Origin of the sequence: Antarcticimicrobium sp. (assembly GCF_029212575.1) — a bacterium.
Lineage (GTDB): Bacteria > Pseudomonadota > Alphaproteobacteria > Rhodobacterales > Rhodobacteraceae > Antarcticimicrobium.
The window spans coordinates 1-41,524 of record NZ_JARGPK010000089.1 but is presented as its reverse complement, the minus strand read 5'-3'; the positions used below and the strand labels follow the sequence as shown (position 1 = coordinate 41,524).

The 41,524-nt window shown below is 65.3% G+C and carries 47 protein-coding genes, 1 tRNA gene and 3 pseudogenes; 31 read left to right on the top strand and 20 right to left on the bottom strand.

Annotated features, from left to right (window positions below):
* Together P1U75_RS18820 and P1U75_RS18815 are read left to right on the top strand one after the other, a co-directional pair.
* Positions 1-460, top strand: a pseudogene (locus tag P1U75_RS18820) (indolepyruvate ferredoxin oxidoreductase); the annotation flags it as partial.
* Complete coding sequence (locus P1U75_RS18815; protein WP_300246059.1) at positions 460-2,010, top strand: indolepyruvate oxidoreductase subunit beta family protein; 1,551 nt, start codon at positions 460-462, stop codon at positions 2,008-2,010. The pseudogene P1U75_RS18820 and the gene P1U75_RS18815, both read left to right, overlap by 1 nt.
* A gap of 391 nt (positions 2,011-2,401) precedes the next feature.
* Here the strand turns inward: P1U75_RS18815 and P1U75_RS18810 are convergent, their stop codons facing one another.
* The 3 genes from P1U75_RS18810 to P1U75_RS18800 are packed head-to-tail and all read right to left on the bottom strand — an operon-like array spanning position 2,402 to position 4,961.
* Complete coding sequence (locus P1U75_RS18810; RefSeq protein WP_300246058.1) at positions 2,402-2,863, bottom strand: flavin reductase family protein; 462 nt, start codon at positions 2,861-2,863, stop codon at positions 2,402-2,404.
* Positions 2,864-2,903: 40 nt separating this feature from the next.
* Positions 2,904-4,136 (bottom strand): styrene monooxygenase/indole monooxygenase family protein, encoded by a 1,233-nt coding sequence (locus P1U75_RS18805; protein WP_300246056.1) that lies wholly within the window; start codon positions 4,134-4,136, stop codon positions 2,904-2,906.
* A gap of 48 nt (positions 4,137-4,184) precedes the next feature.
* Positions 4,185-4,961 (bottom strand): SDR family oxidoreductase, encoded by a 777-nt coding sequence (locus P1U75_RS18800; RefSeq protein WP_300246053.1) that lies wholly within the window; start codon positions 4,959-4,961, stop codon positions 4,185-4,187.
* Between the two features lie 170 nt (positions 4,962-5,131).
* On the opposite strand from P1U75_RS18800, the gene P1U75_RS18795 reads away from it, so the two are divergent.
* On the top strand, positions 5,132-6,139 hold the full coding sequence (locus P1U75_RS18795; RefSeq protein ID WP_300246050.1) for an AraC family transcriptional regulator: 1,008 nt from the start codon (positions 5,132-5,134) through the stop codon (positions 6,137-6,139).
* A 22-nt stretch (positions 6,140-6,161) separates the two neighbouring features.
* Here the strand turns inward: P1U75_RS18795 and P1U75_RS18790 are convergent, their stop codons facing one another.
* Positions 6,162-6,857 (bottom strand): FkbM family methyltransferase, encoded by a 696-nt coding sequence (locus tag P1U75_RS18790; protein ID WP_300246048.1) that lies wholly within the window; start codon positions 6,855-6,857, stop codon positions 6,162-6,164.
* A 397-nt stretch (positions 6,858-7,254) separates the two neighbouring features.
* Here P1U75_RS18790 and P1U75_RS18785 point away from each other — a divergent pair, with 397 nt between their 5' ends.
* Positions 7,255-8,100 carry a hypothetical protein gene (locus P1U75_RS18785; protein ID WP_300246045.1) on the top strand — a complete coding sequence of 282 codons (846 nt, stop codon included), beginning with the start codon at positions 7,255-7,257 and terminating at the stop codon, positions 8,098-8,100.
* Positions 8,101-8,372: 272 nt separating this feature from the next.
* On the opposite strand, the gene P1U75_RS18780 is transcribed toward P1U75_RS18785, so the two are convergent.
* Genes P1U75_RS18780 through P1U75_RS18770 form a run of 3 tightly spaced genes read right to left on the bottom strand, consistent with a single transcriptional unit; the run spans position 8,373 to position 11,257 of the window.
* Positions 8,373-8,687 carry a 2Fe-2S iron-sulfur cluster-binding protein gene (locus P1U75_RS18780; RefSeq protein ID WP_300246043.1) on the bottom strand — a complete coding sequence of 105 codons (315 nt, stop codon included), beginning with the start codon at positions 8,685-8,687 and terminating at the stop codon, positions 8,373-8,375.
* Between the two features lie 10 nt (positions 8,688-8,697).
* Entirely contained in the window at positions 8,698-9,987 is a 1,290-nt protein-coding gene (locus P1U75_RS18775) for a glutamine synthetase family protein (protein WP_300246041.1), read from the bottom strand.
* Positions 9,988-9,997: 10 nt separating this feature from the next.
* On the bottom strand, positions 9,998-11,257 hold the full coding sequence (locus P1U75_RS18770; protein ID WP_300246038.1) for a cytochrome P450: 1,260 nt from the start codon (positions 11,255-11,257) through the stop codon (positions 9,998-10,000).
* An 80-nt stretch (positions 11,258-11,337) separates the two neighbouring features.
* Here P1U75_RS18770 and P1U75_RS18765 point away from each other — a divergent pair, with 80 nt between their 5' ends.
* On the top strand, positions 11,338-12,051 hold the full coding sequence (locus tag P1U75_RS18765) for a type 1 glutamine amidotransferase (protein WP_300246036.1): 714 nt from the start codon (positions 11,338-11,340) through the stop codon (positions 12,049-12,051).
* A gap of 33 nt (positions 12,052-12,084) precedes the next feature.
* On the opposite strand, the gene P1U75_RS18760 is transcribed toward P1U75_RS18765, so the two are convergent.
* Positions 12,085-12,735, bottom strand: coding sequence for a GntR family transcriptional regulator (locus tag P1U75_RS18760; protein ID WP_300246034.1), 651 nt, complete (start codon positions 12,733-12,735; stop codon positions 12,085-12,087).
* Positions 12,736-12,982: 247 nt separating this feature from the next.
* On the opposite strand from P1U75_RS18760, the gene P1U75_RS18755 reads away from it, so the two are divergent.
* Both P1U75_RS18755 and P1U75_RS18750 read left to right on the top strand, forming a co-directional pair.
* Complete coding sequence (locus P1U75_RS18755; RefSeq protein ID WP_300246032.1) at positions 12,983-13,189, top strand: DUF1127 domain-containing protein; 207 nt, start codon at positions 12,983-12,985, stop codon at positions 13,187-13,189.
* Positions 13,190-13,388: 199 nt separating this feature from the next.
* The gene (locus P1U75_RS18750) at positions 13,389-13,613 is read left to right on the top strand and encodes a hypothetical protein (protein ID WP_300246030.1); all 225 of its coding nucleotides are present in this window, start codon (positions 13,389-13,391) and stop codon (positions 13,611-13,613) included.
* 71 nt (positions 13,614-13,684) lie between these two features.
* Here the strand turns inward: P1U75_RS18750 and P1U75_RS18745 are convergent, their stop codons facing one another.
* Positions 13,685-15,271: an alpha/beta hydrolase gene (locus P1U75_RS18745; protein ID WP_300246027.1), complete on the bottom strand. Its 1,587-nt coding sequence runs from the start codon at positions 15,269-15,271 to the stop codon at positions 13,685-13,687.
* Positions 15,272-15,601: 330 nt separating this feature from the next.
* Between P1U75_RS18745 and pcaF the strand changes: the two genes are divergently transcribed.
* The 9 genes from pcaF (at position 15,602) to P1U75_RS18700 (ending at position 22,371) form a co-directional block, all read left to right on the top strand.
* A complete protein-coding gene (pcaF, locus tag P1U75_RS18740; RefSeq protein ID WP_300246025.1) occupies positions 15,602-16,804 on the top strand; it encodes a 3-oxoadipyl-CoA thiolase in 1,203 nt (400 codons plus the stop codon).
* A gap of 18 nt (positions 16,805-16,822) precedes the next feature.
* A complete protein-coding gene (gene paaA, locus P1U75_RS18735; protein WP_300246023.1) occupies positions 16,823-17,815 on the top strand; it encodes a 1,2-phenylacetyl-CoA epoxidase subunit PaaA in 993 nt (330 codons plus the stop codon).
* A 94-nt stretch (positions 17,816-17,909) separates the two neighbouring features.
* The gene (paaB, locus tag P1U75_RS18730) at positions 17,910-18,194 is read left to right on the top strand and encodes a 1,2-phenylacetyl-CoA epoxidase subunit PaaB (protein WP_300246021.1); all 285 of its coding nucleotides are present in this window, start codon (positions 17,910-17,912) and stop codon (positions 18,192-18,194) included.
* Positions 18,194-18,970, top strand: coding sequence for a 1,2-phenylacetyl-CoA epoxidase subunit PaaC (gene paaC, locus P1U75_RS18725; RefSeq protein ID WP_300246019.1), 777 nt, complete (start codon positions 18,194-18,196; stop codon positions 18,968-18,970). The genes paaB and paaC overlap by 1 nt, the downstream gene beginning before the upstream one ends.
* Before the next feature lie 5 nt (positions 18,971-18,975).
* Positions 18,976-19,437, top strand: coding sequence for a 1,2-phenylacetyl-CoA epoxidase subunit PaaD (gene paaD, locus P1U75_RS18720; RefSeq protein WP_300246016.1), 462 nt, complete (start codon positions 18,976-18,978; stop codon positions 19,435-19,437).
* A gap of 10 nt (positions 19,438-19,447) precedes the next feature.
* Positions 19,448-20,521: a 2Fe-2S iron-sulfur cluster-binding protein gene (locus P1U75_RS18715; protein WP_300246014.1), complete on the top strand. Its 1,074-nt coding sequence runs from the start codon at positions 19,448-19,450 to the stop codon at positions 20,519-20,521.
* Between the two features lie 12 nt (positions 20,522-20,533).
* Complete coding sequence (locus tag P1U75_RS18710) at positions 20,534-21,292, top strand: Phenylacetic acid catabolic protein (RefSeq protein ID WP_300246012.1); 759 nt, start codon at positions 20,534-20,536, stop codon at positions 21,290-21,292.
* Positions 21,293-21,372: 80 nt separating this feature from the next.
* Complete coding sequence (locus P1U75_RS18705; protein WP_300246010.1) at positions 21,373-22,038, top strand: HigA family addiction module antitoxin; 666 nt, start codon at positions 21,373-21,375, stop codon at positions 22,036-22,038.
* A gap of 96 nt (positions 22,039-22,134) precedes the next feature.
* Complete coding sequence (locus tag P1U75_RS18700) at positions 22,135-22,371, top strand: hypothetical protein (protein WP_300246008.1); 237 nt, start codon at positions 22,135-22,137, stop codon at positions 22,369-22,371.
* A 42-nt stretch (positions 22,372-22,413) separates the two neighbouring features.
* On the opposite strand, the gene P1U75_RS18695 is transcribed toward P1U75_RS18700, so the two are convergent.
* Genes P1U75_RS18695 through paaG form a run of 4 tightly spaced genes read right to left on the bottom strand, consistent with a single transcriptional unit; the run spans position 22,414 to position 25,556 of the window.
* Positions 22,414-23,010 (bottom strand): TetR/AcrR family transcriptional regulator, encoded by a 597-nt coding sequence (locus tag P1U75_RS18695; protein ID WP_300246006.1) that lies wholly within the window; start codon positions 23,008-23,010, stop codon positions 22,414-22,416.
* Positions 23,011-23,013: 3 nt separating this feature from the next.
* Complete coding sequence (paaK, locus tag P1U75_RS18690; RefSeq protein WP_300246004.1) at positions 23,014-24,324, bottom strand: phenylacetate--CoA ligase PaaK; 1,311 nt, start codon at positions 24,322-24,324, stop codon at positions 23,014-23,016.
* An 18-nt stretch (positions 24,325-24,342) separates the two neighbouring features.
* On the bottom strand, positions 24,343-24,768 hold the full coding sequence (gene paaI, locus P1U75_RS18685) for a hydroxyphenylacetyl-CoA thioesterase PaaI (protein ID WP_300246003.1): 426 nt from the start codon (positions 24,766-24,768) through the stop codon (positions 24,343-24,345).
* 2 nt (positions 24,769-24,770) lie between these two features.
* Positions 24,771-25,556 (bottom strand): 2-(1,2-epoxy-1,2-dihydrophenyl)acetyl-CoA isomerase PaaG, encoded by a 786-nt coding sequence (gene paaG, locus P1U75_RS18680; RefSeq protein WP_300246001.1) that lies wholly within the window; start codon positions 25,554-25,556, stop codon positions 24,771-24,773.
* A 183-nt stretch (positions 25,557-25,739) separates the two neighbouring features.
* On the opposite strand from paaG, the gene paaZ reads away from it, so the two are divergent.
* The 4 genes from paaZ (at position 25,740) to P1U75_RS18660 (ending at position 29,889) form a co-directional block, all read left to right on the top strand.
* Positions 25,740-27,770 carry a phenylacetic acid degradation bifunctional protein PaaZ gene (gene paaZ, locus P1U75_RS18675; protein ID WP_300245999.1) on the top strand — a complete coding sequence of 677 codons (2,031 nt, stop codon included), beginning with the start codon at positions 25,740-25,742 and terminating at the stop codon, positions 27,768-27,770.
* 76 nt (positions 27,771-27,846) lie between these two features.
* Entirely contained in the window at positions 27,847-28,650 is an 804-nt protein-coding gene (locus P1U75_RS18670; protein ID WP_300245997.1) for a PaaX family transcriptional regulator C-terminal domain-containing protein, read from the top strand.
* Positions 28,651-28,756: 106 nt separating this feature from the next.
* On the top strand, positions 28,757-29,707 hold the full coding sequence (locus P1U75_RS18665; RefSeq protein ID WP_300245994.1) for an alpha/beta fold hydrolase: 951 nt from the start codon (positions 28,757-28,759) through the stop codon (positions 29,705-29,707).
* Positions 29,708-29,812: 105 nt separating this feature from the next.
* Positions 29,813-29,889 (top strand) — tRNA-Met (locus tag P1U75_RS18660).
* An 87-nt stretch (positions 29,890-29,976) separates the two neighbouring features.
* On the opposite strand, the gene P1U75_RS18655 is transcribed toward P1U75_RS18660, so the two are convergent.
* Positions 29,977-30,246, bottom strand: coding sequence for a hypothetical protein (locus P1U75_RS18655; RefSeq protein WP_300245993.1), 270 nt, complete (start codon positions 30,244-30,246; stop codon positions 29,977-29,979).
* A 525-nt stretch (positions 30,247-30,771) separates the two neighbouring features.
* Between P1U75_RS18655 and P1U75_RS18650 the strand changes: the two genes are divergently transcribed.
* The 5 genes from P1U75_RS18650 to P1U75_RS18630 are packed head-to-tail and all read left to right on the top strand — an operon-like array spanning position 30,772 to position 34,515.
* Complete coding sequence (locus tag P1U75_RS18650) at positions 30,772-31,080, top strand: hypothetical protein (RefSeq protein ID WP_300245991.1); 309 nt, start codon at positions 30,772-30,774, stop codon at positions 31,078-31,080.
* A gap of 50 nt (positions 31,081-31,130) precedes the next feature.
* A complete protein-coding gene (locus P1U75_RS18645) occupies positions 31,131-31,709 on the top strand; it encodes a cytochrome c (RefSeq protein WP_300245989.1) in 579 nt (192 codons plus the stop codon).
* A 2-nt stretch (positions 31,710-31,711) separates the two neighbouring features.
* Entirely contained in the window at positions 31,712-32,605 is an 894-nt protein-coding gene (locus P1U75_RS18640; RefSeq protein WP_300245987.1) for a cytochrome c, read from the top strand.
* Positions 32,606-32,654: 49 nt separating this feature from the next.
* Positions 32,655-33,101, top strand: a complete 447-nt coding sequence (locus P1U75_RS18635; RefSeq protein WP_300245984.1) for a cytochrome c — start codon at positions 32,655-32,657, stop codon at positions 33,099-33,101.
* Between the two features lies 1 nt (position 33,102).
* Complete coding sequence (locus P1U75_RS18630; protein WP_300245982.1) at positions 33,103-34,515, top strand: multicopper oxidase family protein; 1,413 nt, start codon at positions 33,103-33,105, stop codon at positions 34,513-34,515.
* Between the two features lie 51 nt (positions 34,516-34,566).
* On the opposite strand, the gene P1U75_RS18625 is transcribed toward P1U75_RS18630, so the two are convergent.
* From P1U75_RS18625 to P1U75_RS18600, 6 genes and pseudogenes are all read right to left on the bottom strand, one after another.
* Positions 34,567-34,713: a hypothetical protein gene (locus tag P1U75_RS18625; protein WP_300245981.1), complete on the bottom strand. Its 147-nt coding sequence runs from the start codon at positions 34,711-34,713 to the stop codon at positions 34,567-34,569.
* A complete protein-coding gene (locus tag P1U75_RS18620; protein ID WP_300245979.1) occupies positions 34,707-35,141 on the bottom strand; it encodes a cation diffusion facilitator family transporter in 435 nt (144 codons plus the stop codon). Before P1U75_RS18620 ends, P1U75_RS18625 begins: the two co-directional genes overlap by 7 nt.
* A gap of 31 nt (positions 35,142-35,172) precedes the next feature.
* Positions 35,173-36,087, bottom strand: a pseudogene (locus P1U75_RS18615) (heavy metal-binding domain-containing protein); the annotation flags it as partial.
* 104 nt (positions 36,088-36,191) lie between these two features.
* The gene (locus tag P1U75_RS18610) at positions 36,192-36,506 is read right to left on the bottom strand and encodes an SHOCT domain-containing protein (protein WP_300245977.1); all 315 of its coding nucleotides are present in this window, start codon (positions 36,504-36,506) and stop codon (positions 36,192-36,194) included.
* Positions 36,503-37,876 (bottom strand): ATP-binding protein, encoded by a 1,374-nt coding sequence (locus P1U75_RS18605; protein ID WP_300245974.1) that lies wholly within the window; start codon positions 37,874-37,876, stop codon positions 36,503-36,505. The genes P1U75_RS18610 and P1U75_RS18605 overlap by 4 nt, the downstream gene beginning before the upstream one ends.
* Before the next feature lie 32 nt (positions 37,877-37,908).
* Complete coding sequence (locus tag P1U75_RS18600) at positions 37,909-38,631, bottom strand: response regulator (protein ID WP_300245971.1); 723 nt, start codon at positions 38,629-38,631, stop codon at positions 37,909-37,911.
* Between the two features lie 168 nt (positions 38,632-38,799).
* Between P1U75_RS18600 and P1U75_RS18595 the strand changes: the two genes are divergently transcribed.
* From P1U75_RS18595 to P1U75_RS20645, 6 genes and pseudogenes are all read left to right on the top strand, one after another.
* Complete coding sequence (locus P1U75_RS18595) at positions 38,800-39,492, top strand: calcium-binding protein (protein WP_300245968.1); 693 nt, start codon at positions 38,800-38,802, stop codon at positions 39,490-39,492.
* A 63-nt stretch (positions 39,493-39,555) separates the two neighbouring features.
* Positions 39,556-39,942: a DUF302 domain-containing protein gene (locus P1U75_RS18590; RefSeq protein ID WP_300245967.1), complete on the top strand. Its 387-nt coding sequence runs from the start codon at positions 39,556-39,558 to the stop codon at positions 39,940-39,942.
* Positions 39,943-40,087: 145 nt separating this feature from the next.
* Positions 40,088-40,184: pseudogene (locus tag P1U75_RS18585) on the top strand (IS5/IS1182 family transposase); the annotation flags it as partial.
* Positions 40,182-40,394 carry an HGGxSTG domain-containing protein gene (locus P1U75_RS18580; RefSeq protein ID WP_300246061.1) on the top strand — a complete coding sequence of 71 codons (213 nt, stop codon included), beginning with the start codon at positions 40,182-40,184 and terminating at the stop codon, positions 40,392-40,394. The pseudogene P1U75_RS18585 and the gene P1U75_RS18580, both read left to right, overlap by 3 nt.
* A gap of 352 nt (positions 40,395-40,746) precedes the next feature.
* Positions 40,747-40,971 (top strand): hypothetical protein, encoded by a 225-nt coding sequence (locus P1U75_RS20650; protein ID WP_366915070.1) that lies wholly within the window; start codon positions 40,747-40,749, stop codon positions 40,969-40,971.
* A gap of 38 nt (positions 40,972-41,009) precedes the next feature.
* Positions 41,010-41,417, top strand: a complete 408-nt coding sequence (locus P1U75_RS20645; RefSeq protein WP_366915069.1) for a site-specific integrase — start codon at positions 41,010-41,012, stop codon at positions 41,415-41,417.
* The last annotated feature ends 107 nt before the right edge of the window (positions 41,418-41,524 follow it).

Sequence of the window (41,524 nt, the reverse complement as noted above, 5' to 3'; positions counted from 1 at the left end):
CCTGCACGAGGCGCTGACCACCGATGTGCCGGGACCGAAGGTTATCGTCGCCTCGTCCGAATGCATGCTGAACCGCCAGCGCCGCGAGAAACCGCTGCGCAACAAGGCGATCAAGGACGGTCAGCGGATGGAGGTGCCGCGCTTTGGCGTCGACGAGGACATCTGCACCGGCGACCACGCCTGTATCCGGTTGTCGGGCTGCCCGTCGCTGTCGCTGAAGAAACTGGACGATCCGCTGCGCGACGATCCGATCGCGCATATCGACCAGTCCTGTGTCGGCTGCGGCAACTGCGGCGAGGTGGCCGATGCCGCCGTGCTCTGCCCCAGCTTCTACCGCGCCGACGTGGTGCACAACGCCACCGGGTTCGAAAAACGGTGGCAGGGTGTTTCGAGCGGCGTGATCCGCTGGCTGCAAAGCCGCCGCGCCGCCAAACGCCTTGAATTCCCGGAGACCGTCTGATGACCATCCAGCAAGCCCTGGCGCCGCGCCAGCCCGACGAGAAACTGACCACCGTCATCAAGCTCGCCGTGCTGGCCGTGGGCGGCCAGGGCGGCGGGGTGCTGACCAACTGGATCGAAAGCGTCGCCCGGTCGCAGGGCTATGCCTGCCAGGCGACCTCGGTCGCGGGGGTGGCGCAGCGGACCGGCGCGACGATCTATTATATCGAGATGGCCCCGATGGGAGAGGTGGCTCCGGTCTTTTCCCTCGCCCCTGCCGCAGGCGATGTGGACGTGATGATCGCGGCCGAGATGATGGAGGCCGGGCGCGCCATCCTGCGCGGCTTTGTCACCCCGGACCGCACCACGCTGATCGCCTCGACCCACCGGGCGCTTGCGGTGTCGGAAAAGATGGTGCCGGGCGACGGCATCGCCTCGTCCGAGGAGGTACGCGCGGCGGCCGAGGTGGCCGCCGACAAGCTGATCATGTTCGACATGGACAAGCTCGCCATTGCCAACGGATCAGTGATCTCGTCGTCGCTGTTCGGGGCGCTGGCCGGGTCCGGCGCGCTGCCCTTCCCGCGCGCGGCCTTCGAGGAGGCGATCCGCGCCTCGGGCAAGGGGGTCGAGGCCTCGCTGCGCGCCTTTGGCGCCGCCTTTGACCGGGCACAGAACGCCGCCGTCGATCCGGCGGAGGTGGCACAGCCCAAAGCCGCCGCCGCGATGCCGGCGCCGCAGGGGCCCGCACGGCTGATGAGGAAATGGGAGGCGCTGAGTGTCCGCGTCGCCGCCCTGCCCGCCCCGGCGCAGGAGATGGCGCAACACGGGTTGCGCAAGGTGGTGAAGTTTCAGGACGTCGCCTATGGCGCCGAGTACCTCGACCGGCTGGAAGAGATCGCCGCGCTGGACGCGGAGGGCCACGGTTACGCGTTGACGGCAGAGGCGGCGAAACACATCGCCAATGCCATGGCCTATGACGACGTGATCCGGGTGGCGGACCTGAAGACGCGCGGCGCCCGCTTTGCGCGCATCCAGGAGGAGATGGGCGCCGGCGACCGCCCTGTGGCGCTGACCGAATTCATGCACCCCCGCGCCGAGGAGATCGCCGGCATGCTGCCCGCCACGATGGGCGCAAGGGTCGAGGCCAACCCGAAGGCGATGGCGCGGCTCGACCGCTGGTTCAACAAGGGGCGTCGGGTGCGCACCCACCGGCTGGGCAATTTCCTGATGCTCTACGTGCTTGGCGGGTTGTGCGGCTATCGCCGCCGCACCCTGCGCCACAGCTACGAGCAGGAGCACCTGACGCGCTGGCTGGACAAGGTGAAGGGCGCAGTGGCGCAGAATTACGCCGTTGCGGTGGAACTGGTGCGCTGCCGGCGGCTGGTGAAGGGGTATTCCGACACCCATGCCCGCAGCCTGTCGAAGTTCGACCGGGTGATGGAGGCCGCCGAGCTGGTCCGCCACCGCGAGGACGGCGCCGAGTGGGTCGCCCGGCTGCGCGAGGCCGCGCTCATGGACGAGAAGGGCGCGGCGCTGGACGGTGCGATCCTGACGGTGAAGAGCTTCGCCTGAGGGCGTTCAAAGGACCATCGGCGAAGTCACCTTTTGCCCGTACTTTTAAGGAAAGCCCGTCGATTCCGGTGGGCTTTCCTCTTTCGCGTCGTGACTGGCGAACTCGGAAACACGGGCGAGCGTCTGCCCGTGGGGTGGCGCCAACACCAGATGAGGGGCGCACTTTATGGCAGCCCAATACATCCTCTTTGTGAACGGAGCGCGGCATTGCCAAAGCCCCAGCCCGTCACGCCAAAGGCGTGCCGATGATGGTGGCGCACCTGTGGTGCGACGGGACGGGCAGACGCTTGCCCGGCGCCTTCGGCGCTATTCGGGCGTTCTTGGCGCTGGAAACAAAACGCCCGACGCCAAAGCGCCGGGCGTCGTCTGGAACCATCGGACAGATGCGACCCTACCCCTCCATCCGCGCCAGCGCCCGGAAGGCCGATTGTTCATAAAGCAGCGGCTCGCCCTCGCCGAAGCGCACGGAACGGATCTGGCCGATATAGACAACATGGCTGCCTGCCTCGGTCCGCTCGGTCACGTCCAGCGACATGCTCATCAGCGCGTCGGCCAGATAGGGCAGCCCCTTGTCATCCGCGCGCCAGTCCCCTTCGCCGAACTTCTCCTCGCCGGTGACGCCGCCCGCACCGGCAAAGCGCAGCGCCAGGTCCTCGGCCGCCTGCCCCAGCAGGTTGACGTTGAAATGCCCGGTTTCCGCCACCGCCGCGCAGGTGCCGGTGGCCTTGTTCAGGCAGACCAGCAGGCTGGGCGGATCGGCGGTGACCGAACAGACCGCCGTCGCGGTTATGCCGCGCCGCTCCGCCCCGTGGCGGGTGGTGACCAGCGTCACCACCCCGGGGAACCGACGCATCGCGTCCCGAAAAACGTCAGGTGAGATCCCCATACCCATCTCAGGCCGCCCTGAGATCCTGCAGGTAGGCCGCCGCCGCATCCGGATCGGCGAACCACGGGAAGAAGTCGCGCGGGTCGTCAAAGCCGTTGGCCATCCGGTGCGCCAGGCGCGGTTCGACACAGGCGGTGCCCATGATCTCCAGCACGAAGTCGGGCGGCGGCATCAGCATCATGTTGGTCCATTGAACCACCCACTGGGCATAGTCCCAATAGGCATCGAAGGTGCCCTGCATCCAATCCGCGTCAAAGACCCGGTCCTCGCGGTCGAGAATGCGCTTGAGATAGACCGCCGCCGCCTTGGCCGCGTTGTTGGACCCCTGTCCGGTGATCGGATCGTTGAGGCAGACGGTGTCACCCAGCCCCAGCACCTGTCGCCCCGAGGGCAGCGTCGCGACGGGCTTGCGCACCGTCGGGGGAAAACGTCCCGCCAGAATGCCGTTGTCGTCGGTCAGTTCAAGATCGCGGCAGCGCTCGGCCTCCCACGGCAGGAAGGTGTCGAGGATCCATTTCGACTTTGCCAGATGCTGCTCGGGCGAGGTGACATCGCCCCAGCAATCCATCGGGCCGCCGGGGACGCCCTCGAACACCATGATCTCGCAGGGGCCGGTGGTGGTCAGCGCCGGGAAGACGAAGTATTCGCCCACGCCGGGGATCAGGTTGAAGCACACCGCCGAATGCTCGGGGCGCGGTGTCATGCCGGTTACATAGGTCAGCGCCAGCGCGCGCTGCGGCTTGTCATAGGGGGATTTTTCGGCGTCACGTTCGAACAGCCGGCCGATCTCGCCCTTGCCCGAGGCGACGATCACCAGATCGTCCTCGGCCGCATATTGCTCCAGCTCGTCGATGCCGGCATCGGCGATCACCAGGTCTCCGCCCAGTTTCTCGAATTCGGCCAGCCAGCGCGGCATTTTCACCCGCTGGTCCACCGAATAGGCGTTGCGGTCCAGCCGCCCGGTCCAGTCGATCGCCTTGGCGCCTGCCTGTTCCGGGTGCGGCACCGAAAAGTTGATGCCCTGAACCGGCGGGCAAGTGTCGGTCCAGAAGTCGATGCCGAGATCGCGTTCATGCTGGATCGAGGCGCCGAACATGCACTGGCTGGACAGCACCTTGCCCTTTTCAATCTCTTCCGCGGTGCGGTTCTGCACCACGCGGACCTTGTGCCCCGCTTTCAGCAGTCCCAGGCCCAGTTGCAGGCCGGACTGGCCGCCGCCGACGATTGTGAATTTGCGCATTTCCGTGTTTCTCCCGTGTTGGTATTTTCTTGGTTGTTCCGGCCTGACCTAGTCCATCAGCAGCGGAATGGCGGGCTTGGCCTGTTCCGGCCCCATGGCGGTGTATCCGCCATCGACGCGGATATCGGTGCCGGTGATGAAACCGGCCTCGTCCGAACAGAGGAACAGGACGGCGTTCGCCACCTCCTCCGGATCGCCGACGCGCCCCATCAGGTGGAAGGGGGCCGCGACGCTGTCGGTCTTTTCGCGGTTGCCGCCGGTCAGCTCGTCCATGATGTTGGACCAGGTCCAGCCGGGCGAGACGGCGTTGACGCGAATGCCCTCGGGCGCGAGATCCATCGCCTGGTTGCGGGTCAGTTGCAGGATCGCCGCCTTGGAGACGGGATAGAGCCAGCGCCCGGTCTGCGCCACCCGCGCCGAGATCGAGCCGAAGTTGACGATCGCGCCCTTGTTGGCCGCGAGATCCGCGCGCGCGGCCTGCATCAGCATGACCGAGCCGACGAGGTTCACGTCCAGCGCCTCGAGCCATTCGGCGCGGGTGGAATCGATGCCGTTGTCGAGATAGGTGCAGGCGACGTTGACCAGAAAGTCGATCCGCCCGAATTCGTCCCTGGTGGCCTTGACCAGCGCCGCGACCTGATCGTCGTCGCGGATGTTCGCCTCACAGAACGCCACACCGTCGCCCTCGAGCGCGCGGCCCGCCTCGGCGTTGATGTCGGCCACCATGACCCTTGTGCCCGCATCGCGAAACGCCTTGACCACCGCCGCCCCGATCTTGGTCGCGCCGCCGGGGATGATGGCGACCTTGCCGTCGAGTCCTCGCATGTCAGTCTCCCTGTTTTGTTTTAGGCTTGAAATAAATCTGCCCGCACGCCTGCCGCGCCGCTATCCGCCGGGCGCGGCACCTATCCGGAAAACGAATTTTTTTGACGCCGCGACGATCCGCCTGCTAGCATCCCGCAATTCTCCTGCCGGGGATGCATGGGGAGAGGACGATGGGCACAACGGCAAGCCACGCGCCGCTTTCGGCGCATCAGCTGTTTCGCAGCCGGGATCTGGACGAAACCCGTGACCGGGTGGCGCGGGTGTATTGCCCGCACCGGCTGGAAACCGTGGGGCGCGGACCGGTCGATGCCTGCCACAACCATATCCGGGGCGAGCGGCTGTCGCTCAACTACATGGAGTACGGCGCGCAGACCCGGATCGAGCCGGGCGAACTGGGCGGGTTCTACCTGATGCAGATCCCGCTGAGCGGCGGCGCCCGGATCGCCAACGGAACGGACCGCTACGACTCCGACCCGGATGCGGCGGCGGTGCTGAACCCGCACAAGTCCACCGCGATGACCTGGACCGGGGGCACCCGGCAACTGCTGGTGCAGATCGACCGCGCCGCGATGCAGGAGCTGCTGTGCGACCTGCTCGGGGCGCAGATGGACCGCCCGCTGAACTTCCACGGCCCGCTCGACCTGCGGCGGGGACCCGGCACCGCGCTGCGGCAGTTCGTGCTGCACCTGGTGGACGAGATCGACGCCGGGCGATCGACCTTCGGCCAGCGCGGGTTGATGAACCGCCAGATCGAAAGCACCCTGATGACCGGGCTGATCGAGGCGCTGGACAACAACTATTCGGGCTTTCTCGACCGCCCTGCCGGCTCGGCCGCGCCGCACAAGCTGCGCATCGCCGAGGAGTATATCGAGGCGCGGCTCGACCAGCCGCTGACGGTCGAGGAGATCGCCCGCGTCGCCGACACCACCGCGCGCAGCCTGCAGATGGCATTCCGGCAATTTCGCGGCACCACGCCGCTGAGCTTTCTGCGCGACCGGCGGCTGGACAGGGTGCGCGAGGCGCTGCTGCGGGCGCGGCCCGGCGATACGGTGACCGCAATCGCGATGGCCTGGGGGTTCACCCACCTTGGCCGGTTCTCACAGGTCTACCGGGCCCGGTTCGGACAGACCCCCAGCGACACGCTCAGCGCCGCTCTGGGGGGCGGACGCATTCACTGAGGCAAGATCAGTCGGGGCGTGGCTAGTCGGGGCGTGCGCAGGTCCAGACGGTGCGCACCGATTTCCCGGCGATCCGTTCGATGCCAGAGGCGCGCAGGATGCTCTTGCATTCGCGCATGCCGTCGGGGCCATAGGCCTTGGGGTGAAATTCCAGTACCACCGCGCGGAACCCCGACAGGTCCGCATGGCGCAGCAGGTCCAGCTCGCCGCCCTCGATATCCATCACCAGAACCGTGGGCTTCAGCGCCGCGTAAACCTCTGACAGGCTCTCCGTCGGCACCTCGACCGCCCGGCTCTTGCGGCCTTTCGGCGCGATCAGGGAGGAGCCGAGATAGCTGTTGTGCAGGTGAAAGGTCATCGTCTCGGGCCGGTCCGGCGCGCTGACCAGAACCGCGTTGCGCACCGAGATGTTGTCCAGACCGTTGGCGGCGTAAAGCGCCTCGATCGCGGGGATCAGCTCGGGGTTGGCCTCAAACGAATGCACCGCGCGCGGTTTCGCATTGGCCGCGATCACCGCGCCGACCAGTCCGATGCCAGCGCCGATCTCCAGTACCACGTCATCGGGGCGCACCACATGCAGCGCACCGGCCATCTCCTGCCCCTCGTATTGCGCCGCGTTGATCCGCGCGATCCGCTTTTCATGCAGAAAGGGCGAGGCGGGAACCTTCACGCCGTGGCACTCGGCGGCGATCTCGGGAAGTTCTGTCTGCTCGTTCACGGTGGGCCCCGCATTGTGTGCTTTGCCCCACATCCTGTTGCCACCGCCCGCCGAAAGCAAGCGCGGGCCCGGGCCCCGGCGCCGCATTGCCCGCAAACGAGTCCGCTTTGCATCACTCCCGATGTCAGCCGCCAGGCAAAACAGGCTTTCTTGTCAGATCGCTGACCCAGATCGCATATAATGGAAAAACCGCCGTTCGTGCCTGGTGCAGAGAAGGACCGGAATGAGCCCAAACGGGTGCCATCATGGATGCGGATGGCGCTTTGTAGAGTGGCGGAAACACCGTCTCAGTAGCTGTAGCACGAAACCGTAGGACGTTGCGCAACCCAGCAAGAATTAACTGCGATTGATTTCCGCCATCTAATCAGGCTAGCTACTTTTGCAAAAGGGGGGTCGCATGAGTTGGACCAATAAGTACTGGGACGCAGTTGAGCAGCTATATTGGACGCCGAAGTACCTGGGTCTAAAGTCGATTTCGAAGAAGTACTGGGAAGTAAGCGGTGACAGAGTTTCAGTTCCCAAAGAAATGACCAATCCCAACGGCCCTCTTTATCGGCGCGTCACAACCGGAAAGGAATTCTCGAAACTCGTTCGGCATCACGAAGAAACATTCAATCATATCTTCGAGCTGACTTTCGGTATTTTGGATGGTGAGATCATTAACCAGATCTTTTGCCAATTGCTCCGCGAAAGCCACCAAGACAGATTGAAAGGCTATGGTCGGGAGTTGGGTTTAGAATTTGGCTTCCCGAAGCTCTACGACATCAGCCAACCGGACAGTTTTTTTGTCGGCAACAATTGGACTATTGCAGTTGAGTTGAAGTTTGACGCTAAGACCTCAATGGATCAATTGGCCAAGTATTTGTTGGCACTGACCCTTGAACGAGAACAAAACTCGGGACGCAAACCTGTACACCTCGTCTACATCGCGCCAGAACCTGAGAAATTGCTGAAAGATGCATTCCCTTTCGAAACCGCAAACGTTGGCTCGCACCAACTAGCTCGAATTCTCGCAGAGTCGAAGCAAAGCGTTGTCGCGCCTTTATTGGAAATGGAGGCTACGGCGTCCAGCGTACTGGACGACCTTGCCATTAGCGCAGTTAGTTGGAGAGAATTGGATCAAGTTCTTCATGATCTGGCGATGGGGTTCTCCAGAAACAACCCAGAGGCGCGAACTGTAAACAATCTATTGCTGGGCTTGTTAGAGGAAATTCGTCTGCATCCGGCATCCGGACTAAAGTGAGACCAGGTTTGGTGGACACCTCCATTGATGAAAGAGATTGCTGGTCGCAGTGCAAACGAAGAGCCTGTAATCAGCTTGATACCGAAAGCGGTTATGCTGGTCGATAACTTTGTCCTGCTCAGCGGCTCTTCGTACACCATTACTCGAAGGTCCCGCCCGGGTCAGAAAATCCTGACCGTTGGGCCGATATTGCATGGCCCGGATTACCGACAGGATTCAGAAAACCCTCTGCATCGGATCAAAGATGCGCCGCGTTCGACACCCCCGGCGCCTCAAACCTCGGGCACGATCAGGACCAGCCCGTCCAGCGCCTCCGAGGCCTCGATCTGGCAGCTCAACCGGCTTGCCGCGGTGCGCTCCCCCGCCACCATGTCGAGCATCACCTCCTCGGTCTCGCCCGGACCGCCCACCTTGTCGCGCCAGCCTTCATCCACGTAGACATGGCAGGTGGCGCAGCTCAGGCAGCCGCCGCATTCGCCGATGACATCGGGCACGTCATTGGCAACCGCCGCCTCCATCAGGGTCAGGCCGGGGTCCACGTCCGCCTCTATCGCGCCGCCTCCGGGCAGTTTCCAGGTTACATGCATCGGCAGTCCCTCAGATGAAGTAAACGTAGAAATCGCGCAGCGCCTCGCCTTCGAGGTCGCGGGTCTTCTGCACCTCCTTGCGCTTCATGAAGACATGGTTCGCCACCAGGTCCGCGCCCACCGCCCCGGCCAGCACGGTGTCCTTTTCCAGTGCGTCCATCGCGCCCCTGAGATCGGTCGCGGTGCCCTCTTTCGCATCTGTCTTCTCGAAACCGTCGCCGGTCTCAATCGGCGGCAGCGCATAGCCGGTCTCGACCCCCAGCCGCGCCGCGTGCAGCACGGCGGCCACCGCAGTATAGGGGTTGGCGCTGGCATCCGCCGTTCGATGCTCCAGCCGCGCCTTGGCGCCGCCCTCGGAGGAGATCCGCGTGGTGACGTTGCGATGATCGCCGCCCCAGTTGCGCCAGAACCCCGACAGCGATCCGGGTTGCAGCCGCATGTAGGAATTGGCGGAGGGCGCGATCAGCCCGGCCAGCCCCTTGTGGTGGTGCAAAAGCCCGGCCAGGCAACCGCGCGCCAGGTCGTTCATATGCTCCGGCCCGCCCTTTGGCCCCGAGGACAGCGCGTTGCCGCCGCTCTCGTCGATGAAGGAGAAGTTGATATGCATCCCCGATCCGCCGGCCTCTGCGATCGGCTTTGGCATGAAGGTCAGGATGATGCCGTATTCCAGCGCGATCTCGCGCGCCATCAGGCGGAACAGCACGATATCGTCCACCGCCTTGACCGCGTCGTCGAAGGTCAGCGTGTATTCGAACTGCGGCGCGTCGTATTCCGCCGTGATCATGTCGAGCGAAAAGCCCAGTTCCTCGGCCATTTCCCAGATCCGGTCGTTGAAGCGCAGCGGATCGGCAAAGGGGCCGGTGCCGTAGACCACCGCGCCGGGGGTGTCATAGGGCTCCAACCGGCCGTTTTCATCAGCCTGAAGTGCAAAGGCCTCCAACTCGATCCCGACCTTGGGCCGCAACCCGTGCGCCTCCCATGCGGCGACCGCGCGTTTCAACGCCCCGCGCGGGCACAGGCCGAGCGGTTCGCCGGCATCATCGTAAAGATCGCCCAGCACGATCTGTGTATGCGGATCCCAGCCCTGGCGAATATCGTCATGGCGCCATTTCAGCTCCATGTCCGGCAGCCCCTGATAGGTCATCGCGCCCGGCGCGTTCAGCAGATCGCGGTCATAATGCACCCCGAAGGTCGAGCGGCAGAACCGCGTGCTGTCATCGCCGATCTTGTGATTGGGCAGCATCTTGCCGCGCATGATGCTGAGGTGATCGCAGTAGAGGGCGCGCAGGCGGTCTTTCATCGGTTTCTCCTCAGGCCGGTATCACGGTGACGGGCAGCTCCTTGATGCCGCCGACGAAATTGGACCGCAGAAACTTGTGCGGGCCTGCAGGTTCGATGGATTTCAGCCGCTTGGCAAGCTCCTGGAACAGCACCCTTACCTCCAGCCGCGCCAGCCACATGCCCAGGCAGACATGCGGCCCGCCCTGGCCGAAACTCATATGACGGTTGGGGGTGCGAAACAGATCGACGCGGAACGGATCGTCGAACACCGCCTCATCCCGGTTGGCCGAGGAGAACCAGTAGAGCACCTTGTCGCCCGCCCTGATGGTCTTGCCGTGCATCTCGTAATCGGCAAGCGCGGTGCGCCGGAAATAGAGCGCGGGGGTCGCCCAGCGGATGACCTCGTCCGGCGCGGTCTCCCAGATGTCGCCACCCTGCTGCATCTGGCCCAGCAGCTCGGGCTGATGGCACATCGCCTGAATCCCGGCGGCGATGGAATAGCGGGTGGTATCGTTACCGGCCGCCACCAGCAGGCAGAAGAAATTGCGAAACTCGGTCTCGGAAATCACCGAGCCGTCCTTGGCCGGCTGGCGGATCAGGTGCAGAACGCCTTCGGTATCGCCCGAGGTCTCCTTGGCCGCCATCAACTCCTTTGCATAACCGTAAAGCTCGGCCCCGGCGGGCGAGTTGAAGGGCATCATGCGGAACTCGTCGGTGTCCATCTTGTCGAGCACATGACTGGTGAAATCGGGATCGGTGTTGGCAATCAGCGCGTCGCCCTTTTCCACCAGCCAGGGCAGATCCGCCTCGGGCAGGCCCAGCACCCGGCCCAGCATCCGCATCGGCAATTGCCGCGCAATGTCCTTGGTGGCATCAAAAGTGCCCTTTGCCAGCGCCACGTCGAGGATTTCGTCGCAGAGCGCGCGGATATCCTCTTCGTACTGCGCCATCACCGTGCGCGAAAACGCCCGCATCAGCAGCATCCGCGTCTGGCTGTGTTCCGGCGGGTCGGTCTCCTGGAATGTCCGGCGGGCGAGGTATTCCTCGTAGCTCTGATCCTCCATCCGGATGCCGCGCGCCGATGAGAATACGGCGGTGTTCTTGTTCATCGCCGCGATGTCGGCCTGCCGGGTCACCGACCAGAAATCCTGTCCACCCGCATATTCGGTCCAGTGCAGCGGGTCCTCGCGCCTGAGCCGGGCAAAAGTGTTGTGTGGCGCTCCGCGCTCGAATGTGTCGTGGCTGGTCAGGTCGGCATAGCCGTCGTCCGTCGGCGTCCAGATGGTCATGAGGGCTTTCCTGTGGCAATTAACATGTGTATATTAAAAGGACCCGTAAATATGTAAACATAAAACTCGCGGAACCAGTCATGCACCTCGCAATCCTGATGACGAACACGGATGAAAGCGCATTTTCCGCACACCACCCGAAGGACGGCGAGAAATTCGCCGATCTGATCCACATGGTGCGGCCAGACTGGACCGTGGAGGTCTTTGCGGTGAAGGACGGGGCGTTTCCAGAAAACCTCTCCCGCTTCGACGGCGCGATGATCACCGGCAGCCCGGCCTCGGTGCGATCCGGCGCCGCGTGGACCGAGCAGCTGCTGGAACTGATCCGCGCGATGCATGCCGCGCGGTTGCCGCTCTTCGGTGCCTGTTTCGGTCATCAGGCGATCGCGTTGGCGCTTGGTGGTGCGGTCGGGCACAACCCCGGCGGCTCGGTGCACGGGTTGATCCGCAACGAAACGCTGGCCCGCCCAAATTGGGCCCGCGACCTGCCGGATGCGGTCGGCCTCTACGGCAGCCACACCGAACAGGTCACCGCCCTGCCCGAGGGCGCCGTGCCCCTCAGCCGGTCCGAGGGCTGCCCGGTCTCGGGCTTCGCCATCGGCCAGACCGTCTATACCACGCAGCACCACCCGGAGATGACGCCCGCGTTCATCGCCGCCCTGACCGAGAAAATGGTCGGAGACCTGGGGCCCGACCTGGCCGCGCGTGCCCGCGCCTCACTCACCGAACCGGCCGACCGCGCCGCCTTCGCCGAAAGCGTCGCGCGCTTCTTCGAACAGGCCGCCCGGAGCTGACCCACGACCGCGCCGGGTGCAGCGTGTGGCCGATCAGCCGAGCGCCGCCAGCAGGTCCATCACCGTGACCTGATCGAACTGCACATGGGCGATCATCGCTGCCTCGGCTGCCTCGCGCCGGTGATCGGCGATCAGCGTTGCGATCTCGCGGTGTTCGCGCGCCGATGTGGCGATCGAGCCGGGATAGCGATAGCGCGCCCGGTAGTAGGCCATCAGCTTGCGCGCGTTGGTCTTGATCATCTCGACCAGGAACGGGTTGCCGGCGCCCAATGCCACCGCCTCGTGGAACCGCAGGTTCAACTGGTAATAGCCCGCCGGATCACCGTCGCCCTTGTTCGCCGCATGCGCCTCGCAGGCCAGAACAGCCTGTTCCAGCGCCTGCGTCTGCGGCGACGACATTCGCCGCGCCGCCAGCCCGGCGGCCTGCCCCTCCAGCTTGGCATGCACCTCGAGGATGGCCAGGAACTCCTCCAGCGTCGGCTTGAACAGCACCGCCCCCTTGCGCGGCAGCCGCCTGATCAGCCCCGCTGCCTCCAACTGGATGAACGCCTCGCGCACCGGCGTGCGCGACACCCCGTGCGCCGCCATCAGAGATGTCTCTTGCAGCACGTCGCCGGGGTTCAGCCCGCCTGCGTCGATCTCGGCCAGCACCGCGTTGAGAACCTGTTCCGTCTGCCCGGCCATGCTGCCTCCCTGTCCCGTCGAGGGCAGGTTAATCGGCGCGGCACCTGCGCGCAATTCGCGACCGGCCCTCGCCTCGTCACGCGCCGAAGGTGATGCCGCGGCATGCGCGCCGCGGTTTTCTCGTCACCGGTGCGGGGCGTTGCGCCCGGCGCATAGCTGCAGTGCGCGGCGCACTCTGGCCGATGCTGCACCTGCAGCATATGTAGAAAGGAACCGAAAAAACGTACAAAACCGCAGGATCGTCCAGATGGCCTATACCACCACACCCGTTCCGGCGCCGCTGCCGCGCCTCGCCCTGCCCTTCGCCAGCCTGTTCGGCGCGCTGGGGGACAGCCTGTCGCGCAGCCGCCAGATCTTCGCGCTCTCGGAACTGAGCGACGAAGAGCTTGCCGAACGCGGGTTGCGCCGGGGCCAGATCGCGGGCTTTGTCGCCCATGAGGATTACTGGCGCTAACCCACATTTCATCCCGGACTCAATGGCCCCGCCCGATTGGCGGGGCTTATTTATTGATGATTTTTCGAGCGTTATGGGAACGCTGCATTGCAGCAAGCGCAAACCGGATATGTAGAGTTTCCCCCTACTCATGGCAGCATTGTTGACCAAATATGAGGGCACGGGGGGCCGAAACGAACGACAAATCAAGAGGGTCCAAATGGCACATATTTCAACACAACCGACTGCCGGGTTTTCCATTCTTCGTCCGCTGACCGCGATCGGTCACGGCCTGATGGCGTGGATGGAGCGGGTCGCTGTCGCCAATTCGCGGCTGGAGGAAATCCGCCATCTGCAGTCGCTGAGCGACGCGGAACTGGCCGAGCGCGGCATCGAGCGCGAGCGCATCGTCTACCATGTCTTTGCCGACCGCATCGGCATCTGATCGCGGCTTTGGCTGCAATCTCAAACGCTTGAGCCAGAACCGGGGCGGCGTCGCCCCGGTCTGTCCGGCGGCTAGCGCCGCAACAGGCGCAACAACACCGGCAACAGCCTGTCGCGCAACCCGGGATCGGTCACGGTGGCACTCAGCACCGCCTGCGCCTGATCGCGCGTTTGCACATTGTCCCGCCGCAGGCGGGCCAGCAGCCCGGTCAGCGCCGGGTCGGAACAGATCCCCTCGGCAAGCCGCCAGACCGGCGGGTCACTCGCGCCGCCCGCGTCCGGTCTCAGGCCGCAACGGCGTGCGGGCGCGGCATCCTTCCACAGCAGCATCGCGATATCCGACAGCACCGCCGGGGCCGCAAGCATGTCGGCCTGCAGCGGCGACAGGTCGATACTGTCCGCCCCCGCCGCGCCGAGCGTGGCCTCGCCGCCCCAGCCGGCGCGCAAGGCGGGGCCGTAGAGCCTGCGGGGCAGCGCCATTTGTGCATCCATTTCAGAGGCATAGAGCGTAATGCGTTGCGCCATCGGGCGCAGGACAGGCAGCAGGTCGCGCAGCAGGTCCGCATCCATGTCCGGCCCGGCGAGGATCACTTGGCCAAAAGGTGGCGGCGCCCCCGGAGACCGGCGCGCGGCGATCAGCTCCAGCGCGTCGGTCAGGACCTGGGCCCCCATGCCGCGGGCCAGCAGATGCGGGCGCGGCTGGCCCTCGCGTGCGGCGAGGGCCTCCAGCACCCCGGCCAGGTGACGAGCGCTGCGGCGAGTGGCGGCGCTGTCGGCCATATAGTCCAGCGTCGAGGCCGAGGCCGGCCAGGAATAGAGGATCGGCACCTCTACCCCACCCAGGGAGCGAGCGATCAGCGCCGCCCGGCGCGCGGCCTGCTCAAACGGTGTGGCGGCCCCGTGGACATAGAGCAGAACGCCCCGCTTGCCGGTCGCATCCAGATCGGCAAGCCATGCCGCCTGGGTCCCGGTCCGCAGGTCCCGCAGCTTTGAATAATCCGCCGTCCCCGGCCGGACGGGGAGAGAGACGCCGGCGACCCCGAACGCCAGCGCAGCGCCACCGGCGCTGTAGTAGAGCGGCGCTGCCGCCTCTCCGCTTGGCGCCCGATCCGTGGCATAAAGCACGGATACCGTTTGGAAATTTTTCGGCCCGCGCGGTTCCGAGAGCGCGGGCGGTGCCTCGCCCAGCGCCCGCGCCAGATCCGCGATGTCGCGCGCCGTGCGGGTCAGAGCCTCCGGCCCGTCACCGGAGATGCGCTGTTCCTCATACATCGAAACCAGCGTGTCGCGCGCTGCTGACACCTGCCCGGTGTCGCGCATCAGCGCCACGGCTTCGGCATAAACCGGCAAGGGGTCCAGACCCAGATTGTCGCGGTTCTGCGCCGCGAGGGCCGCCAGTTTGGCAATCGCCTGGGCCGCCGCCTCGACCTGGCCCCCCTCGATCAGCAAGCTGGCCGCCATGCGGTAGAGGTCGTAGATCGCGCGCGGATCGGGGTCGTGCCGGGCGGTCAGTTGCAGGATCTCGTCCAGCGCCGCGTCGGGGTCGGTCTCGGCGAGATAGGGCAGCGTCGCGAAACTGTCGGCGACCTGGGCGCTGGGCGGGGCGGCCGCGCCGAGAAGCAGCGCGGCGGCGATCAGCAAGGGGGCGATGTGGGGCATGGGTGATCCTTCCCGGGCGGCGGGGCTGGCCCATTGATTCCACCGCAAATCCCTGACTGCCAGCCCGAAGTGGGGAGTTTTCACGGCGTTTTGTACAGTCTGCCCGGTCGGGACCGTCTCCCACAGGGCAGAGTCATTTCGACTTGTCCCCTTGGCCCGAACTGCCCAGAACTGGGTATGTGGAGCCGGAGGGGGAGATCCGCGTTGTGTTACGGAAAATTTGACGTTTGCCATTTTTCGTTACATTTCGCTTGCCCCGAATCACCTCCGGCCGTATTACCCGACCAATCGGTCACCTATTGAGAACGGAAAGACTGGAGAACCGAACGTATGGACGCCTTTATCTGCGACGCACAACGCACCCCGATCGGACGCTATGGCGGGGCCCTGTCCCAGGTCCGCACCGATGACCTGGCCGCGATTCCGATCGCCGCGCTGATGGAACGCAACCCGCAGGTCGACTGGGCCGCCATCGACGACGTGATCTACGGCGATGCCAACCAGGCCGGCGAGGACAACCGAAACGTCGCGCGCATGGCCGCCCTGTTGGCCGGGCTGCCGGTCGGCGTGCCGGGCACCACTGTCAACCGGCTCTGCGCCAGCGGCATGGACGCGGTCGGCATGGCCGCCCGGGCGATCCGCGCGGGCGATTATGACATGGCGATTGCCGGCGGGGTCGAGAGCATGAGCCGCGCGCCCTTCGTCATGCCCAAGGCGACCAGTGCCTTTACCCGCGCCAACGCGGTCTATGACACCACCATCGGCTGGCGGTTCGTCAATCCGAAGATGAAGGCGCAGTACGGCATCGATTCGATGCCCGAGACAGCCGACAATGTCGCCGCCGATTACAATATCAGCCGCGCGGACCAGGACGAATTCGCCGCCCGCAGCCAGGCCCGCTGGGCCGCCGCGCATGAGGCCGGCGTCTTTGCCGAGGAGATCACCCCGGTCACCATCCCGCAGCGCAAGGGCGATCCCCTTGTCGTCGATACCGACGAGCATCCCCGCCCCGGCACCGGGGCAGAGCAACTGGCCAAGCTGCGCGGCGTCAACGGCCCGGACCTGAGCGTGACCGCCGGCAATGCCAGCGGCGTCAACGACGGCGCGGCGGCGCTGCTGCTGGCCAACGAGGCGACGGCGGCCAGCAACGGCCTGACGCCGATGGCCCGCGTGGTGGCAATGGCCGCCGCCGGCGTCGAGCCGCGCGTGATGGGCATCGGGCCGGTTCCCGCCAGCCGCAAGGTGCTGGCGCGGGCGGGACTCACCATCGAGCAGATGGATGTGATAGAGTTGAACGAGGCCTTTGCCAGCCAGGGTCTTGCCACCCTGCGCGAGCTGGGCGTGGCCGACGACGCGGCGCATGTGAACCCGAACGGCGGTGCCATCGCCATCGGTCACCCGCTGGGCATGTCGGGGGCGCGGCTGGTGCTGACGGCGGCCTATCAGTTGAAACGCACGGGCGGGCGCTATGCGCTGTGCACCATGTGCGTCGGAGTTGGACAGGGCGCCGCCCTGATCCTTGAGCGCGTGTAACCCGGGAGGAGACCCCAGATGTATGCACAGATGATCAAGAGCGCCGGAACCGGTGTCAAATCCCCCGAGGAGATGACGCCGGAGGAACGCAGGTTCCAGGCGCATGTGGACGCGAACGAAAAGGTCGAGCCCAAGGACTGGATGCCCGACGATTATCGCGCCACGCTGATCCGGCAGATTGGTCAGCATGCGCAGTCCGAAATCGACGGCCAGTTGCCCGAGGGCAACTGGATCACCCGCGCCCCGACGCTGGAGCGCAAGGCGATCCTGCTGGCCAAGGTGCAGGACGAGGCGGGCCACGGCCTGTATCTCTACTGCGCCGCCGAAACGCTGGGCATTTCCCGCGACGAGCTGACCGAGGATCTGCTGTCGGGCAAGATGAAGTATTCCTCGATTTTCAACTATCCGACGCTCAACTGGGCCGATATCGGCGCGGTGGGCTGGCTGGTCGATGGTGCCGCGATCATGAACCAGGTGCCATTGCAGCGCACATCCTACGGGCCCTATTCCCGCGCGATGATCCGCATCTGCAAGGAGGAATCGTTCCACCAGCGGCAGGGCTATGACATCATGATGAAGATGGCCCAGGGCACCGAGGCGCAGAAACGGATGGCGCAGGACGCGCTGAACCGGCTGTGGTTCCCCTCGCTGATGATGTTCGGTCCCTCGGACAAGGAATCGGTGCACTCGGCTCAGTCGATGGCCTGGAAGATCAAGATCAACACCAACGACGAGCTGCGCCAGAAATTCGTCGACCAGACCGTGCCACAGGCCGAATACCTTGGCCTGACTGTTCCCGACGAGACCCTCAAGTGGAACGAGGAGCGCGGGCACTACGATTTCGCCGAGCCCGACTGGAAGGAATTCTTCGACGTGCTCAAGGGCAACGGCCCCTGCAATACCGACCGGCTGACCGCCCGCCAGGAGGCCTGGAAAGAGGGCAAATGGGTGCGCGATGCGATGATGGCCCATGCCCGCAAGAAAGCCGCCGCCAAGGTGGCGGCAGAGTAAGAGCACATTTTACCGGATCGGCGGCACGGGCCGCCGGACCACGACCCAGTTTCCGGCGCGGCATAAACCCCGGCCGGTGCCAGGAGGAGATACCATGAAGAACGAATGGCCCCTTTGGGAAGTATTCATCCGTGGACAGCACGGCATGTCGCACCGCCATGTCGGCAGCCTGCACGCCCCCGATGCCGAGATGGCGATCAAGAACGCGCGCGACGTCTATACCCGCCGCAACGAGGGCGTGAGCATCTGGGTGGTCGAGGCGAAACATATCGCCGCCTCCTCGCCCAGCGACAAGGGCCCGCTCTATGAGCCGAGCGAATCCAAGGTCTATCGTCACCCGACCTTTTTCGACATCCCCGAGGAAGTGGGGGCGATGTGATGAGCGGGCAGGTGCAATCGGGCGACGCGGCCCTGTTCGAATTCCTCTGCCGGCTGGGGGACAACACCCTGGTTCTCGGCCACCGGGTCAGCGAATGGTGCGGCCACGCGCCGGTTCTGGAAGAGGATATCGCGCTGGCCAATACCGCGCTGGACCTGATCGGCCAGACCCAGCTCTGGCTCGGGTTGGCGGGCGAGGTCGAGGGCAAGGGCCGCGACGCCGATGCGCTCGCCTTTCTGCGCGACGTCTGGGATTTCCGCAGTGTCCTGCTGACCGAGGTGCCCAACGGCGATTTCGGCCGCACGCTGATGCGCCAGTTCCTGTTCGACGCCTGGCATTCGATCTACCTGGGGCGGCTGCTGAAAAGCAGCGACAAGCGGGTGGCCGATATCGCCGAGAAGGCCAGCAAGGAAGTGGCCTATCATCTGGAACGCTCGGCCGACACGGTTGTGGCGCTGGGCGACGGGACCGAGGAAAGCCATCAGCGGATGCAGGCGGCGCTGGCCTATCTCTGGCCCTATGTCGGAGAGATGTTCGAGGGCGACGCGGTGGACGCGGCGATGGTCGAGGCCGGGGTCGCCCCCGATCCGGCCAGCCTGCGCGCGGAATACGACGCGCTGGTCGGCCGTGTGCTGGCCGATGCGACGCTGGAGATGCCCGAGGGCCGGTTCGCCCACAAGGGCGGGCGTGACGGGCGCATGCATACCGAGCACCTGGGCCATATCCTGACCCAGATGCAATGGTTGCAGCGGGCCTATCCCGGCGCCAGCTGGTAAGACCGATGACACATCCAAGCGTTGAACAGGTCTGGGAATGGCTCTCTGCCGTCCCGGACCCCGAGATCCCTGTGATCTCGCTCACCGATCTGGGCATCATCCGCGATGTGGCCTGGACTGACGACAGGCTGGTCGTGACCGTCACGCCGACCTATTCGGGTTGTCCGGCAACCTCGATCATCAACCTCGATATCGAGACCGCGCTGCGCGGCCACGGCATCGAGAAGATCGAGCTGAAGCGGCAGCTTTCGCCGGCCTGGACCACCGACTGGCTGAGCGAGGAGGGTCGTGCCAAGCTGGAGGAATTCGGCATCGCGCCGCCCCAGCCCGCCGGTGGCCCCGACCGTTGCCCGCATTGCGGGTCCGAGAACGTCGAGAAGGTCAGCCAGTTCGGCTCGACCCCGTGCAAGGCCACCTGGCGCTGCAAGGACTGTCTCGAACCCTTCGATTATTTCAAGTGCATCTGAGGAGAAGCAGATGGCGCGTTTCCACGATCTGACCGTGACCGACATCCACAAGACCATCCGCGACGCGGTGGTGGTCACGCTGAAACCGCAGGACGGCGACGAGGCCGCCTTTGATTTCATCCAAGGCCAGTACCTGACCTTTCGCCACGATTTCGACGGCGAGGAGCTGCGCCGCAGCTATTCGATCTGCGCCGGCAAGGATGACGGCATCCTGCAGGTGGGCATCAAGCGGGTCGATGGCGGCGCCTTTTCCACCTGGGCCAACGAGGAGCTGAAGGTCGGCGACCGGGTACAGGCGATGGCGCCGATGGGCAGTTTTCACACCGCGATCGACGCGGGCGCCGAGCGCAGTTACCTCGGCTTTGCCGGTGGCTCGGGCATCACCCCGGTGCTGTCGATCCTCAAGACCACGCTCTCGCGCGAGCCGAAGTCGAGTTTCACGCTGGTCTATGCCAACAAGGGCGTGAACACGATCATGTTCCGCGAGGAGCTGGAGGACCTCAAGAACCTCTACATGGGGCGGCTGAACGTCATCCACGTTCTGGAAACCGACACGCAGGAGATCGACCTGTTCACCGGGCTGGTGACGCAAGAGAAATGCGGCGAACTGTTCAAGCACTGGATCGACATCGGATCGGTCGACACCGCCTTTATCTGCGGGCCGGAACCGATGATGCTGGGCATCGCGGCGGCGCTGCGTGCGCATGGGCTGGACGACGCCCAGATCAAGTTCGAGCTTTTTGCCAGCGCCCAGCCCGGGCGGCTCAAGCGCAAGGCGGTGAGCAAGGACGCGGCCAGCGGCGCCAACCAGACCACGGCGGCGATCACGCTGGACGGGGCGACCCAGACCATCACCATGGGCAAGGACATCTCGATCCTCGACGCCGCGCTGGAGAACGCGATGGACGCGCCCTATGCCTGCAAGGCGGGGGTCTGTTCGACGTGCCGCTGCAAGGTGATCGAGGGCGAGGTCGAGATGGTCGCCAACCACGCGCTGGAGGATTACGAGGTGGAAAAGGGCTATGTGCTGTCGTGCCAGTCCTATCCGCTCACCGATACCGTCACCGTCGATTACGACCAGTAAGGGGGGCTGACCATGGCCGAAGACATGAGCATCGAAAGCTACCTGGCCCAGGGCGGGGTTCTGAGCAACCCGGCCAATGTGCCGCCACGCTATCGCGCTGAACTGATGAAACTGATGGCGACCTTTGTCGACAGCGAGCTGGCGGGCGCCGCCGGGTTTGCCGACATCATCAACGCAGGCCCCGGCATCAAGGAGCGGATCGCCGCCGCCAAGATCGTGCTGGAAAAGACCGACAACGCCGACCGGGTGCTGCGCATCATGGGCGATTTCGGCGCCGATACCGAGCGCTATGCCAACCACCATCCCTGGACCGCGCGGCTGGAGCGGGGCGCCGATATCGGCACCGCGCGCACCGAGCGGGACATGCGGCTAGCGGTCTTCAACTATCCGCTGGAGGGCTGGGCCGACGCGGTGGTGATGAACCTGCTGATGGGCCGCGCGGTGGCGGTGCAGATGGCGGAATTCTCGATGGTCTCGTACCAGCCGCTGGCCGAGGCGTTCCGCGCCATCGCACCGGTCGAGGCACGTCACGCCGAACTGGCCGAGGAGGGCGTGATCAAGCTGTTCGAGCGCGGCGAGGACGGGCTGCAGAGCAGTGTCGATTACTGGTGGCCCCGGGTGGCGGCTAGCTTTGGCTCGACCACCTCGACCAAATCCGAGAGCCTCAAGGCGATGGGGCTGCGGCGGGCGACCAACGCCGAACTGAAGGCCCGCTGGGAGGCCGAAGCCGGCGCGGTGCTGAAACGGCTGGGGCTGGCGGTTCCGGCCTGACCCCGATCCCCGCGCGACGATTGCAACCGCGCGGGAAATCGCCCAGACTTGCGCTCCTGTCACCACTGGGAGGGGGCGAGATGTCAGGCAAACCGGGGACGGCGGTTCAGGCCGCCGACGTGCAACAGGTCAACGACTGGCTCGACCGCAACGAGATCGTGCTGGTCGATGTGCGCGAGACCTCGGAATACGAGGTCGAGCATATCGCCGGGGCGCTGCTGCTGCCACTGTCGAGCTTCGATCCCGAACTCTTCCCCACCTTGCCGGGCAAGCGGCTGGTGCTTCATTGCGCGGTCGGCAAACGCTCCGAGGCGGCGGGCAAGATGCTGCTGAACGAAGGGCACGAGGGCGTCACCCACATGACCGGCGGGCTGGATGCGTGGAAGGCGGCGGGCTTTGCCACCGAGTTTCAGCTGACCCCGCCAGGCGAGGCGGAGGCGGCAGAGGGGCCGGTGTTTCTCTGCCCCGCCCCCGGCGAGGTGCTGCGGACCGAGTACCTGGAGCCGCTGGGCATCACCGCGCAGGACCTGGCCCGGTCGGTCAACGTGCTGGAGGGGCGGATCACCGACGTGCTGGCCGGCAAGTCCAGCGTCGGGGTGGAACTGTCGCTGCGGCTGGCGCGGTATTTCAGCACCGCGGCGGATTTCTGGGTGCATCTGCAGCTGGAGCACGACATGGAACGCGCCCGCCACAGCATGGGCGAGCAGATCCGCCGCGATATCGTGCCGCGGGTCTCGGCGGGGTAAAGGCGGGACGTACTCACCACTCTCATCGGGGCGTTTGGGAATTGACCGCCCCCCGCCCCGGCATACAACCGGCCGAAATCAACTCCGCGAGGTCTCATGGCGCACATCAACAAGGTCATCCGCTCGATCAACCTGGATGGTGAAACGATCTGCGTCGACGAGTTCCTGCGTCCGGACGGGACCTACGGGTTCGACGAGTTCCGGTGCGATCCGGAAGACGGGCGGGGCTGGTACGGCATCGGCCATCACGGGCTTGAGGAATACCCCAGTGCAGAGGCAGCTTTGGAGCAAGCGCGGCGCGTCGTCGGCTGGCTCAACGACGCGATCGCCTGACGGCGGCCCCGCGTTCCGCGCGGCGCGTGACCGGCGCGGCGATCAGATTCCGCCCAGCCCCTTGAGCGTCAGGTCGCAGACCAGGTCGGCGTAATCGTCGCGCTCCTGCGCGTCGGCATCCGAATTCCACATGAAGTACCAGTTCAGCATGCCGTAGACCGACATGGTGGCGCCGCGCAGCTTGTCGGGGTTGCCCTCGAACACCTCCGGCGCGACCTCGCGCAGGCAGTCGCCCATGAATTTGACCATGTCGCGCTGATAGGTGCGCATCTCGTCCTGCTGATCCCCGGGCAGGGCCGAGAGCGCGCTGATCTGCACCTGGTGTTCGTGGTCGGCCCCCTGGTAGGCGCGCAGCACCTCGCGGATCACCCGGCGCAGCCGCTCCTCGGGGGGCAGCCCGCCGGTATCGACGGCAAGAATGCGATTTCTGAGGGTGGACAGGTAGCTGTCCAGGATGTCGTAGAGGATCGCATCCTTGCTGTCGTAGTAGTGATAGATATTCGCCTTGGAGATCCCGCACTCACCCGCCAGCTTGGTCATCGATGCGCGGTCGAACCCCTCCTCGGCGAAAACCTTGGCCGCCGATTTGAGGATCTGGGCGCGTTTCTGATCGTGGTCTTTGGCAATGGTGCGGGCCAAGGGTCACTCCTTCGGGCGGTTGTCGACGACGCGCACGGCCTTGCCCTGGCTGCGCTCCACTTCGCCGGGATCCTTGATGTTGATCTCGGTCGAGACGCCGACCACATCCTTGATCCGCTTGTAGAGCATCCGCACCGCGGCGGTCTTGGAGGCCTCGTCGGTGCTGTCGCCGGCACATTCCACGTGCACGCGCATCGCGTCCATCCGGCCCGAGCGATAGAGCTCGATCTGGAAGTGGTTGGTCAGCCCGCCGGTGGCGATCACCTGCTCCTCGATCTGGGTCGGAAAGACGTTGACGCCGCGCAGGATGATCATGTCGTCGCTGCGCCCGGTGATCTTTTCCATCCGCCGCATGCTGCGCGCGGTGCCCGGCAGCAGGCGCGTCAGGTCGCGGGTGCGATAACGGATCATCGGCAGCCCCTCTTTGGTGAGGGTGGTGAACACCAGTTCTCCCATCTCGCCATCGGCCACCGGTTCACCGGTCTCGGGGTTGATGATCTCGGGCAGGAAATGATCCTCCCAGATCACCGGCCCGTCCTTGGTCTCGACGCATTCGTTGGCCACGCCCGGACCCATGATTTCGCTGAGGCCGTAGATATCGACCGCGTGCATGTCAAAGGCCTGCTCGACCTCATGGCGCATGGCGTCGGTCCAGGGTTCGGCCCCGAACACGCCGACCGAGAGCGAGCAGTCGCGCGGGTCCAACCCCGCCTTGTGGAACTGTTCAAGGATGTTGAGCATGTAGGAGGGCGTGACCATGATGCCGTCGGGCTTGAAATCGTCGATCAGGGTCACTTGCTTTTCGGTCTGCCCGCCGCTCATAGGCACCACGGTGGCGCCCAGCCGTTCGATCCCGTAATGGGCGCCGAGGCCGCCGGTGAACAACCCGTATCCATAGGCGTTGTGCACGATATTGCCCGACCGCAACCCGGCGGCGCGCAGCGAGCGTGCGACCAGATCGGCCCAGTTCTCGATATCCTGCTTGGTATAGCCCACCACGGTCGGCTTGCCGGTGGTCCCCGAGGAGGCATGCAGCCGCATGATCTGCTCGCGCGGCACCGCGAACAGGCCAAAGGGATAGTTGTCGCGCAGGTCTTTTTTGTAGGTGAACGGAAACTTGGACAGGTCCGACAGCGATTTCAGGTCGTCGGGATGCACGCCGGCGGCGTCGAACCGCTGGCGGTACATCGGCACGTTGTCATAGGCATGGCGCAGCGACCATTTCAGGCGGCCGAGTTGCAGCGCCTCGATCTCATCGCGCGAGGCGATCTCGATCGGGTCAAGGTCGGCTTTGTTCGGGGTCAGGTCCTTCATGGCGTCCTCCTCACCAGGTCATTCGTCGAAAAGATGGCCCTTGATCGCGCGGGACATGCCCCGGAATTCCGCGATTCTCTGGCCATCCTGATTGGTCACTGTCACGTCATAGATGCCGTTGCGCCCGGTCAGGTTGACCTCACGCGCGGTTGCCGTCAGCCGGTCGCCCTGCTTGCCCGGGGCCAGATAGTTGATCAGGTTGTGCTGGGCGACGGTGGACTGGTTGCGGCTGTTGCAGGCAGAGGCAAAGGCGCTGTCGGCCAGCATGAAGATCACGCCGCCGTGACACATCGCGTGGCCATTGCAGTGATGCGCCTCGACCGTCAGTTCCAGCGTCGCGGTGCCCTCGTCGACATGGGTGATCGCCATGCCCGCCCATTTCGAGGCGTTGTCTTTGGCCCACATGACGGCGGCCGATTTCTCGGCCCGTTGTTTCGGCGTCATGGTCATTTTCCCTTGAACACCGGTGCGCGCTTTTCGAGAAAACCGGCGACGCCCTCGGCGTAATCTTCGCTCTCGCCGCAGGTCTTCATTGCCTCCGCTTCCAGTTCCAGATGCTCGGCCAGCGTATCGGTGGCGGCGGCCTGGATCGTCTGCTTGGTCAGGCCGAGGCCCAGCGTCGGACCGCCCGCAAGCTTTGCGGCCAGCGCGCGCGCCTCGTCCATCAGCGCGTCGTCGGGCAGCGCCTTCCAGATCAGACCCCAATCCTCGGCCTTTTGCGCGCTGAGCGGTTCGGCGGTAAAGGCCAGCCCCTTGGCGCGCGCCTCGCCCAGCAGGCGCGGCAGGTGCCAGCTGCCCCCGGTGTCGGGGATCAGCCCGACCTTGGAAAACGACTGGATGAACTTGGCGCTCTCACCGGCCAGAACCATGTCACAGGCCAGCGCGATATTGGCGCCGGCGCCGGCAGCCACGCCATTGACCGCGCAGATCACCGGGAAGTTCAACGACCGCATCAGGTTGACCAGCGGCGCGTAAAAGGTGCGCACGGTGTGGCCCAGGTCGGGCGGGCCGTCCATCTTGCGCGGGTCGCGGTCGCCCAGGTCCTGCCCGGCGCAGAAGCCGCGCCCGGCCCCGGTCAGAAGGATCGCCCGCGCGCCGGCGTCACGGGCCGCCTCGATGGCGGCGCGCAGGGCATGGTGCATCTCTTCGGTGAAACTGTTCAGCCGCTCCGGCCGGTTCAGAGTGATCTCGACCCAAGTGCCGTGATCGGTGGTCAGAATGGTGTCCGACATGTCGCCCTTGCCCCTCCTTGACGTGTCCTGCGCTGACGGCAGGACCTCGGTCGCGTGACCGTCCCTGCTGCCCGTCAGTTGACAAACTCCTTGCATAAACCGACCGGACGGTCAATATTTGTTTCAAACATCCTGGCCACTGTCACAGGGTCGTGGCCACCCCGGGAGAGAGGATCAATTTCCATGAGCATTCAAAAGATTTCCAGTTTCGCCGCCGGTGAATGGATCGCGCCTGGCGCTGGCGCACGCGACATCGCCAGCGCCATCACAGGCGATGTGATCGCCAGCGCGGGCAACTCCGCGCTCGACGTGCAGGCGATGCTGGACCACGCCCGCGAGGTCGGCGGCCCGGCGCTGCGCGCGATGACCTTCCACGACCGCGCCCGCATGCTCAAGGCGCTGGGTCAGCACCTGAACGCCAACAAGCAGGCGCTTTACGATATCTCCTTCGACACCGGCGCCACGCAATCCGATCACATGATCGACATCGACGGCGGCATCGGCACGATGTTCGTCTTCGCCGCAAAGGGTCGGCGCGAGATGCCCGACGACCATGTTTTCCTTGATGGCGAGCTGGAGCAGCTGGGCCGCACCGGCACCTTCATGGGGCAGCACATCTGCACCCCGCTGCACGGGGTGGCGGTGCATATCAACGCCTTCAACTTCCCGGTCTGGGGCATGCTGGAGAAACTGGCCCCGACCCTGCTGGCCGGGGTTCCGGCCATCGTGAAACCCGCGACCAACAGCTGTTACGTCACCGAACTGGCGGTCAGGCTGATACTGGAGAGCGGCCTCCTGCCCGAGGGCGCGTTGCAATTTGTCGCCGGCGGGCTTGGCGACATGCTGGACCGGCTGGGGATGCAGGACGTGGTCAGCTTTACCGGCTCGGCCGATACCGCGCTGATGTTGCGCTCGAACAGGACCATCCTTGAAAACTCGGTGCGATTCGTCGCCGAGCAGGACAGTCTGAACGCCTCGATCCTCGGCCCGGATGCGGTGCCCGGCACGCCGGAGTTCGATCTCTTCGTCAAGGAGGTCAGCCGCGAGATGACCGCCAAGGCGGGGCAGAAATGCACCGCGATCCGCCGCATCATCGCCCCCGAATCGCAGGTGGAGGCGGTGATCGAGGCGCTGAGCGCGCGGCTGGCCAAAACCGTGATCGGCGATCCGCGACTGGAGGGCACCCGCATGGGGGCGCTGGTCTCGATCCAGCAGAAACAGGACGTGCTGGCAAAGGCGGCGCTGATCGGCTCCGAGGCGGAACGGGTGTTCGGCGACCCGGAGAATTTCGAGGTGGTGGGCGCCGATGCCGCCAAAGGGGCCTTTCTGCCGCCGATGCTGTTCCACTGCGCCGACCCCGACACCGCCCAGCGCGTGCATGATACCGAGGCTTTCGGTCCGGTCTCGACCGTCATGGGATACCGCGATCTGGACCACGCGATAGAGATCGCCAAGCGCGGCCAGGGCTCGCTGGTGGCCTCGGTCATCACCCATGACCCAAGCGTCGCGCGCGCGGTTGCGATCGGTGCGGGCGCCTATCACGGGCGGATCTATATCAACGACCGCACCTCGATGAAGGAGAGCACCGGCCACGGCTCCCCCCTGCCGCATCTGGTGCATGGTGGGCCGGGCCGCGCCGGCGGCGGCGAGGAGATGGGCGGCGTGCGCGGGGTCAAACATTACATGCAGCGCACCGCGATCCAGGGCTCGCCCGACATGCTCAGCGCCATCGGCAAACAGTGGGTGCCGGGCGCTGCCGAGATCGAGGGGCCCGCGCATCCCTTTACCCGCAAATTCGGCGAACTGGCGATCGGCGAGACGCTGCACAGCGCGTCGCGCGTGGTGACGCTTGAGGATATCGAGCATTTCGCGACGTTCACCGGCGATACCTTCTACGCCCACATGGATGATGCGGCGGCGAAGCGGAACCCGTTCTTCCCCGGCCGGGTGGCGCATGGCTATCTGCTGCTGTCCTTCGCGGCGGGCCTTTTCGTCGAGCCGAACGAGGGGCCGGTTCTGGCCAACACCGGCCTCGACAACCTGCGGTTCATGAAGCCGGTGAGCGCCGGTGACAGCATCAAGGTGCGCCTGACGGTCAAACACAAGACCCCGCGCAACGAGGAGTACGGCGAGGTGCGCTGGCATGTCACCCTGACCAACCAGGACGACGAGAAGGTCGCGGAGTACGAGCTTTTGACCATGAACGCGTTCTGACCGGCGCAGGGGAAACCATGTGAAACTCCGTGATTTCAGGATGGTACGTCGGGCAAGGCGGCGATAACCTGAGGTCATGGAGGAACCCCCGCAAACCTGGTTCGAGGCCTGCGCCCGGACCCTGACCGACCCGCAGAACCAGCGGGTCTGGTCGATCATCGTGTCGCTGTTCGGCGATCTGGCGCAGAAACCCGGCGACCGGCTCAGCGGCAGCGCGCTGTCGCGGATCATCATGCCGATGGGCATCAAGCCCGAGGCGATCCGCGTCGCGCTTCACCGCTTGCGCAAGGATGGCTGGATCGACAGCGCCCGCACGGGCCGGGCCAGCGCCCATTACCTGACCGAGTTCGGCCGTGCCCGCAGCGCGGAGGTGACGCCGCGCATCTACACGCGCGTGCCCGACACCCCCGCCGACTGGCACCTGCTGATCGCCGAGGACGGCTCCGGCCAGTCGGCGCTGGACGAGATGCTGCTCACCGCCGACTACTTCAGCCTGGCGCGCAACGCGGCACTGGGGGCCGGCCCGGCGCCGGAGGCCAGCGAGGAATTGATGAGTTTCGATGTGCGCGCCCGCGCGGTGCCCGACTGGGTCAGGGCGCGCGCCTGCCCCGAGGATCTTGCCGAAAGCTGCCACAGCCTGCTCGACGCGCTGGAGCGCGCCGCCGCGCTGCTACCCGCAGAGGGGGGGATCACGCCGCTGCAGACCGCCACCCTGCGGATGCTGATCGTGCACCGTTGGCGCCGGGTGGTGCTGCGCATGCCCGATCTGCCCACGGCCTTCTTCCCGCCGGACTGGCCGGGGCCGGATTGCCGCGCGGCGGTGTTCCACCTGCTCGACCGGCTGCCGCGCCCGGCGCTGTCGGATCTGGATGCAGACTGACGCGGCATCCTCGTACCATTCAGGCGGAAATTCGTGCAATTTCGCGCCATATCTTGCCGTGCACACAGCGTCGCCGGCGGGGCCCGAACAAGAAGGGAGCTGAGCCTTGGCAAGCATTCTGATCGGTCTGATCCTGGTGATCGCGGCGCTGATGGCGGCGCTGGCGGCATGGACCCGATACCTGGGGCGGGACGTGGAAAACCTGGTGCCGCGCGCGGGATCGGTTCGCAAGGTGCCGGGTGGTGCCATCCACTACGTCGACCTGGGCCCGCGAGACGCGCCCGCCGTGGTGCTGATTCACGGGCTGTCGGGGCAGTTGCAGCATTTCACCTACGGCGTGACCGACCTGCTCAAGGACGAGCTCCGCGTGATCGCGCTGGACCGGCCCGGCTGCGGTTACTCCACCCGCGACAGCGACGATCTCGCCGCCCTGCCGGAACAGGCGCGGATGATCTGGGCCTTGCTGGAGGGTCTGGACGTGACGCGGCCCGTGCTCGTGGGGCATTCGCTGGGCGGCGCGGTGGCGCTGGCGATGGCGCTGGACCGGCCAAAGGGGGCCGCCGCGCTGGCGCTGATCAGCCCGCTGACCCACCAGCAGGCGGACGAGGCCGGCGCCTTTCAGGGGCTTGCGGTCGCCTCCCCCCTGATGCGACGGGCGATCGGCCACACCCTTGCCGTTCCGGTGGCGCGGCGCACCGCCGCCAAGGTTCTGGAAGAGGTGTTCCGCCCCGAACCCTGCCCCGCGGATTTCCTGGTGCGCGGCGGCGGCGCTCTGGGTCTGCGGCCCGGGGCCTTCATCGCCGCTTCGGCCGATTACATGGCCGCAAATTCCGGTATCCGCGCGCAGCAGGCGCGCTATGCCGATGGCCTGGTAACCCCCGGCGGCGTTTTGTTCGGCGCCGGGGATGCGGTGCTGGATCCGGCGCGGCACGGCACACCGATGGAGGGCTTCGGATTGAGCGTCGGGACTTTGCCGGACCGGGGCCACATGCTGCCCATCACCGCGCCGGAGGCCTGCGCCGACTTCATCCGCCGCATGGCCGCCCGGGCGGAATGACCGTCGGCGCAAACACCTTGGTCGCGACGAGCGCGGCAACAACCGAAAACCGGCCAATTCCCGCTTGACCCCTCCGGCCGACTCCCCTAAATGCCTCTCACTCGTGGCGGAGTAGCTCAGTTGGTTAGAGCAGCGGAATCATAATCCGCGTGTCGGGGGTTCAAGTCCCTCCTCCGCTACCAATTTCAGTACCATTGTTTCAAAATCGCTGGTTTCCAGCGGTTCCTCGCCCTTGCGGGCTATCGAGATGACCCCGGCAAGGTCGCCGTTCAGATCAATCTGCAGATCGCAGCCATCCTCGTCAGGAGCAAGGACATTCGGTCCACAAGTGACCGGATGATCTGGGTTGCTTCGGCACGACACTCATCGTCGTTGATCGTGTGAAGCAAGCGTTCGAATTCTTTCTGATGGCGATATGCCATAGTCAGATGAAGCAGCACCGGCTCTTCGTCGATGTTGGCAAGCCCTTCCTCAACAATCTTCCTGCGCTCGCCGCAGCTTCTTGCGCAAGACCGCTCGACCCGCGCCGCCGGCTCCATGACCCTGAAACACATTCTTCGCCAGCCTGTCGGTGATTGCTGCGCATTCACCTGTCGGCCAACGGATCGAGCCCGACCGTGGAAATATCCGACATGACCGTCCTCCTTTTGTGGATCATTGCAGACCCACCTTGGCACATCGATGCCGTCGGGGGGCGGTCACAGCATCAAAACCATGGGCGCCTAGAACACACACTAACAGCGAATACGGCAATGGTGAGATGCAGTAAGCAAAGCGCCCGCCATGGCGCCTCTCAGTGCTTCTGCGGGAAGGTAACCAGCCAGCGGCAGATCGGAGTCACCCCAGACGACGATCCAATCTTCGAACGGCGTGTCATCTTCTCCATGTGCTCTTGTCCGGGAGGCATTTGCACGCGTGCGCACAGCTGACCGAGCATATCGGCTGGGGCACGCTGCCGAGACTGCGGCATCGTTATCCCATCGCCTCGACCTGCACCTGCAGGAGTTGACAGTTTTGCCCTGATCACGAAACTGGCGCAAGGAAGAGGTCGTTAGCCGGGCATCGTGAAAACACTTGCAGTCACCATCATCGCCGTCGTAATCGGCCTTGTTGCGTTCTGGTCCGCTCCGGCCCAGGCGCACGGGATGCATATGGACGCGCCCGGCGATGTTGTCGTCCAGGATGACGAAACCGTCGAGCTAGGGACGTCCGAACACTGTGACGCCGGACACTCCTGCCACGCACAGGTGCTGCCCCTGGTGCAGGCCGGGTCGGCGCATCAGCCCGCCTGTCTGGCAACCCAGCATCCCCTGAGAGAGCGGCGCGGCCGCTCCCTGACCCTGGTGTCCGACCCGCCGCCTCCGCGCGCCTGATCCTGTCGTGACCTTCGGGTCGGGAACCGGATCAGACACAGGAGAACATTATGACACCCCGAAAGACCGTGACCGGCGCCGCCCTGGCGTCGCTGCTCAGCGTTGCCGCGTTGGCCCATTCCGGCGCCACCGGCGTCGTCAAGGACCGCATGGGCGCCATGAAGGAAATGAAAGAGGCGGTGAAATCCGTCGCCCCGATGATGTCCGGCACCGCCGCCTATGATGCGGATGCCGTGCGTCGCGCCGCCGACACCTTCCGCCGCCATTCCGGCGCGGCGCTGACCGGGGATTTCCCCGCGGGCTCGACGGAGGCCCCCTCCGAGGCGCTGCCGGCGATCTGGCAGGACTGGGACCGCTTCGCGGAGCTGGCCGAAACGCTCGGCGTGATGGCCGAAGGCCTGTCCCGGGCCGCCGATAACGGCCTGCACGGCGCCGGCGGGATGATGGACAGCGGCACGATGATGGGCAGTGGCTCCATGATGGGCAGCGGCATGATGATGGGCACTGCCGGGGGCGCGATGCGGATGAGCGCCGAGCAGATCGGACAGATGCCCGCCGACGGCGCCTTCGCCATGACCACCCAGGTCTGCGCCGCCTGCCATGACCGGTTTCGCAAGGACGACGCCTGATCATGGTCGCGGTCGGAAGACTTGGGCTCGCCGCGGTCGGATTGATCGCGGCGGGCAGTGCCGCCCTCGCCGTCTGGCCGGTGGGTCGGCCGGTGAAGCTGGCCGAGCTGGAGGGCAATGTGGAACGCGGCGCCTACCTGGCGCGGGCGGGGGGCTGCATCGCCTGCCATTCCGACCCGGCATCGGGGCGCGCACCGCTCGCCGGGGGCGCGCCCATCGCCTCGGGCTTCGGCAGCTTCGTGCCGCCCAACCTGACCACCGACATCACCCACGGCATCGGCACCTGGGATATCGCAGATTTCGCCAAGGCGGCGCGCCAGGGGATCTCGCCCGGGGGCGATCCCTATTACCCCGCCTTTCCCTATGCCTTTTATGGCCATCTGAGCGACCAGGACATTGCCGATCTCTGGGCCGCGTTCCAGACCGTGCCACCGGTGGCGGAACCCGAACCGGCCAACAAGGTGCCGTTCCCGGTCAACCAGCGTTTCGGGCTCAAGCTCTGGCGCGCGGCCTTCCTGAACGTGCCGGCGACAGAGCCGCGACCCGACAAGACAGAGGCATGGAACCGCGGCAGGTGGCTGGTCAACGGGCTGGCCCATTGCGGCGCCTGCCATACCGACCGCAACCTGCTCGGCGGGCGGCGCATGGAGGCCCGGCTCGCCGGCAGCGACGATATGCCCGGCGGCAAGACCGCCCCGGCGATCACGCCCGCGGCGCTCGCCCGCAACGGCTGGACCGTGCACACCCTCGCCTTCGCGCTGAAATCCGGCGTGGCGCCCGACGGCGACGTGCTGGGCGGCGGCATGGGCGAGGTGATCCGGCAGGGCACCGCCTGGCTCACCCCCGAGGACCGGCGGGCGATGCCCACCTACCTGATGGACGCCGGGGATGACTGACCCGAGACAAGCGGCCCCGCGCCGCCCCAAAGAATGGAAAGACAAGACCATGAACAAGATGATCGTCGCCGCCCTTGCTGTCGCCGTAATCGGCGGGGCCGGGTATTTCGCAATGGTGCAGAATGAGCCCCCCGGCGCCACCGGCCCGCGAACCGTCGAGTCGCCGCCCGAGGGCGCGTCGATGGTCAAGGTTGCGCTGCCCGAGGAGCTTTCGGGACAGGCACAGATGGGCAAGAGGGCCTTCGACGCCGTCTGCGCCGCCTGCCACGGCGAAAATGCCGCCGGGCGCAACGGCATGGGACCGCCGCTGGTTCACAAGATCTACGAACCGTCGCATCATGCCGACGCGGCCTTCCTGCTGGCGGTGCGCAACGGGGTGCGCGCGCATCACTGGCGCTTCGGGAGCATGCCGCCACAGGACGGGCTGACCGGCGCCGAGGTGAAATCGATCACCCACTATGTCCGCGAATTGCAACGCGCCAACGGGATTGAATGACATGAGCCGAAACACATCCATGACAATCCACCGCCGGGGCCTTCTGCTCGGGGCCGCCGCTGCTTTCGCGATGCCGATGCCGTCGCGAAGCGAAACCGCGCCCCGCGCCCTCGTCGCGCGGCCGGGCAAGGCCCAGCTCGCGCCTGAGGGGTATCCCGAGACGGAAATATGGGGCTTCGAGGGCCAGGCCCCCGGCCCGCTTCTCCGCGCCCGGCAGGGGGCGCGGCTGCAACGGCGTCTCATGAACGAGTTGCCGGTGCCGACCTCGGTGCATTGGCACGGCATCCGAATCGACAACGCGATGGACGGGGTGGCCGGGCTCACCCAAGCGTCGGTCGCGCCGGGGGAGACCTTCGACTATGTCTTCGACCTGCCGGATGCGGGCACCTACTGGTATCACGCGCATACCAACTCCTACGAACAGGTGGCGCGGGGCCTTTATGGCGCGCTCATCGTCGAAGAACCGGAGGCACCCGACGTCGACCGGGAAGAAACCCTGATCCTAGACGACTGGCGGCTCGACCATGAAACAGCGCAGATCTCCGGCGATTTCGGGGCCTGGCACGACCTGAGCCATGCCGGGCGAATGGGCAACATCATCACCACCAACGGCAGCTTCATCCTGCAACGCGCGGCGCGCACCAACGAGCGCCTGCGCCTGCGGCTGATCAACGCCGCCAGTGCCCGGGTTCTGACACTCTCGCTGGCCGGCCTCGAGGGCTGGGTCATGGCGCTGGACGGGATGCCGCTGGCGCGCCCCATCGCGGCGCAGGATACGCTGCTCCTGGCCCCGGCGCAGCGCATGGACCTGATCGTGGACGTCACTGCGGCGGAGGGAGAGACCGCCCATCTCGCCTACATGGACGACGACGGAAAGTGGTGGTCGCAGGTGGCCTGGGACATCACTGGCAGCGCCGCGTCCAAACCGCGCCCTGCCCCCGGAGCACTGCCGCCCAACCCGCGCCAGGCCGTGCCGGGCGTGGCAGGGGCCAGGACGGTTACTCTTGTCATGGAGGGCGGCGCCATGGGGCGGCTGCAGGCCGCGACCTACGGGGGCAAGCGCCTGGCGTTCCGCGAGCTGGCCGAGCGAGGACAGTTTTGGGCCTTCAACGGCACTGTCGGCCGAACCGACGCGCCGCTGGTCAAGGCTGCCCTGGGGGATACCCTGCGCATCCGAATCGTCAACGACACCGTTTTCCCCCACGCGATGCACCTGCACGGGATGCATTTCCGGGAAGTCATGAAGGATAGCGACAGTCTCGGACCGCTGCGCGATACGCTGCTGGTGCAGCGGGGCGAGACGCGCGAGATCGCCTTCGTGGCGGACAATCCCGGCGACTGGCTGTTTCATTGTCACATGCTGGCGCATGCTGCCGCCGGCATGACCACATGGATAAAAGTCGCTAGGAGTTGAGCGTAAAAGCCGCGTCCCGGTCATCAATCCGCCATCTGATCGGCGTCCGGGTCACGTCGCCCCCGGCGCCCGTCTGTCCCGCCGCGTTACGTCGATCGATTCCGCGCCGCTTTCGTCCAGACAGCGATCCTCGACCTGCAGGGTGATGAAGAAAATGCCGAAGCGCTCGCGCAACAGGCTGTGGGCTGCTTTCAACACCGCCTGGGGATCCGCATCATATCGGGCACGCAGATGACCCGAAAAGACATGTTTCCCGCTGTCAGCGCCCAGGCATGAATGTGGTGTACGTCCAGGACGCCGTCGAGATCTTCGAGCGCACGGGCAACGTCAGAGAGACTGACCTCGGGTGGGGTCCCTTCCATCAGCAGGTGCGCCGACTCCTTGAGAATGCCCAGGCTGGCCCAGAGCAGGACAATGCCAAAGACCATGCCGAGGAGCGGGTCGATCAGCAGGAAGCCGGTAAACCTGATCACCAGTGCGGTTACGATGATGAGAAGGCTGCCCACGAAGGTCTGGATGATGTGCCAGAGCGCGCCGCGGACGTTCAGGTCGCTCCTGCTCTGCTTCCAGATCAGCCCCAGCGAAATGAACTCCGTGAGCAACCCACCGGCGGCCGCCAGCACCATGGGGCCGGTCGGCAGTTCGATGGGGTCCGCCAACCTCGCCGTCCACCGGGACCCTGTCACCGGGTCGGACGCGAAGCAGGTCGCCTTCGACGACGTTCTCTAGCGGCGCGTCGTATTCCGTGCCGTCGGGCAGGATGCGCCGCGCTGTCTTCGGGGCCAGGTCCATCAGCGCACGGATCGCATCGCCGGTGCGCTCGCGGGCACGCAGTTCGAGCACCTGGCCGACGAAGACAAGCGTGATGATGACGACCGCGGCTTCGAAGTAGGTGCCGACCCCGTCCCCCTTCCGGTATTGCGCCGGGAACACGCCGGGCGCGAAGGTGGCGAAAAGCGAATAGACATAGGCCGCCCCGACACCGAGCGAAATCAGCGTCCACATTTTGGGCGACAGACTGCGGACCGAGTCCAGGCCGCGTCGGAAAAACGGCTGCCCTGCCCAAAGAACGATCGGCGCGGCAAGCAGGAATTCCAGATAGGTTGCAATGCGATGGCCGAGCCAATCGCGGACCGGCAGCCCCAAAAGTTCACCCATCGTGAGGATTATCAGCGGCACGGCCGCCGCGGCGCTGATCCACATCCGGCGCGTGAAATCCACAAGTTCCCCGCTCGTCTCATCCGAGGGGACCATCGGCTCCAGCGCCATGCCGCAGATCGGGCAGCTCCCGGGTTCGTCGCGGACGATTTCGGGATGCATCGGACAGCTCCATTGCGGGCCGGGCTGGACGGCCTGGCGCGTCGTCTCCGAACGGCCGGAGGCGTAGAACCACGGATCCTTGTCGAACGTCTCGCGACACTCCTCGGAACAGAAGAAAAAGATCTCTCCGCCATATTCGCGCGCCAATGCTTCGCTGCTCATCTCGACCTGCATGCCACAGACGGGATCGGTCGATTTATCGGAGCCCTTGGGCGCGTTGCCATCGCGATGGTTCCCGGAATGCGGAGTCATGTTCTCCTCCTTCGAGAGGATCGTTGCAGGCAACAGCCGCCGGGGAGGATCAAGGGCGCCTTGGAGGCGGCCGCCGCCTGCGACTAAGATCGTGTTCCGCTGCTTTAGTCGCTGCCGAGCGTCCGTTTGCGCCGCTCGAACTCCTCTTCGTCGATCTCGCCCTTGGCGAAGCGCTCGCGCAGGATCGCCAGAGAGCCGTCGCGGCGGGCGGATGTGCGGTCATTGACGGTCAGCCACCGGACCACGAACACGATGAGCGCGATAATGAGCCCCCAAAAGACCAGCATCATCAAGGCGCCTCCCATGCCGTAGCCGCCGCCCCACATCATGTGGCCATAGCCCTCAGATGTCTGGGCGAGACCGCGAGTCGCAACCGTGGTCATTCCCGCCGCAGCGATCAGAATTGTACGTGGTGTCATGATTTTCTCCTTTCATCATTCTCCGGATCTCTCGGGACTGAAATCCTGGCTGACAGCCCACCGCTCTCGCGGTTCGTCAGGGTGACATCGCCGCCCTGGCCCCGCAGAATCGTGCGCGCGATCGACAGCCCCAGTCCATGCCCGCCCGTGTCGCGCGAGCGGGATTTCTCCATCCTGAAGAACGGCTCGAACACCTCCTCCATCGCACTTTCCGGGATGCCAGGGCCGTCGTCCTCGACATGGATGAGAACGGAGGTGGTATCCGCGCTCCAGGACACGCGCGCCGATCCGCCATAGCGCAGGGCGTTCTCGATGACGTTGCGCAGCGCACGGCGCAGCCCCCGGGGCCGGACACGGAAGTGGATTTCCTCTCCCCCGTCAAGCTCGAAGGCGTCCAGCATGTCCTTGCGCAGTTGCAGCAGGAACTCCGACACTTCCATCGTCACCGGCTGCTCGGTTTCCGAGATTCCCCGCGCAAAAGCGAGGGTCGCGTCCACCATCTCCTGCATCTCCTCGATATCCGCGGTCAGGGTCTCACGGGTCTCCTCATCCTCGACCAGTTCGACGCGCACGCGCATCGCCGTCAGAGGCGAGCGTAGATCGTGCCCGAGGGCGCCCAGCACGCGCGTGCGATCGGCGATCAGACGGCTTAGCCGGTCCTGCATCCGGTTAAAGGCCTCGGTCAGCTCACACAGTTCGCGCGGCCCGGTCACGGGCAAGGGAGACGTTTCCTCACCGCGGCCAAAGCTGTCCGCGACCACGGAGAGACGGTGCAGAGGCCCGATCAGGCGCGTCAACAGGAACCATGAGACCGCAATCAACAGCAGGCCCGCCGTCGTGCCGAAACTGAGCAACGAGACCAGCGGCCATTGCAGGGCCGGGCGCGAGAACCGGGTTCCGACATTGAGCCATCGGCCGGTCTTGAGCGCGATCGAAAGGTTCAGCTCGATCGTCGACAGCTCGCCCTGCATCATTCTCCTGTGGATCTCGGCCATGTCCCGCGAGAGGTTCGGCAATGGCAGAATGCGGCCCTCGACGTCGTGCAACTCGACACGGATTTCCCGGCTTGTGTCGCCATCAAGGAGCGAGCGCAGACGCGCTTCCACCAAACCGCGATCGTCGTCATGCGCTGTGTGGTCTACCGACGGCACAGGACTCATGGAGAACCGGACAAGGGGAGAGTCGGCGGCCCGCAGGATCGCCGGATGCAGATCCTCTGGCGCCTCCTCCAGGAGCCGCACGATGTTGGCGGCACGTCCAACGGCCTCGAAGCCGAGCGCGGCCCGCACCGCGAGGTTGCGCTCACCGATCAGGATCCACAAGCTCACGGCTTGGGCGAGCACGAGAACAGCGACGATCAGCAGGATCAATTGCGTGCGCAGGTGACGGGGACGCCACCACATCACGTCACCTCGGTGACGTCCGCAGAGAGGCTGTAGCCTCCGCCATGGATCGTCGTGATGATCTGCGGCTTGGCGGGATCCCGTTCAACCTTGCGGCGCAGGCGGCTGATCTGGTTGTCGATCGTCCGGTCGAGCGGAGAGCCCGCCCGGCCTGCCGTTAGATCCAAGAGCTGATCCCGGCTCAGCACCATCCGCGCGCGCTCCAGGAGGACCGTCAGCAGCCGAAACTCGGCGGTGGTGAGACCCGTCTCGACCCCGGCCTCGTCGATCAGGAGGCGGCGATCAGTGTCCAGGCTCCAATGGGCGAAGCGCACCATCTTGCCGGCAAGGGTGCCCGCCGGCGGTTCGAACCGCTCCACCCGACGCAGGATCGCCTTGATCCGCGCCAGCAGTTCGCGGGGGTTGAACGGCTTGGCGAGGTAGTCGTCAGCGCCGATTTCCAACCCGACGATGCGATCGGTTTCCTCGCCGAGGGCGGTCAGCATGAGGATGGGGATCGCCTGATTACGCGACAGGCGGCGGCAGACCGACAACCCGTCCTCGCCGGGCATCATCACGTCCAGCACGATCAGGTCGTATTGCCCCGCGGCCAGTTTTGCGTCCATGTCATGAGCATCCCGCGCCGCGGTCGCGCGCATCCCGTTTCGCTCGAGGTATCGCGACACCGCGTCACGGATCGACCGGTGATCGTCCACGATCAGGATATGTGGCGTGTCCGGCATGGCCTCATTCATAACCCGCATTAGGACGAAGGTCAGACCGTCATTTGTAACGAGATGTATCAGGTCCCGGCCTTGTGACATCACGTTACATGATCCTGGCTGGCGGTTCTTGCGCGCCGCGCTTGAGTGAACGAATGATCAGGTAGCTTCAACTCAGGAGAGACGAAAATGACCCTCAGAATGACCGGAATAGTAACACTCGCCACGCTCCTCGGCCTCGCGACCTCTGGTGCGGCCCTCGCCCACGGCCACGGCGATCGCGGCCCGGCCGCCGGCGGTTGCAGCGGGCCAGGCATGGCCATGCAGGACAAAGGCATGGTGCCGGGCGGCATGATGGACCACATGGGCGCCATGATGCGAATGCACGGCCAGATGATGGGCTCCGGCATGATGGGGCCGTTGCAGGGGGGAATGATGGGCCGCATGAGCGGTGGCATGATGTCGCCCATGGGCGGTCAGATGATGGGCATGATGGCCCAGCTCGATCAGGACGGCGATGGTGAGGTGACCGGCGCGGAAGCCCGGAGCGCGCTCTCCGCCAAGCTGTCGGAATACGACGCGGACGGCGATGGCACATTGTCGATTGCCGAGTTCGAAACGCTGCACAGCGCGATGATCCGTGAGACGATGGTAGATCGCTTCCAGCATCTCGATGCCGATGGAGACGGGCAGGTCACCGCCGACGAAATGACTGCGCCGGCGAACCGTATCGAGCGCATGCAGCAGATGCGCGAGAAGATGATGGAGCGGCGCCGCGGCATGATGATGTCGGGTGACGGGATGCGTCAGGGCAGCGGAATGGGTCCGGGAAGCGGCAATTTGCCGATGAAAGAAAATGGCGGCATGATGAAAGACAATTGATCAAGGGCGCGCGATTTTCGCTTCCAAACCGACCACCCATAGCTGCCACAACAGGAGAAAAATATGAGATATACGTATGATCGCACGCTCGCAGGCATGAGGATCGATGACGCTGAAATGCGTGTGCGCGCGGCCTTGGGCGACGCCGGATTCGGCGTTCTGACCGAGATCGACGTGCAGGCCACGATGAAGAAGAAGATCGACGTCGACATCGCCCCGTATCGCATTCTGGGCGCCTGCAACCCGAAGATGGCTTATGAAGCCATCGGCCTGGAGCCGCGCGTCGGCGCGATGCTACCCTGCAACGTGATCCTGCGCGAGATCGAAGGCGGCACCGAGGTGAGCGCGATCGACCCGGTCGCTTCGATGATGGCAATCGACAATATCGAGTTGTCGGACGTGGCCGGACAGGTGCGCGACATGCTGAAGGCCGCAATCGACGCGGCCTGAAGGACACTCGCACAGCGGACCGAGGCCGACGGCTCTGTGTGTAATCGGTCTTGACGGCGACGGGATTGCGTGGCGGAGATCACGCCCCGCCGCTGTTTCGCAGTACGACTTCGGCGTTGCACGCGAACCTCCGGATGGATGGCACATGGCGCGTGACTTCGACCGGCCGGTCGCGGAGATCCAGATCCGCATCGCCGTGCTCAACCGCCACTACGCTTGGCATACCCGTCACCGAGCCCGTGGATAAATTCCCCCGGGGCAAGGGGCGCTGCGGCGCGCGGACGCGAAAGGGAACGCCATGCCGGGCAAGGGCGATGCCGGGCAAGACGCGGTGCAGGTTTCACGGCGGGCTATCGACCGGCCCCAAGACCCGCGAAGGCCGCGAACCCATAGCCAAGGCGCAACGGCGGCGCTGGGCAAGGCGGCGAAGTCTGGCGGGACCGCCCGATTAACTTGAAACTATGTCCTCGATTTCTCGCCCTGCGGGTTTGCCCAGACTTCTGTAACCTGCTTATATCCGCGCAGAGCGATGCTCGGGGCGGACATGACACCTCAAGAATTCTTAAAAAAATGGCACTCCGTTGACCTCAAGGAGCGCAACGCATCGCAATCCCATTTCAATGACCTCTGCGCCCTTCTCGACATTCCCGACCCGATCACCGCCGACCCAAGCCGTACTGGCCTCGTCCGGAGTTGCGCCGCTCCATAGAATCGGTACCCCGATATATAGCAACCGCCGAGACAGCTCAGCATAGGATCTTCATCTGGCTGCGGTATCCGACACTGCCCGATAAAAACCTGATAGTGATACCGCGTGACGACGACACGACTTTCGGAATATTGCATTCCCACTTTCATGAGCTTTGGGCACTTGGAAGCGGTAGTTCCCTCGAAGACCGGCCAAGGTACACTTCTTCGAGCACCTTCGAAACTTTCCCCTTCCCCGAGGGCCTGACCCCAGACCCCCCGCCGCCGATTACGCCGGTGATCCCCGCGCCCAGAAGATCGCGGAGGCCGCCGCCGAACTGAACCGCCTGCGCGAAAACTGGCTGAACCCGCCCGACCTCGTGGATCGCGTGCCCGAGGTGGTCGAAGGCTATCCCGACCGGCTGATTCCCAAAGACGACGACGCCGCCAAGGAACTCAAGAAGCGCACCTTGACCGCTGACAAATCTTCCGAATACCTGTTTCCTTCGCGAAATGGCAGGCCGATACGCGACATCAAGAGACCCTGGGGCTGGCTGCTGAAGGAAGCTGGTCTTGAGGATTTCCGGCTCCACGACCTGAGGCACAGCCATGCTTCCATCCTCGTAAGCCAAGGGCACTCCCTTGAGTTGATTGGACACCTGTTGGGTCACACGCAAGCGCAGACCACCAAGAGGTATGCCCACCTCACCCAGGACCCCCAACGCAGGGCCCTGGCTGGCCTGGACGCAGTCATTTCGGCTGCGCGGAGCCAGCCCGATACCGAATAACCCAAAATACGCCTCTCCACCCCTCATCACAAGGATGATACCCATGAAACCCGCTCTCCCTGAATTTAAGACGGGCGTTCCGATTACGAAGGGCGGACAGATGGTCC

Coding starts and splice junctions, on each gene's coding strand:
- P1U75_RS18815 (WP_300246059.1), top strand. CDS start 460: ATGACCATCCAGCAAGCCCTGGCGCCGCGCCAGCCCGACGAGAAACTG.
- P1U75_RS18810 (WP_300246058.1), bottom strand. CDS start 2,863: ATGCGTCGGTTCCCCGGGGTGGTGACGCTGGTCACCACCCGCCACGGG.
- P1U75_RS18805 (WP_300246056.1), bottom strand. CDS start 4,136: ATGCGCAAATTCACAATCGTCGGCGGCGGCCAGTCCGGCCTGCAACTG.
- P1U75_RS18800 (WP_300246053.1), bottom strand. CDS start 4,961: ATGCGAGGACTCGACGGCAAGGTCGCCATCATCCCCGGCGGCGCGACC.
- P1U75_RS18795 (WP_300246050.1), top strand. CDS start 5,132: ATGGGCACAACGGCAAGCCACGCGCCGCTTTCGGCGCATCAGCTGTTT.
- P1U75_RS18785 (WP_300246045.1), top strand. CDS start 7,255: ATGAGTTGGACCAATAAGTACTGGGACGCAGTTGAGCAGCTATATTGG.
- P1U75_RS18780 (WP_300246043.1), bottom strand. CDS start 8,687: ATGCATGTAACCTGGAAACTGCCCGGAGGCGGCGCGATAGAGGCGGAC.
- P1U75_RS18775 (WP_300246041.1), bottom strand. CDS start 9,987: ATGAAAGACCGCCTGCGCGCCCTCTACTGCGATCACCTCAGCATCATG.
- P1U75_RS18770 (WP_300246038.1), bottom strand. CDS start 11,257: ATGACCATCTGGACGCCGACGGACGACGGCTATGCCGACCTGACCAGC.
- P1U75_RS18765 (WP_300246036.1), top strand. CDS start 11,338: ATGCACCTCGCAATCCTGATGACGAACACGGATGAAAGCGCATTTTCC.
- P1U75_RS18760 (WP_300246034.1), bottom strand. CDS start 12,735: ATGGCCGGGCAGACGGAACAGGTTCTCAACGCGGTGCTGGCCGAGATC.
- P1U75_RS18755 (WP_300246032.1), top strand. CDS start 12,983: ATGGCCTATACCACCACACCCGTTCCGGCGCCGCTGCCGCGCCTCGCC.
- P1U75_RS18750 (WP_300246030.1), top strand. CDS start 13,389: ATGGCACATATTTCAACACAACCGACTGCCGGGTTTTCCATTCTTCGT.
- P1U75_RS18745 (WP_300246027.1), bottom strand. CDS start 15,271: ATGCCCCACATCGCCCCCTTGCTGATCGCCGCCGCGCTGCTTCTCGGC.
- pcaF (WP_300246025.1), top strand. CDS start 15,602: ATGGACGCCTTTATCTGCGACGCACAACGCACCCCGATCGGACGCTAT.
- paaA (WP_300246023.1), top strand. CDS start 16,823: ATGTATGCACAGATGATCAAGAGCGCCGGAACCGGTGTCAAATCCCCC.
- paaB (WP_300246021.1), top strand. CDS start 17,910: ATGAAGAACGAATGGCCCCTTTGGGAAGTATTCATCCGTGGACAGCAC.
- paaC (WP_300246019.1), top strand. CDS start 18,194: ATGAGCGGGCAGGTGCAATCGGGCGACGCGGCCCTGTTCGAATTCCTC.
- paaD (WP_300246016.1), top strand. CDS start 18,976: ATGACACATCCAAGCGTTGAACAGGTCTGGGAATGGCTCTCTGCCGTC.
- P1U75_RS18715 (WP_300246014.1), top strand. CDS start 19,448: ATGGCGCGTTTCCACGATCTGACCGTGACCGACATCCACAAGACCATC.
- P1U75_RS18710 (WP_300246012.1), top strand. CDS start 20,534: ATGGCCGAAGACATGAGCATCGAAAGCTACCTGGCCCAGGGCGGGGTT.
- P1U75_RS18705 (WP_300246010.1), top strand. CDS start 21,373: ATGTCAGGCAAACCGGGGACGGCGGTTCAGGCCGCCGACGTGCAACAG.
- P1U75_RS18700 (WP_300246008.1), top strand. CDS start 22,135: ATGGCGCACATCAACAAGGTCATCCGCTCGATCAACCTGGATGGTGAA.
- paaK (WP_300246004.1), bottom strand. CDS start 24,324: ATGAAGGACCTGACCCCGAACAAAGCCGACCTTGACCCGATCGAGATC.
- paaI (WP_300246003.1), bottom strand. CDS start 24,768: ATGACGCCGAAACAACGGGCCGAGAAATCGGCCGCCGTCATGTGGGCC.
- paaG (WP_300246001.1), bottom strand. CDS start 25,556: ATGTCGGACACCATTCTGACCACCGATCACGGCACTTGGGTCGAGATC.
- paaZ (WP_300245999.1), top strand. CDS start 25,740: ATGAGCATTCAAAAGATTTCCAGTTTCGCCGCCGGTGAATGGATCGCG.
- P1U75_RS18670 (WP_300245997.1), top strand. CDS start 27,847: ATGGAGGAACCCCCGCAAACCTGGTTCGAGGCCTGCGCCCGGACCCTG.
- P1U75_RS18655 (WP_300245993.1), bottom strand. CDS start 30,246: ATGGAGCCGGCGGCGCGGGTCGAGCGGTCTTGCGCAAGAAGCTGCGGC.
- P1U75_RS18645 (WP_300245989.1), top strand. CDS start 31,131: ATGACACCCCGAAAGACCGTGACCGGCGCCGCCCTGGCGTCGCTGCTC.
- P1U75_RS18640 (WP_300245987.1), top strand. CDS start 31,712: ATGGTCGCGGTCGGAAGACTTGGGCTCGCCGCGGTCGGATTGATCGCG.
- P1U75_RS18635 (WP_300245984.1), top strand. CDS start 32,655: ATGAACAAGATGATCGTCGCCGCCCTTGCTGTCGCCGTAATCGGCGGG.
- P1U75_RS18630 (WP_300245982.1), top strand. CDS start 33,103: ATGAGCCGAAACACATCCATGACAATCCACCGCCGGGGCCTTCTGCTC.
- P1U75_RS18620 (WP_300245979.1), bottom strand. CDS start 35,141: ATGGTGCTGGCGGCCGCCGGTGGGTTGCTCACGGAGTTCATTTCGCTG.
- P1U75_RS18610 (WP_300245977.1), bottom strand. CDS start 36,506: ATGACACCACGTACAATTCTGATCGCTGCGGCGGGAATGACCACGGTT.
- P1U75_RS18600 (WP_300245971.1), bottom strand. CDS start 38,631: ATGCCGGACACGCCACATATCCTGATCGTGGACGATCACCGGTCGATC.
- P1U75_RS18595 (WP_300245968.1), top strand. CDS start 38,800: ATGACCCTCAGAATGACCGGAATAGTAACACTCGCCACGCTCCTCGGC.
- P1U75_RS18590 (WP_300245967.1), top strand. CDS start 39,556: ATGAGATATACGTATGATCGCACGCTCGCAGGCATGAGGATCGATGAC.